Source organism: Polynucleobacter sp. MWH-UH25E, from assembly GCF_018687095.1.
GTDB lineage: Bacteria > Pseudomonadota > Gammaproteobacteria > Burkholderiales > Burkholderiaceae > Polynucleobacter.
This window is the reverse complement of record NZ_CP061286.1, coordinates 1259970-1317640: the sequence shown is the minus strand read 5'-3', so window position 1 is coordinate 1317640 and position 57671 is coordinate 1259970. Positions and strand designations below refer to the sequence as shown.

Annotated in this window: 48 protein-coding genes and 1 tRNA gene (2 of these 49 cut by a window edge); 11 read left to right on the top strand and 38 right to left on the bottom strand. The window is 46.5% G+C overall.

Going from position 1 to position 57671, the window contains the following annotated elements; all coding sequences use genetic code 11:
• The 3 genes in view from lpdA to aceE are tightly spaced (at most 13 nt apart) and all read right to left on the bottom strand, a layout consistent with a single transcriptional unit that may run on beyond the window.
• On the bottom strand, positions 1-663 hold the start of the coding sequence (gene lpdA / locus ICV39_RS06900) for a dihydrolipoyl dehydrogenase (RefSeq protein ID WP_215389396.1). 1134 nt of this gene lie to the left of the window's left edge; 663 of the gene's 1797 nt are visible here — the first part of the coding sequence; it begins with the start codon at positions 661-663; the stop codon falls past the left edge of the window.
• A 9-nt stretch (positions 664-672) separates the two neighbouring features.
• Positions 673-2283, bottom strand: a complete 1611-nt coding sequence (gene aceF, locus ICV39_RS06895; RefSeq protein WP_215389395.1) for a dihydrolipoyllysine-residue acetyltransferase — start codon at positions 2281-2283, stop codon at positions 673-675.
• Positions 2284-2296: 13 nt separating this feature from the next.
• On the bottom strand, positions 2297-4993 hold the full coding sequence (aceE, locus tag ICV39_RS06890; protein ID WP_215389394.1) for a pyruvate dehydrogenase (acetyl-transferring), homodimeric type: 2697 nt from the start codon (positions 4991-4993) through the stop codon (positions 2297-2299).
• A 223-nt stretch (positions 4994-5216) separates the two neighbouring features.
• Between aceE and ICV39_RS06885 the strand changes: the two genes are divergently transcribed.
• The 4 genes from ICV39_RS06885 to ICV39_RS06870 are packed head-to-tail and all read left to right on the top strand — an operon-like array spanning position 5217 to position 11438.
• The gene (locus ICV39_RS06885; protein ID WP_215389393.1) at positions 5217-7739 is read left to right on the top strand and encodes a PAS domain S-box protein; all 2523 of its coding nucleotides are present in this window, start codon (positions 5217-5219) and stop codon (positions 7737-7739) included.
• Between the two features lie 34 nt (positions 7740-7773).
• The gene (locus ICV39_RS06880) at positions 7774-8421 is read left to right on the top strand and encodes a response regulator transcription factor (protein ID WP_071467798.1); all 648 of its coding nucleotides are present in this window, start codon (positions 7774-7776) and stop codon (positions 8419-8421) included.
• Between the two features lie 17 nt (positions 8422-8438).
• Entirely contained in the window at positions 8439-9293 is an 855-nt protein-coding gene (gene folD, locus ICV39_RS06875) for a bifunctional methylenetetrahydrofolate dehydrogenase/methenyltetrahydrofolate cyclohydrolase FolD (RefSeq protein WP_215389392.1), read from the top strand.
• 18 nt (positions 9294-9311) lie between these two features.
• Complete coding sequence (locus ICV39_RS06870) at positions 9312-11438, top strand: M3 family metallopeptidase (protein ID WP_215389391.1); 2127 nt, start codon at positions 9312-9314, stop codon at positions 11436-11438.
• 10 nt (positions 11439-11448) lie between these two features.
• Here the strand turns inward: ICV39_RS06870 and ICV39_RS06865 are convergent, their stop codons facing one another.
• The 11 genes from ICV39_RS06865 to hrpA all read right to left on the bottom strand — a co-directional run bounded on the left by ICV39_RS06865 (position 11449) and on the right by hrpA (position 25850).
• Complete coding sequence (locus ICV39_RS06865; protein ID WP_215389390.1) at positions 11449-12057, bottom strand: glutathione S-transferase; 609 nt, start codon at positions 12055-12057, stop codon at positions 11449-11451.
• Between the two features lie 34 nt (positions 12058-12091).
• Complete coding sequence (gene xth / locus ICV39_RS06860) at positions 12092-12940, bottom strand: exodeoxyribonuclease III (protein ID WP_215389389.1); 849 nt, start codon at positions 12938-12940, stop codon at positions 12092-12094.
• A complete protein-coding gene (ntrC, locus tag ICV39_RS06855) occupies positions 12933-14387 on the bottom strand; it encodes a nitrogen regulation protein NR(I) (protein WP_215389388.1) in 1455 nt (484 codons plus the stop codon). Before ntrC ends, xth begins: the two co-directional genes overlap by 8 nt.
• Positions 14384-15505, bottom strand: a complete 1122-nt coding sequence (gene glnL, locus ICV39_RS06850) for a nitrogen regulation protein NR(II) (RefSeq protein ID WP_371816577.1) — start codon at positions 15503-15505, stop codon at positions 14384-14386. Before glnL ends, ntrC begins: the two co-directional genes overlap by 4 nt.
• A gap of 26 nt (positions 15506-15531) precedes the next feature.
• Positions 15532-16947, bottom strand: a complete 1416-nt coding sequence (gene glnA, locus ICV39_RS06845; protein ID WP_215389386.1) for a type I glutamate--ammonia ligase — start codon at positions 16945-16947, stop codon at positions 15532-15534.
• A gap of 206 nt (positions 16948-17153) precedes the next feature.
• Positions 17154-18017 (bottom strand): molybdopterin-binding protein, encoded by an 864-nt coding sequence (locus tag ICV39_RS06840; RefSeq protein WP_256437347.1) that lies wholly within the window; start codon positions 18015-18017, stop codon positions 17154-17156.
• Entirely contained in the window at positions 18010-18879 is an 870-nt protein-coding gene (locus tag ICV39_RS06835) for an EI24 domain-containing protein (protein WP_215389385.1), read from the bottom strand. The genes ICV39_RS06840 and ICV39_RS06835 overlap by 8 nt, the downstream gene beginning before the upstream one ends.
• A gap of 37 nt (positions 18880-18916) precedes the next feature.
• On the bottom strand, positions 18917-19888 hold the full coding sequence (locus tag ICV39_RS06830; protein WP_215389384.1) for a sterol desaturase family protein: 972 nt from the start codon (positions 19886-19888) through the stop codon (positions 18917-18919).
• Between the two features lie 3 nt (positions 19889-19891).
• Positions 19892-20677, bottom strand: coding sequence for a polysaccharide deacetylase family protein (locus tag ICV39_RS06825; protein WP_215389383.1), 786 nt, complete (start codon positions 20675-20677; stop codon positions 19892-19894).
• A gap of 12 nt (positions 20678-20689) precedes the next feature.
• A complete protein-coding gene (locus ICV39_RS06820) occupies positions 20690-21700 on the bottom strand; it encodes a cytochrome D1 domain-containing protein (RefSeq protein ID WP_371816576.1) in 1011 nt (336 codons plus the stop codon).
• Positions 21701-21776: 76 nt separating this feature from the next.
• Positions 21777-25850, bottom strand: a complete 4074-nt coding sequence (gene hrpA, locus ICV39_RS06815) for an ATP-dependent RNA helicase HrpA (protein WP_371816528.1) — start codon at positions 25848-25850, stop codon at positions 21777-21779.
• Between the two features lie 17 nt (positions 25851-25867).
• On the opposite strand from hrpA, the gene argA reads away from it, so the two are divergent.
• Entirely contained in the window at positions 25868-27232 is a 1365-nt protein-coding gene (gene argA, locus ICV39_RS06810; RefSeq protein ID WP_215389381.1) for an amino-acid N-acetyltransferase, read from the top strand.
• A gap of 32 nt (positions 27233-27264) precedes the next feature.
• Positions 27265-27537: an oxidative damage protection protein gene (locus tag ICV39_RS06805; protein ID WP_215389380.1), complete on the top strand. Its 273-nt coding sequence runs from the start codon at positions 27265-27267 to the stop codon at positions 27535-27537.
• A gap of 282 nt (positions 27538-27819) precedes the next feature.
• Here ICV39_RS06805 and rpiA read toward each other — a convergent pair whose 3' ends face one another.
• Entirely contained in the window at positions 27820-28530 is a 711-nt protein-coding gene (rpiA, locus tag ICV39_RS06800; protein ID WP_215389379.1) for a ribose-5-phosphate isomerase RpiA, read from the bottom strand.
• 79 nt (positions 28531-28609) lie between these two features.
• Here rpiA and tal point away from each other — a divergent pair, with 79 nt between their 5' ends.
• Complete coding sequence (gene tal / locus ICV39_RS06795) at positions 28610-29584, top strand: transaldolase (protein ID WP_215389378.1); 975 nt, start codon at positions 28610-28612, stop codon at positions 29582-29584.
• Between the two features lie 12 nt (positions 29585-29596).
• Here tal and ICV39_RS06790 read toward each other — a convergent pair whose 3' ends face one another.
• Genes ICV39_RS06790 through rnr form a run of 3 tightly spaced genes read right to left on the bottom strand, consistent with a single transcriptional unit; the run spans position 29597 to position 32999 of the window.
• A complete protein-coding gene (locus ICV39_RS06790) occupies positions 29597-29782 on the bottom strand; it encodes a DUF2892 domain-containing protein (RefSeq protein WP_215315502.1) in 186 nt (61 codons plus the stop codon).
• Between the two features lie 53 nt (positions 29783-29835).
• Positions 29836-30591 carry a 23S rRNA (guanosine(2251)-2'-O)-methyltransferase RlmB gene (rlmB, locus tag ICV39_RS06785; protein WP_215389377.1) on the bottom strand — a complete coding sequence of 252 codons (756 nt, stop codon included), beginning with the start codon at positions 30589-30591 and terminating at the stop codon, positions 29836-29838.
• Positions 30592-30614: 23 nt separating this feature from the next.
• Positions 30615-32999, bottom strand: a complete 2385-nt coding sequence (rnr, locus tag ICV39_RS06780) for a ribonuclease R (protein WP_215389376.1) — start codon at positions 32997-32999, stop codon at positions 30615-30617.
• Between the two features lie 156 nt (positions 33000-33155).
• Here rnr and ICV39_RS06775 point away from each other — a divergent pair.
• A tRNA-Leu gene (locus ICV39_RS06775) sits at positions 33156-33242 on the top strand.
• 66 nt (positions 33243-33308) lie between these two features.
• A complete protein-coding gene (locus ICV39_RS06770; RefSeq protein WP_215389375.1) occupies positions 33309-34622 on the top strand; it encodes an APC family permease in 1314 nt (437 codons plus the stop codon).
• Positions 34623-34626: 4 nt separating this feature from the next.
• Here the strand turns inward: ICV39_RS06770 and ICV39_RS06765 are convergent, their stop codons facing one another.
• The 4 genes from ICV39_RS06765 to ICV39_RS06750 form a co-directional block, all read right to left on the bottom strand.
• Positions 34627-35124, bottom strand: a complete 498-nt coding sequence (locus ICV39_RS06765; protein ID WP_215389374.1) for a hypothetical protein — start codon at positions 35122-35124, stop codon at positions 34627-34629.
• A 42-nt stretch (positions 35125-35166) separates the two neighbouring features.
• On the bottom strand, positions 35167-35736 hold the full coding sequence (locus ICV39_RS06760; RefSeq protein WP_215389373.1) for a DUF4239 domain-containing protein: 570 nt from the start codon (positions 35734-35736) through the stop codon (positions 35167-35169).
• 241 nt (positions 35737-35977) lie between these two features.
• A complete protein-coding gene (locus ICV39_RS06755; protein WP_215389372.1) occupies positions 35978-36664 on the bottom strand; it encodes a dienelactone hydrolase family protein in 687 nt (228 codons plus the stop codon).
• Positions 36665-36673: 9 nt separating this feature from the next.
• Complete coding sequence (locus ICV39_RS06750; protein ID WP_215389371.1) at positions 36674-37915, bottom strand: MFS transporter; 1242 nt, start codon at positions 37913-37915, stop codon at positions 36674-36676.
• Between the two features lie 26 nt (positions 37916-37941).
• Here ICV39_RS06750 and ICV39_RS06745 point away from each other — a divergent pair, with 26 nt between their 5' ends.
• On the top strand, positions 37942-38499 hold the full coding sequence (locus ICV39_RS06745) for a hypothetical protein (RefSeq protein WP_251372647.1): 558 nt from the start codon (positions 37942-37944) through the stop codon (positions 38497-38499).
• Here the strand turns inward: ICV39_RS06745 and ICV39_RS06740 are convergent.
• From ICV39_RS06740 to ndk, 15 genes are all read right to left on the bottom strand, one after another.
• Positions 38480-38989 (bottom strand): hypothetical protein, encoded by a 510-nt coding sequence (locus ICV39_RS06740; RefSeq protein WP_215389370.1) that lies wholly within the window; start codon positions 38987-38989, stop codon positions 38480-38482. The genes ICV39_RS06745 and ICV39_RS06740 overlap by 20 nt on opposite strands.
• An 86-nt stretch (positions 38990-39075) precedes the next feature.
• The gene (locus ICV39_RS06735; protein ID WP_215389369.1) at positions 39076-41289 is read right to left on the bottom strand and encodes a malate synthase G; all 2214 of its coding nucleotides are present in this window, start codon (positions 41287-41289) and stop codon (positions 39076-39078) included.
• 69 nt (positions 41290-41358) lie between these two features.
• A complete protein-coding gene (locus tag ICV39_RS06730) occupies positions 41359-42699 on the bottom strand; it encodes an adenylosuccinate synthase (protein WP_215389368.1) in 1341 nt (446 codons plus the stop codon).
• Positions 42700-42769: 70 nt separating this feature from the next.
• Positions 42770-43930, bottom strand: a complete 1161-nt coding sequence (locus ICV39_RS06725) for an ATP phosphoribosyltransferase regulatory subunit (RefSeq protein ID WP_215389367.1) — start codon at positions 43928-43930, stop codon at positions 42770-42772.
• Positions 43931-43950: 20 nt separating this feature from the next.
• The gene (hflC, locus tag ICV39_RS06720; RefSeq protein ID WP_215389366.1) at positions 43951-44820 is read right to left on the bottom strand and encodes a protease modulator HflC; all 870 of its coding nucleotides are present in this window, start codon (positions 44818-44820) and stop codon (positions 43951-43953) included.
• A complete protein-coding gene (gene hflK, locus ICV39_RS06715; protein WP_215389365.1) occupies positions 44820-46370 on the bottom strand; it encodes an FtsH protease activity modulator HflK in 1551 nt (516 codons plus the stop codon). The genes hflC and hflK overlap by 1 nt, the downstream gene beginning before the upstream one ends.
• Positions 46360-47565: a GTPase HflX gene (gene hflX, locus ICV39_RS06710; RefSeq protein ID WP_215390924.1), complete on the bottom strand. Its 1206-nt coding sequence runs from the start codon at positions 47563-47565 to the stop codon at positions 46360-46362. Before hflX ends, hflK begins: the two co-directional genes overlap by 11 nt.
• A gap of 28 nt (positions 47566-47593) precedes the next feature.
• Positions 47594-47836 carry an RNA chaperone Hfq gene (hfq, locus tag ICV39_RS06705; protein ID WP_173955949.1) on the bottom strand — a complete coding sequence of 81 codons (243 nt, stop codon included), beginning with the start codon at positions 47834-47836 and terminating at the stop codon, positions 47594-47596.
• A 160-nt stretch (positions 47837-47996) separates the two neighbouring features.
• Complete coding sequence (der, locus tag ICV39_RS06700; RefSeq protein ID WP_215389364.1) at positions 47997-49361, bottom strand: ribosome biogenesis GTPase Der; 1365 nt, start codon at positions 49359-49361, stop codon at positions 47997-47999.
• Positions 49358-50509, bottom strand: coding sequence for an outer membrane protein assembly factor BamB (gene bamB, locus ICV39_RS06695; protein WP_215390923.1), 1152 nt, complete (start codon positions 50507-50509; stop codon positions 49358-49360). The genes der and bamB overlap by 4 nt, the downstream gene beginning before the upstream one ends.
• Entirely contained in the window at positions 50509-51168 is a 660-nt protein-coding gene (locus tag ICV39_RS06690) for a tetratricopeptide repeat protein (protein ID WP_215389363.1), read from the bottom strand. The genes bamB and ICV39_RS06690 overlap by 1 nt, the downstream gene beginning before the upstream one ends.
• 65 nt (positions 51169-51233) lie before the next feature.
• Complete coding sequence (gene hisS / locus ICV39_RS06685; protein ID WP_215389362.1) at positions 51234-52553, bottom strand: histidine--tRNA ligase; 1320 nt, start codon at positions 52551-52553, stop codon at positions 51234-51236.
• 59 nt (positions 52554-52612) lie between these two features.
• Complete coding sequence (ispG, locus tag ICV39_RS06680) at positions 52613-53878, bottom strand: flavodoxin-dependent (E)-4-hydroxy-3-methylbut-2-enyl-diphosphate synthase (RefSeq protein WP_215389361.1); 1266 nt, start codon at positions 53876-53878, stop codon at positions 52613-52615.
• 12 nt (positions 53879-53890) lie between these two features.
• Positions 53891-55084, bottom strand: a complete 1194-nt coding sequence (rlmN, locus tag ICV39_RS06675) for a 23S rRNA (adenine(2503)-C(2))-methyltransferase RlmN (RefSeq protein WP_215389360.1) — start codon at positions 55082-55084, stop codon at positions 53891-53893.
• 42 nt (positions 55085-55126) lie between these two features.
• A complete protein-coding gene (gene ndk / locus ICV39_RS06670) occupies positions 55127-55552 on the bottom strand; it encodes a nucleoside-diphosphate kinase (protein ID WP_215315522.1) in 426 nt (141 codons plus the stop codon).
• A gap of 257 nt (positions 55553-55809) precedes the next feature.
• Here ndk and ICV39_RS06665 point away from each other — a divergent pair, with 257 nt between their 5' ends.
• A complete protein-coding gene (locus ICV39_RS06665) occupies positions 55810-56511 on the top strand; it encodes a Bax inhibitor-1 family protein (RefSeq protein ID WP_215389359.1) in 702 nt (233 codons plus the stop codon).
• Positions 56512-56863: 352 nt separating this feature from the next.
• Here the strand turns inward: ICV39_RS06665 and rlmD are convergent, their stop codons facing one another.
• On the bottom strand, positions 56864-57671 hold the 3' portion of the coding sequence (rlmD, locus tag ICV39_RS06660; RefSeq protein ID WP_215389358.1) for a 23S rRNA (uracil(1939)-C(5))-methyltransferase RlmD. It continues 617 nt past the right edge of the window; 808 of the gene's 1425 nt are visible here — the last part of the coding sequence; the start codon falls outside the window, past its right edge; it ends in the stop codon at positions 56864-56866.

Below are 57671 nucleotides of genomic sequence, written 5' to 3'. Positions count from 1 at the left end.
AGCCATACCAGCTAATCCGCCAGTCAATTTTGCAATTACAGATTCTTTGTAGCCACGCAATTGATCAATCTCAATCTTTGGCGCACCAAATGTGATGCCATGCTTAGCCATGGTCTTTACTTCATCCATAACAGCAGTGGTGTGAAGTAATGCCTTTGATGGAATACATCCAACATTTAAGCAAACGCCACCTAGAGTTGCGTAACGCTCTACTAAAACAGTATTCATGCCCAAGTCAGCACTACGAAATGCCGCACTATATCCACCAGGGCCAGCGCCGAGAACCAACATCTCGCACTCATGATCCACCTTGCCGTTGTACTGACCTGCTTTTGGCGCTGGAGCAGCTGGTGGCTGCGCTGAAGGCTGAGGAGTTGGAGTTGGGGTTGGTGCTGAAGCTGGTGCAGAAGCCGCTGCTGTTGTAGCACTCGCCTCAATTTCTGCAATCACAGAACCCTTGCTCACTTTGTCACCTAACTTCACGGCAATGCTAGTAATCGTTCCTGCGGCATCCGCAGGAACTTCCATTGTTGCCTTATCAGACTCGAGAACAAGTAATGGTTGTTCTTTCTGAATTACATCACCCACCTTCACCAATACTTCAATGACAGGAACATCTGCGTAATCACCAATATCCGGAACTAGAATGTTTTGCTTAGCCATTAGTCTTCCTTATAGCGAAGCGCGACGGAAGTCGGCTAATAGTTGAGCGATATACACATTGAAGCGAGTCGCAAGCGCACCATCAATAACACGATGATCAGCGGATAGCGATAATGGGCAAATCAAGCGAGGTACAAATTGCTTGCCATCCCATACTGGTTTCATGGCAGCTTTACTGACGCCTAAAATTGCCACTTCAGGCGCATTCACAATTGGTGAGAAATAAGTTCCGCCAATGCCGCCCAAGGAGGAAATGGTAAAGCTTGCGCCCTGCATCTGGTCTGGCTTTAATTTGCCATCACGAGCCAATGCAGCCAGCTCAGAGGTTTCTTTCGCTAACTCAAAGATACCCTTCTTGTCAGCATCTTTGATTACTGGCACAACAAGACCTGTTGGTGTATCCGCAGCAAAGCCAATATTGAAGTATTTCTTAAGAATTAAATCATCACCATCCAGTGAGCTATTGAACTCTGGGTATTTCTTCAACGCAGCAACAGCGGCTTTCATTAAGAATGCGAGCATCGTGATCTTGATGCCCTTCTTCTCATTCTCTTTATTGGTGAGAACTCGGAAAGCCTCTAAATCAGTGATGTCTGCATCTTCGTGGTACGTTACTGCAGGAATCATTACCCAGTTGCGACCCAAATTCGCTGCAGTAAGCTTCTTAATGCGGTTCAATGGCTGACGCTCGATCTCGCCAAACTTCGTGAAATCCACTTTTGGCCAAGGAATTAAATTCAGGCCACCTAAACTACCGCCACTAGAGGCCGCAGCTCCACTACCAGCACCACTACTCATTGCGGCTTTCACAAATGCTTGCACATCTTCTTGAGTAATACGTCCTTTTGGACCAGATCCCTTAACTTGTGCAATGGTTACACCAAGCTCGCGTGCAAACTTTCTGACTGAAGGACTTGCATGGCTTATAGCAGCATCTACTGGTGGAGGGGTATTGCTGATTGGTGGGGGTGCTGGGGCCCTAGCGATAGGAGGCTCAACCGGTCTAGCTACGGGAGCTGAAGATGTAGCAGGGGCTGGTGCCGCGGGAGCAGAAGTTCCACTGGAAGTGTCATCCAAAATAATGACCACTGAGCCTTCAGATAAGTTGTCGCCAACCTTAACCTTAACTTCTTTCACAACACCGGCATGAGAGGATGGAACATCCATCGTCGCTTTATCGGACTCCAGAACAACAATCGATTGCTCTCTCTCTACTTTATCGCCCGCCTTTACCAATACCTCGATCACAGGAACATCTTTGTAATCACCAATATCTGGCACCTTTACTTCAATCGGCGCGCCTCCTGAAGCAGCCGGAGCCGCAGAAGCTTGGGGTGCGCTTGCCGCACTTGCTGCCGGAGCAGGTGCCGATGTAGCTCCGCCCTCCTCTAGAGTGATCACAACAGAACCTTCTGATAAGGTGTCGCCCACTTTAACCCTAACATCCCTTACAACACCAGCATGGGAAGAAGGAACATCCATAGTGGCCTTATCGGATTCTAGAACAACAATTGATTGTTCTTTTTCAATTTTGTCGCCCGCCTTTACAAGAACTTCGATGACTGGCACATCCTTATAGTCGCCAATGTCCGGTACTTTGATTTCGATTATTTGACTCATGAATGATCTCGCCTTAAACCGTCATTGGGTTTGGTTTGTTAGTATCAATGCCGTACTTCTTAATAGCTTCAGCCAATTTTTGACGGTCAAGCTGACCTGCATCAACCAAAGATCTCAAAGCGGTAATAACAACCCAACGACGATCTACCTCAAAGAAATCACGAAGCTTCTCACGGGTATCTGAACGACCAAAGCCATCGGTACCAAGAACTTCATAGCGACGACCCATATGCTGAATCGCTGGACGAATTTGTTCAGCAAACATACGAACATAGTCAGTAGACGCAATGATTGGGCCAGTAGTATCTTTTAGGCAGTTCTCTACATGTGAGAGTACTGGCACTGCTGTCGGGTTCAACAAATTGGATCGATGCACAGCATTCCAATCGCGACCCAACTCTGTAAAGCTTGGGCAACCCCATAAATCAGAAGCAATACCCCAGTCTTTTTGCAGCATCTCTGCCGCCTCAATCACCTCACGGAAGATCGTGCCTGAGCCTAAAAGCTGTACACGAAGCTTGGCTTTGTCATCGCCAACAGACTTGAGCTTGTACATCCCTTTGATGATGTCTTTTTCGGCACCCTTAGGCATTGCTGGATGAGCGTAGTTTTCATTCATGAGGGTGACGTAGTAATAGACATCCTCCTGAACTTCCAACATACGACGCATACCATCCTGAATCACTACTGCCAACTCAAAAGCAAATGTTGGGTCATAGCTAATACAGTTTGGTACTGCGGCACTCCAGAGATGGCTATGGCCATCTTCATGTTGTAGTCCCTCGCCATTTAAGGTTGTTCTGCCGGCTGTACCACCAAGCAAGAAACCACGGCTACGCATATCGCCTGCAGCCCAAGCTAAGTCGCCAATACGCTGGAAGCCAAACATGGAATAGAAAATATAAAAGGGCAACATTGGCACACCGTGTGTTGAATACGATGTTGCGGCTGCAATCCAGTCGCACATGCCACCCGCCTCATTGATACCTTCTTGCAAAATTTGGCCAGTCTTGTCCTCTTTGTAGAACATCAACTGATCATGATCTTCGGGGGTGTAGAGCTGACCTAATTGGTTCCAGATACCCAATTGTCGAAACATACCTTCCATACCAAAAGTACGTGACTCGTCTGGAACAATGGGAACCACACGCTTGCCGATAGTTTGATCGCGCACAATGGTGTTCAGCATGCGCACAAAAGCCATCGTGGTTGAGATCTCGCGCCCTTCTGTTGTTGCCTCAAGCAATGGAGCAAATGCACTTAAGGCTGGAACCGGCAAACTCTCCGCCTTTGCACGACGCTGCGGCAAGTAACCACCCAACTCCTGGCGGCGTGCTTTCATGTACTCGAGTTCTGGGCTTCCTTCAGCAAACTTCACCAAAGGCATTTCCGCTAAATCTTCATCCTTGACGGGAATTTCAAAGCGATCTCTAAAGCGGCGTACGTCGTCGTCATTCATCTTCTTGGCTTGGTGGGCAATATTCATTGCCTCACCAGAGCCACCCATACCGTAACCCTTAATGGTATGAGCCAAGATAACTGTCGGCTGATCCTTATGATTTACCGCAGCATGAAATGCCGCATATACCTTGTGTGGATCGTGACCACCACGATTAAGCTGCCAGATTTCATCGTCACTCCAATCGCTTACTAGCGCTTTTAATTCTGGAGTATTAAATACAGTCTCACGAACATAAGCACCATTTTTTGCTTTCATGGTTTGGTACTGACCGTCAACAATCTCACCGAGACGTTGCATCAAAATACCCTTCTTATCGCGAGCAAAGAGTGCATCCCACTGACCGCCCCACACTACCTTGATAACGTTCCAGCCGGCGCCACGGAACTCACTCTCTAACTCTTGAATGATCTTGCCGTTACCACGCACCGGACCATCCAAACGTTGTAAGTTGCAATTAATAACAAAAATCAGGTTGTCTAATTTTTCACGGCCAGCCATGCCAATTGCGCCCAAAGATTCAGGCTCATCCGTTTCACCATCACCAAGGAAGGCCCATACCTTGCGACCTTGCTCTTGAATGAATCCACGATCTCTCAAGTACTTCATAAAGCGCGCTTGATAAATCGCCATGATGGGACCAAGGCCCATAGAAACGGTTGGGAACTGCCAAAAGTCTGGCATCAACCAAGGATGTGGGTAACTTGAAATACCTTTACCGCCTACCTCTTGGCGGAAATTATTTAACTGGTCATCCGTTAAGCGACCCAACATATAAGCACGTGCATAAACTCCCGGCGCTGAGTGACCCTGAACAAATATCAGATCACCGCCATGCTCTGCTGATGGCGCATGCCAAAAATGGTTGTAACCCACATCATACAAAGTTGCTGCAGATTGGAAAGATGAAATGTGCCCACCGACGTTGGTATCTTTATTGGCACGCAACACCATTGCCATGGCATTCCAACGCGTGTATGAACGAATGCGATGTTCAACATTCTGATCGCCGGGTAAACGTGCTTGATTCTCTACTGGAATCGTATTGATATAGGGCGTCTCAGCATGAAACGGTTGATCAACTCCGTTAACGCGTGCATGCGAGATTTGTTGATCAATTAAATAGGCTGCACGTTGCGGGCCTTCGTTATGAATTACGCCATCGAGCGCTTGCAGCCATTCTTGAGTTTCGCCAGGATCTGCATCCTGAGAATTTTGCTTACCTAAAACTTGATCTGGAACTGCAGCCATAACTTGTCTCCAATAGTTACTTGTTTTACTTCAGCTACTTCATCGATAGTCATTCACTCTATATGCAACATTCTAGGAAGGTATATGGGTGTTAACAAGCAATTTTCCACATAATGATAATATTTCTCATAATGTGGTATTTTGTTGCAGCGCACAGGAATAAGGCCTAGAGAGTCAAAAAGCGATATTTAGAGCCCTCATCAGGCAAAATGGGCTTATAACTATGAAATCCACAGCCTTAGTCAGCTTAATCACCAAACCCTTTAAATGGCTCCGAAAAATACGGGGCTTTAAGCTGGTTTACACCCCATTACTAGCCATTGTGTTGTTCACGATGGTGATGAGTGTGATTTTGGGTACCTTGCACTTACAAGAAAAAAATCAGCAAGAGGCAGCTTTATTTCGAGAATTATCTTTTGCCAAGCAGCGCATTCAATTGCGTTTTGCAAATAATGCCGACACATTAAGTTCTATTAATCGCGAAATAGCAGCGAGCGCAGAAGACCCCAAGCTTAAGCAACTTGTGCGTGAGCAGGCAGATGATTTAGTCCTCAACAATCATGAGATTGTCAAAATCATTTGGATTAACGCGGATAACCAGCGGTCATGGACAGTTCCCGTCAATAACAATAAAACGGACTGGATCAGCAAGACTCAGAATGATCAAACCGCAAATGAGAATCTTGCAAGCACTATTGAATTAAGCAAATCCACTAGTAGAGCTGCGTTTAGTCCTTTTGTGACTCTGAGCCTACCAAATGAAGAGCCGATAGCCAAAGAGAGGCGGACTGTGTTCTGGCAGGTCGTGCCCAATATTGTTGGCGGCCAAACTATCGGCTTTCTAGCTGCTTTATATACAACCCAAGGCGTGCTGGAAATCATTCCGGGTGAACTTAAAGCTCACTATCGCTTTACTTTGCTGACTGACAACGACAGAGTTCTTGCCATCTCCTCCGATCGCGATACGCCAAAACGCGCCTTCAGCAATCAAACTAGTTTGGACATTGGGGTACTCAGTCCCAATATGGTGTTGCGTATTGATACCTATCCACCCCCTACTAATCTGACATTTCGCATGCTCATTGGAGTAGTAATTGGACTTTCCGCATTCGTAATTTGGAGTCTCTGGTCAGTACTAAAACAGATGCAAGTGCGGCAAGAGGCTGAAGCAAATTTACGAACAGAAACCAACTTTCGTAGCGCCATGGAAAATTCCACGCCAGTAGGTATTCGTGCGCACGATATGCAAAAGAGAATTACCTATGTCAATCGCGCATTCTGCGAAATGACAGGATGGAGCGCCAAAGAGCTAATTGGACTTGAGCCACCTTTCCCATTTTGGCCAGATAGTCGCAGAGACGAGCTTGTTGAGAAAATGAATCGCGCTCTTCAATCAGACATCAGCAGCGGCCTGAAAAAAGGAATAGAAGGCGCCATTCTCAGAAAAGATGGCTCATTAATTCAGACGCGGACATTTATTGCTCCATTGATTAATGAGCGTGGCAAGCAAACGGGTTGGGTCACCTCATTAATCGATATTTCTGAACCTAAAAAGATTCGAGAAGAGTTGGCAGCATCTCAAGAGCGCTTTACAACCGTTCTTGAGGGTCTAGATGCGGCAGTTTCTGTTGTCTCACTAGAGACAGACGAGCTCCTGTTTGCAAATCGTTTTTATCGTGAGCATTTTGGCAATGACTCCAAAGGTCATTTCCAACTAGCCCACCAAGAAAATAGTATGCAGACCTTGCACAACATTGCTGAGGATTTACAAGACTCCCCTCCTGGAATACCAACCTCCTTCCTCTATCAAGAGTCTGAGTCTGAAGAGGTTCAACTCAGCGATGGCAGCAATAAATGGTACGAAGTACGTCGCCGTTTTATTCCATGGGTCGATGGACATCTTGCGCAATTACTAATTGCTACTGACATCACCCTGCGTAAAGAAGGCGAGGACCTGGCACGCCAACAAGAAGAGCGCATGCAATTTACGAGTCGTTTAACCACAATGGGAGAAATGGCGTCCTCTTTGGCGCATGAGCTTAATCAACCCCTGTCCGCCATCTCGAACTATTGCATGGGTGTTGCCAAACGATTGGAGGGCAATCTTGATCCAACGATCAACAAGGAAATCTTACCCGCTCTAGAAAAAGCTTCAGAGCAAGCGCATCGTGCCGGAACGATCATTCAGCGTATTCGCGGATTTGTAAAACGCAGTGAGCCGCAGCGAAAGCCAATTGCAATCAACGAGATCATTAATGATGCTGTCGGACTGGTCGAGATCGAGGCACATCGTCACCGCCTCACAATTACCTCAAGCATTGCTGAAAACCTCCCTGAAGTGAATGTCGACCCCGTTCTCATCTTGCAGGTTTTGGTTAACTTACTTAAGAATGGCTTAGACAGTACCAGGGAGGCCTACCCCCTTTCCTCGCGCTGGTCAGCTCCGCCTGTTTCTATTGGCGCAGATCTAGACACCAGCATTTTTCCAGCGATGCTCCGCATTCAGGTCAAGGATGGGGGTGCAGGTATCCCTGAATCGGTCTCACAACGCATGTTTGAGCCCTTTTTCAGCACAAAATCCGATGGAATGGGCATGGGGCTCAATATTTGCCGTTCCATTATCGAATCCCACCATGGGCGCCTGTGGGCCGTGAACTCTATGGATGCCGAACATACTAAGCTTGTCGGCTGCACCTTTACAATATTGCTACCCCTAGAATCTCCGGAAACTAGCGGGAATGTATAACTGTCGTAGTGATGATTGATTTGTGAGAACCGTTATGAACTTAAGCGCCAGCACCAAACCCAACCAGGCCGAAGTTGTTTATGTCGTCGATGATGATGAAGCAGTTCGAGATTCTTTGACTTGGCTTTTAGAAAGCAATGGTTACGTCGTGCGTTGCCATGCAAGCGCAGAACGTTTCTTGCAATCTTTACAAAGCACTGACAAATCAACCATCTCCTGCGCTATTCTTGATGTGCGCATGCCCGGCATGTCCGGTCTTGAATTACAAGAGCGTTTGATTAGTGAAAACTTACCAATGCCTGTCGCTTTTATTACAGGACATGGTGATGTGTCGATGGCAGTATCCACCATGAAACGTGGCGCAGTGGATTTCATTGAGAAGCCATTTAAAGAAAATGATCTTTGTGGACTAGTTGATCGCATGTTGGCAAAAGCTCGCGTGGACTACTCACAAGCAAGTCAACGAAAAATTACTCAGAGCTTGCTCAGCAAACTTACTGGTCGAGAGCGTCAAGTTTTAGAGCGCATTGTTGCTGGTCGCTTGAACAAACAAATTGCCGATGACCTTGGTATCTCCATCAAAACCGTTGAAGCGCACCGCGCCAACATTATGGAAAAGCTCAACGTCAACACCGTAGCGGACTTATTGCGCCTAGCGCTCTCTGACCCACAACCTAATTAATATCAACCTGATTCGTAATGCCGGCTCAATTACTCGACGGAAACGCGCTCTCCAAGAAACTTCGTACTGAAATCGCTGCTCGTGGCGCTATTGTGACTGCTAAGGGCGTTCGCCCTGGTCTAGCAGTGATTGTTGTTGGTGATAATCCAGCAAGCCAAGTCTATGTTCGCAATAAAGTGAAAGCTTGCGAAGATGTCGGCTTTCATTCGGTACTAGAACGGTATTCAGCTGACCTTGGCGAAGAAGAATTATTGACGCGCATTGCAATGCTTAATGCTGACCCTTCTATTCATGGCATTTTGGTGCAGCTCCCACTACCAGAGCATATTGCCGCGGAACGTGTTCTTGAAGCAATCGCCCCTGAAAAAGATGTGGACGGCTTTCACGTTGCTAATGCAGGCGCACTCATGGTGGGCAAACCAGAATTCAAACCTTGTACACCCTATGGGTGCATGAAAATTTTAGAGAGCATTGACTACCCTATCCGCGGTGCTCGCGCAGTGATCGTTGGGGCCTCTAATATTGTTGGCAAGCCCATGGCTATGCTCCTTTTGCAAGCAGGTGCGACAGTGACGATTTGCAATAGCAAAACACGTGATCTTGCGCATCACACTAAAGATGCCGATATTCTTGTGGTTGCCACCGGAAAGCCCAAAATGGTTTCTGGCGATATGGTTAAAAATGGCGCCGTGGTAATTGATGTAGGCATTAATCGCTTGGCCGACGGCAAACTCTGTGGCGACGTTGATTTTGATACCGCCAAATATGTTGCAGGCTGGATTACCCCTGTTCCCGGTGGTGTTGGTCCCATGACTATCACCATGCTATTAATGAATACTTTGGAAGCTGCAGAAAAAGCAGCCAAGCCCTAGATCCATTAAGCTAGAGGGATGAATACACTCCCTCTTGCCACCCTCTCTCCAGAATTACAAAACAACCCTTTACTCAGTTTTGGTCGAGGAATTGCCTCCTATTCAGAAGTAAAGCCTGAACACATTACGCCAGCAATTGAGTGGCTACTTAAGCGCGCCCAGATGGCGGTTGACATTGCTACCGACCCAAGCACTCCCGCTACCTGGAATCAGCTTGCAGAGCCATTAGAAGATGCTACAGAAGCCTTAGGCAGATCATGGGGAGTTATCTCTCATTTAAACAGCGTTGCGGATACACCTGAGCTTCGAGCGGCTTATGGTGCAATGCTTCCTGAGGTAACCGCATTCTTCTCCAGTCTCGGACAAAATTTAGCCTTGTATCAAAAGTTTAAAGAGCTCAGCAAGAGTCCTGAGTTTGCAAAACTGAATCGTGCGCAGAAAAAAGTGATTGAAAACTCCCTAAGAGACTTTCGTCTTGGTGGCGCAGAGTTGAGTGATGCGGATAAACCTCGCTTTGCGCAGATTCAGGATGAGCAAGCTGTATTAGGGAAAGCATTCTCTGACCATGTTTTGGATGCGACAGATCATTTTGTTCATCATGTCACTGATGAAACTCAACTAGCTGGCCTGCCAGACGATGTAAAAGCCGCAGCAGCCGATATCGCTCAGCAAAAGGGTTTGCAAGGTTGGGCATTCACCCTGCACTTCCCCTCTTATTACCCAGTCATGCAGTATTCCGAAAACCGGGCCTTACGTCGCCTTATGTATGAGGCTTATATCACCCGCTCTTCTGAGCTAGGACCTCAATTCGGTGAGGGTAAAGTTGATTGGGATAACACGCAAAACATGCTAGAACAATTACGCCTGCGTGATGAAGAAGCGCGGATGCTTGGATTTGCCAATTTTGCCGCACTAAGTCTTGCGCCCAAAATGGCTAATACTGTTGACGAAGTTGATCGCTTCTTAACTGATTTCGCCATTAAATCCAAACCCTATGCAAAACGCGATTGGGATGAGCTCTGTGCTTTTGCTAAGAACGAGCTTGGTTTGATGGATGGTGTTGAGCCTTGGGATATGGCTTTTGCCTCGGAGCGCTTAAAACAATCTCGGTATGCGTTTTCTGAAAATGAATTAAAACAATATTTCCCTCTGCCAAAGGTGTTGGAAGGACTATTTGGCGTCATTCAAACACTATTCAATGTCAAGATTGAGGCAGCTAACTTACCTACTTGGCATACAGATGTGAAATCGTTTGCAGTGAAGGATCTTTCAGGTAAGTTGCGTGCGTATTTTTATCTAGACCCCTATGCTCGCCCAGGTAAGCGTGGTGGCGCTTGGATGGATGATGCGCGTGGCCGTAGAGAATTACCCAATGGCGAGATTCAAATACCGGTTGCGTATTTAGTGTGCAACTTTGCGTCGCCAGTGAAAGTCGATGGCGTATTGCGCCAACCCACCATCACTCACGATGATGTCATCACCCTTTTCCATGAAAGCGGTCATGGCTTACACCACCTTCTAACCCAAGTCAGTGCTCTAGGTGTTTCCGGCATCAATGGTGTGGAGTGGGATGCTGTTGAGTTACCAAGCCAGTTTATGGAGAACTTCTGCTGGGAGTGGGAAGTTTTAGAAAAGATGACTTCTCATGTAGAAACTGGGGAATCATTACCACGCGAGCTATTTGAAAAAATGTTGGCTGCCAAAAATTTCCAAAACGGATGGATGACTTTGCGCCAAATCGTGATGTCGCTAACTGACTGGAGATTACATTCGCACTTTGATGCGAAGTCTGCACAAGGGCAAGCAGTGTTGGATCTATCGCGAGCAATTGCAGATGAATTTAATGTCATTCCACAGCCTGAGATTTCTCGATGGATTAATACCTTTAGCCATATCTTTGCTGGAGGCTATGCAGCTGGTTATTACAGCTATAAATGGGCTGAGGTGTTATCCGCTGATGCCTACTCTGCATTCGAAGAAGCTGCCAAACTAACGGGATCTGTGCTTGATCGTGTTACTGGCGCACGTTATCGCGAAGAAATCCTAGAGGTAGGCGGTAGTCGCCCCGCTGCCGAGTCCTTCAAAGCCTTTCGGGGTCGTGAACCAAGCATTGACGCGCTCTTGCGCCATGGTGGCCTTGCGTAGGGTTGGTGAACTACTCAACCCAAGTAGGATATTTTTCCATTGCCGACTGAAATAGCTTTGATTCCAGTCGGTCAGCAAGCCAACGTTTTAGCTTTGGAAATGGCAATCCTTCAAATTGCTGTGGATTGACCATGGAAAACTGGCGCATAAAGGGAAAGATCGCAATATCTACCCAACTTAACTTTGCGCCCATCAAATACGGATGTGATTCAAGAGCACTTTCCATAGGTTGGAGCATCACTTCGACTGCATTGTCTAAAACTTGGGCTGGCAACAAGTCAGGGTAGCGATTTGGGTATTTGTATTGATCTAACAACCTCTTGAAGGGGCCGTCATTTTTAGCAATCCAGGCTTGTGCCAAATCGTGATCGACTGACAGCCATGCATCTGGGTCAGACTGTTCAAGCGCCCAACGCATGATATCGATGCTCTGCTCTAGCACAAGATTTTCAACCTGAAGAACGGGCACCGTTCCTTTAGGGGAAATGCGTAACATCGAGGCAGGCTTATCTCTGAGAGAGATTTCGCGTACCTGAACCTCAATAGCGGCATACTGAAGCGCCATCCGCGCTCTCATGGCATAAGGACACCGGCGATAGGAATACAAAATTGCCGTCATTGCTTCATCGCCATCGATAGTCGCTCAAAACTGCTTAAGATTTTTTGATTTGCGCAATCACAGGGGCATGATCCGATGGCTGCTCCCAGGTTCTTGGTTCTTTATCTACGATGCTAGCGCTGCATTTTTCTTTGAGAGCGTCACTTAATAAAATGTGGTCGATTCGTAGGCCTGCGTTTCTACGAAAGCCCATCATGCGATAGTCCCACCAGCTGTATGTTTTAGGCGTTTGCTCAAACATTCTGAAGGAATCATGCAGGCCAAGGCTAACCAAGGATTGAAATGCATCTCGCTCTGGCGGTGAAACCAAGTTTTGCCCTTCCCAAGCCTTTGGATCATGCACATCTTCATCAGCCGGCGCAATATTGAAATCCCCCAATAAAGCCAAGCGTGGATTTTGTTCCAGCTCGCCCGCCACCCAGGCTTGCAAGGCAGTTAACCAATTCAGTTTATAAGCAAATTTCTCGCTATCTGGCGATTGGCCATTTGGAAAATAGGCAGAAACCAAACGTATCGGCTGCATACCTGCAAATGGAATAGTTGCCGCCAAGATACGCTGTTGCTCATCCTCAAAATTGGGCATATTGCGGACTGGCTTTAAGAAGGTCGTGTTCACATCGGTTGCGATAGGCGCTAATGCAGCCTTACGCACAATAATTGCTACCCCGTTGTAAGTCTTCTGTCCTGCAGCCAGACTGAGATAACCCGCAGCTTCTAACTCTTGATGTGGGTACTTGTCATCTGTCAGCTTGAGCTCTTGTAAACAAACCGCATCAATAGCTTGTTGCTTTTTTTCCTGATCCTGCAACCAACGTAGTAAATGTGGAAGGCGAACTTTTAGAGAGTTCACATTCCAAGCTGCGATTCGAATCGAATCAGTCATCGATGCCGAGTTCCTGCAACTTACGAGTAATAGTGTTGCGACCAATACCTAATCGCTGTGCTGCCTCGACTCGACGGCCGCGCGTTACCTCTAGAGCCGCTTGCAACACTGCTTTTTCAAAACGAGAACTTAACGCATCGAATACCGCCGAGTCCCCATCCTGCAGCATCTTCACAGCTAGGCGTGACAAACCACTCTCCCAATCTGCGGCACCTGTCTTCACAGGTGTGGAATTGTTTACAGGTGATGACTCTCCCTGAATAAGGATCGGCTGTTCACTTGCTTGTGAAACGATATCAGCAGGCAAGTCACCAACCCCAACCACATTTGCTGGCGTCATTACCGTTAACCAATGGCAAAGATTCTCAAGCTGACGCACATTGCCAGGAAACGGCATTGCGGTCATTTCTTTAAGAACTTCATCTGACAGTTTCTTGGGTTCTACGCCTAAAGATTTCGCGCAGATCATCATGAAATGTTTTGCAAGCGCTGGAATATCCTCAGAGCGCTCACGCAAAGCAGGCATTCGCAAGCGAATTACATTCAGGCGATGCATTAAATCTTCACGGAATAATCCAGCGGCAACCCGTTGCTCCAGATTTTGATGAGTAGAGGCAATAATGCGGACATTTGCTTTGATTGGGTCTTGACCACCCAAACGATAAAAATGTCCGTCTGTTAACACTCGTAATAAACGAGTTTGAAGATCAAACGGTAAGTCGCCAATCTCACCCAAAAATAATGTCCCACCATCAGCTTGCTCTAACCGACCACGACGCAAGGTCTGTGCCCCTGGGAAAGCACCACGCTCATGGCCAAATAACTCTGATTCCAATAAATCCTTTGGTACAGCTGAGGTGCTCAAGGATACAAATGGTCCTTTTGCGCGCGGACTATGTCGATGCAAAGCTTGGGCTACCAACTCTTTACCCGAACCCGACTCTCCAGTGATCAATACGGTCGCGTGTGACTGCGCTAAACGCCCAATGGCACGAAACAACTCTTGCATCGCAGGAGCTTGTCCGATAATTTCAGTGGAGTCCTGCCTCCAGCCTACCGCCTCTCTAGCGCTGGCATCACCCCTAACCCCCTGCTCTACTGCGCGATGAATTAGCTCAACTGCCTTCTCGACATCAAATGGCTTTGTTAGATACTCAAATGCACCACCCTGAAAGGAAGAAACAGCAGAATCCAGATCTGAATAAGCTGTCATGATGATCACCGGCAAATGAGGGTGCGTGACTTTGACATGCTGCAGCAAATCCAATCCGTTACCACGAGGCATCCGAATATCGGAAATCAATACCTGTGGAGCTTCTTTCTCTAGTGCATTAAGCACATCATTTGGATTAGAAAAGCTCTTGAAAGGAACATTCTCTCGCGCCAATGCTTTTTCTAACACCCAACGAATAGATTGATCGTCGTCGACAATCCAGACTGGTTTCATGATGCCCTCTCCCGTTTACGGTATGGAATTTGAATATGAAAATCGGTTCGTCCAGGACGACTATCGCAGGCGATATAGCCTTGATGTTGCTGAACAAATGTTTGCGCCAAAGTAAGACCTAAGCCGCTACCCCCTTCACGTCCTGAAACTAAGGGGAAGAAGATACGATCAATAATTTCTTTTGGAATACCGGGCCCGTTATCGATGACATGCAAGTCCATCGCTAACTTATAACGTTGCTTTGCGATCGTAACTGAACGAGCAACTCGGGTTTTTAATTCTATTTGCGCAGTACCCTGACTAATCTCTTCGGATAGAGCTTGAGCTGCGTTATGCACAATATTCAGAACGGCCTGAATTAACTGCTCACGGTCACCCATCACCTCAGGCAAGCTGGTGTCATAGTTACGAACAATTCGTAAACCTTTAGGAAACTCAGCTAACACCAGGCTACGTACACGCTCTAATGCCTCATGCACATTAAACGACTCAACTACATGCGCTTTGCGATGTGGGGCTAATAACCGATCAACTAAGGTCTGAAGCCGATCAGACTCTTTAATAATGACTTGAGTGTATTCACGCAAGCCTTTCTCTGGTAACTCAAATTCCAAGAGTTGAGCTGCTCCACGAATACCGCCTAATGGATTTTTAATCTCATGCGCCAGATTGCGCATCAATTGCTTATTTGCCTCTACTTGCTGCGTCACGCGTTCATCGCGTTCGCTTCGGAGCTGCTGATCAATCGGAAACCACTCCATCATGATCAATGCGGGATCTTCCAATGCCGCAATTACTACATGCGCAGGAATAGAGTCCTGATGAATGCTGCCTGGTAATGAATGCAATACCATCTCTTGGCGCTGAGCCATCACATGACCTTGCTTAATGTCATTGATCATGCTGTTAAGAGCTTGGTTATCGCCAAATAAATCATGCACAGATTGACCCTCAAGCGACTTACGTGACAGATCCAGCGCGGATTCCGCAGCGGGGTTCACATAAACCAATTGTTGGTTCTCAGCCTCAAATACCACGATGGCATTGGGCATCTGATCGAGCAATGTCGGAAAAAAAGGAGCAGCCGAAGCTGCTCCCTTGAACGAATTGCGCAACAAACCTGCGCTCAAGTTCTCTCCTTCGCTTACAGGGAGTAGTACATATCAAATTCAACTGGATGAGTAGTCATACGGAAACGTGTGACATCCTCATTCTTCAACGCGATGTATGCGTCGAGCATTGAATTTGTAAATACACCGCCACGAGTCAAGAACTCACGATCTTTGTCCAAGGCTTCCAAAGCTTGATCCAAGCTGTGGCAAACGGTTGGGATCTTTGCATCTTCTTCTGGTGGCAAGTCATACAAGTTCTTATCCGCAGCTTCGCCTGGGTGAATCTTGTTCTGTACGCCATCCAAACCAGCCATCAACAAGGCAGAGAATGCCAAGTATGGGTTAGCCAATGGATCTGGGAAGCGAGTCTCAATACGACGACCCTTAGGATTTGAAACGTGTGGAATACGAATAGAAGCAGAACGGTTACGTGCAGAGTAAGCCAATTTAACTGGAGCTTCAAAACCTGGAACCAAACGCTTGTATGAGTTTGTACCTGGGTTAGTAATCGCATTCAATGCGCGAGCGTGCTTGATGATACCGCCGATGTAGTAGAGAGCAAACTCTGACAAACCAGCATAACCATTACCAGCAAACAAGTTCTCACCATTCTTCCAAACAGATTGGTGAACGTGCATACCAGAACCGTTATCACCAACTACTGGCTTAGGCATGAATGTTGCTGTCTTGCCATAAGCGTGAGCAACGTTCTGAATCACATACTTTTGCCAGATAGTCCAGTCAGCACGCTGAACCAATGTGCTGAACTTAGTACCCAATTCGTTCTGACCTTGGCCAGCAACTTCATGGTGATGCACTTCAACTGGAATACCTAAAGATTCAAGAATCAAACACATTTCAGAACGCATATCCTGGAATGTATCTACAGGAGCAACTGGGAAGTAGCCGCCTTTTTTACCTGGACGGTGACCGGTATTGCCGCCTTCGATTTCAGCACCAGATGACCAAGGAGCCTCTTCGGAATCAATCTTCACGAAGCAACCCTGCATGTCAGCACCCCAACGAACGCCATCAAAAATAAAGAACTCTGGCTCTGGACCAAAGTAAGCAGCATCGCCTAAACCTGAACTCTTCAAATATGCTTCAGCGCGTTTCGCGATTGAACGTGGATCACGATCGTAACCTTTACCATCAGATGGCTCGATCACGTCACAAGTGAGAACCAAAGTTGGCTCTTCATAGAATGGATCAATGTAAGCAGCTGTCGGATCTGGCATTAACAACATGTCGGAAGCTTCAATACCCTTCCAACCAGCGATAGATGAACCGTCAAATGCATGACCGCTCTCAAATTTGTCTTCGTCAAAAGCAGAAATAGGTACTGTTGTGTGTTGTTCTTTACCCTTTGTATCAACAAAGCGGAAATCAACGAAAGTACATTCTTTCTCTTTAACTAACTTCATCACATCAGCGACGGTTTTCGTCATGCAACTCTCCTCTATTAACTAAACTTGGAATTCAAAACTAAGGCATACACCCTTGTTTATTCCAGGCATGCAACATGCCTTGCGGATGTATGTAATTTACTGAAGCAAACAACGGGGAATCCTCATTATTGCACTATTTAAGTGCTCGAATACCCACATTAACCTGTAAAAATAGCTAATTTGCACCTTTATAGGGCATAAATAGCCTAGGCTATGTCGTGGACCTCATAACCCAGCTCTTGGGTTCCTGTCCGCAGGGCAATCCAAGCGCTTTCTAGCAAATTGGCATTACCTTTAATGCCTAATTCAATGTGCCTCTGGGCGTACACGCCACCCTTGCTGGCATCGCCGACCGAAGGAAGACTGAAGACCTTCACGCCAGGGAAACTCGCCTCAATACGCTCCATAAGGGGCGTCAAAGTCGACTCAATCCCCTTGGGCACGATAAAGCTCTGCTCAGCCCAATTCTCTTGATGAAACAAATCTTTGTAGTGGGTATCCAGGCACCACGCCATCATTGGCGCAGCCATCACTGGAAACCCAGGAAGAAAGTGATGCTCTTTAATCCTAAATCCCGGAATTTGGTTGTAAGGGTTGGGAATAATCTCACTACCAATTGGGAACTCACCCATCTTGAAGCGATGTTGATTTTCAGGGGTATTGAGATCCGCTTTGATGGGATCTCCCTCTGCCATTGATTGAATACGGTCCGCAATCAACTCACGCGCAGTTGGATGTAATTCTGTTTTAGTTCCTAGCGCTAGGGCAGCGCATTGTCGCGTGTGATCATCTGGCGTTGCGCCGATACCGCCTGTACTAAACACCACATCACCGCTAGCAAAACTATCTTTGAGTGTCGCAGTTATTTGCTCAGGATCATCTGCTACATACCTTGCCCAACTCAAACTCAATCCACGCTCTGTAAGCAATTCAATCAACTTACTCATATGCTTATCTTGACGACGCCCGGATAATATCTCGTCACCAATCACGATTAAACCAAAGCGTCTCGCAGCTTTAGCTTCGCTAGCAGACACCTCGATCTCTACTTTTTTTATCGCATCAGCCATGGTAAGGCAGCTCCGTTTCTATTACACGTGTAGGCACTGTTAGCGCCTTATCCAATTCTTCTTGTCTAAGTGTTTTTAAAGCATCTAATAAGAAATGGCTAAACCATAAAGCAGCAAAAACAAATATTAAAGAGTAAATCCACAGAGCAACAAAACTGACGATTGGAAAAAGCACCAGCGCTAATGCAGAAGTTGCCCAAAAGAATGTGGGGACAGCCCCCAGCATCCCTGAAGCGATACCCATAACTAATAACGGCCAACGGTATTTCTCAATTAGCAGATCACGCTCTTCTGCGCTTGCGTGTTTTGCTAAGACGTCATATGACATTAAGCGCATAGTTAACCAACCCCAAAGCAATGGTGGCAGAATTGCCACGAGGGGCGGCACCCACCACACCGGTAAGGTCAACAGAACAAGGGCTAAACAGATTAATGCAGACCAAAGTGTGTAGGCCAAACTACCAAAAAAGCCTCCACCCTGCCTTCGCTCCAAGCCATGGTACTGCGCTTGTCTTGCGACAATATTCACAATAGATGGAACAGTAGAAAAAGCAATCAACACTAGCAAGCTAATTGTGATCAGTGGAATGATGAGCATCACGAAGAACAATGGAGCAATCCATGCTCTTGCATTATCAAAGCCAGCCCATACGAGACCATCTTGTATCCAACTAGTAAAGATAGAATTGGTAAGAAAAATACTGAGGGCTTCTAGCGCGGGAGTCCAGGTTAGCCAAATCAGACATCCCCAGAGTACCGACACAATCAAAAATGGACGCAAACTTAGCCATAACATTCGCGGATGCATCGTGCCCACCAATGCAAGTCCAAATGATTTAAATACTTGTTGAATGCCGACCATAAAACTCCTAACTCACTGAGGCATTTGCCTATGTTTGCTACTTAGCAAACAACTCACGCGCTGCGTGCACTAATCCCTGCCATTGCTGCGTAATAATATTTTGCGAGACGCTTAAGTTTCGCACGCCTGTTGGGTAAATTGCTTTCGGGAAAATAGCAGTCCTAAAGACCATATCCCACCAAGGGAACAATACTCCAAAATTACAGCCACCCAATACGCCAGGTTTGCCCTGTGCCTCATGGCCGTATCCAACTGCGTGGTGCATGCGGTGATACATAGGGGATATCAGCAAATAGCGAGCAATACCTAAATCGCTTCTGATATTGGCATGCTGCCAGCTTTGAATAAATTGACTGATTGCTACCAAGGCTACAAACTGTCCAGGTGAAACACCAAACAACAATGCAAAAAATGCCATTACTATTGCACGCATGATGTCGTCTAAGAGATGGTTGCGATTATCTGACCAGGCGGTCATGACTGTTTGGCTATGGTGCAAAGCATGCAATTGCCACCACCAATTAAAAGCGTGTGAGGCGCGATGATAGAGGTAATCGACCAAATCTAATAGAACTAAATAAATTAGAAAACTCACTACCGGTATTGAAGTAATGCTAGGCCACCAATTTTCGACATTAAGACGATCAAAACGGAAATCATGCAATATCGAATCAATTTCAAAAAAGAATTCGGATAAGGCGATAAACATCAAGCCGTGAAAGATACCCAAGCGATGAAAGAGCGTATAAAACACATCAGCTTTAGAAGATGATGCAAACCGCTCCTGCGCTTCCGCTGGTTGCACTCGCTCCCATGTACGAAGCACTAGCAAAATCAGAAGGATTTGAATACAGCCAAACAGAAACCAATCGAGGCCATCAAAGGCATCTTCAGCCCATGACATCAAATCGAATTGATAAAGAAGTGGGCCAACAAGATTGGTAAATAGCCATTCCTGAATGCTGCCATAAGCACCTGAAATCGCAGAGGTAATATCAGTCCAAGCCATGCTTTATTTTGACTGATTCTCCGAATTTTTGGGTAAGAGCCCAAAACAAAAGCCTCGTTGCTTCAAATTGATAATCAACTGCTCCAACACTGCGGGAGCCCAGGGATCCCTTCTGGACCAGATACCCAAATGAGCCATAGTGATATCACCATTTTGAATACCCTTGCTGGCTTTCTCTAAAAGTATCTGGTTAGGATATTTATCAGAGTTGAGTTCGTCACCCAAAAAGCCTGCTGGTGCCCAGCCAATGTGTTGATATCCGCACATATCCCCCATCCGAATTAGGGTAGGCGATGTCTTGCCTCCAGGGGCACGCCAGATTTTTTGTAGGTGTTGATTTGTTAATTCTTGAAAGCGCTGATCTACGCGACGGATTTCTTTACACATGGCCGCCTCGTTATACATAACGGTCATCCCTGCCTTGGGGCCAAATTGGGGTTTTTCAAAAACTTCGCCCTTTGGGCCATCTTTTACAAAATAAGTATGGTCATAAGTGTGACTACCAAAGTGATGTCCCTCTTTAGCAAGTTCCTGCCAATAAGGCTTCCATGAATCATCTAGAGCGAAGTCACCCCGAAAGGTTTTTTCATTGGCAAGAAAAAAAGTGGCCTTAACGTTCTGTCGCTTCAATATCTCAGCCACTTTTTCAGCAACTGACATATTGCCAGTATCAAAACTGAGATATGCCGTTTTATTGCATGCTGCTGTCTGCGCCTGAGCATAAGTGCCCAATGAAAAACAGCCGAGCATCAGCGCGGCTGTGAAATATATAAGGGTATTACTCTTCATCACTAACTGTATTTACTCCCACGAAGCCCGAGGGTAAAAGAAGACACCATGCGGAGATTTGCCCACAGGAATCACCCCAACTAGTTTCATTGAGGGAATATCAATTACCCCAACCTTCTTCGCAAAACGAAAGGTCACCCACATCGTCTTTCCATCAGGAGTAATTTCCATATCATCTGGACCAGATGGTAGACCGGTAATATCGCCAACCTTTTCCAAGGTTTGCATATTAATCAAGCTGATAGTAGAAGCAATACGATTGCTCACGAAAACATGCTTCTTATCACCCAGCGGGCGGAAATTATGTGCGCCTTTACCCGTAAAAATTCGCTTTACTTCCTTGCGGTTTCTCCAATCAATGACCTGCACATTGTCTTCACCAGTGATACCTACCAATAGATACTGATCTCCTGGCGTCATCCACAATCCGGCCGGAACCTTGCCTGTTGGCATTACCCAAAGCACATTTTGTGTTTCAAGATCGATTGCGGCAAGTTCGCTGGAGTCTTGCAGAGTAATAAAAGCAATCTTGCTATCTGAAGTAAAGGCAATATGACTTGGTGTTTTTGCCAATTTAACTGTCTTTGCTAATTTAAGGTCTGCCCCATTTGCAGCGTAAATATCTACGCGATCCAAGCGATTACCATTCACTACAAACCATTTGTGATTTGGAGAATATCCAATTTGGTATGGGTCAATAATATTTGGTACGCGTCCAGTAATTTCACCGCTGACTGGATTCATCAAAACCACATCGTTACCAGCTGCATTAGCAATTAATAAAGTCTTTTGGTCTGGCGTCATCATCAAGTGATGCGGTTCTTTGCCAACCGGCATTGTCTTAATCACTTCACGGGTTTGCATATCGATCAAACTGACAGAAGCAGCGCCAGAATTCAGAATGACCGCTATCTTGGGTTGAGCCGATACATTACTAGCCGCATTGGATTGCGCGTGAGCAGTAAATTGATGGGAAGCGAGAACAAAACCAAGGGATAAGGCAATGCTGCTAAAAGTTCTAATCTTGATAAATATATGCATAGCTACATTGTAAGCAATGCAGAATACCTAAAAACCCTTCTAGAAGCTCGAATTTGACCTAGCGCAAGCTGGCCAAAACTTTTTCTAAGCGCTTCAAGGACATTGGCGTCGGAGTTTTTAGCTCTTGAGCATATAGAGCCACTCTTAACTCCTCTAATTGCCAACGGAAATCCATGAGGGCTTGGTCACCCGCCATTGCATAGGAAGCAGCCGCCTTGCCACCCTGTAAGAGCTTTTGCCATGGCCTTGCCAATGACTCCCAATCTTTTTGGCACTGCGCATCTCGAGCTGGGTTTGAACGCATCTTGTCGATTCGCAAAGCAATTGCTTTTAAGTAGCGCGGCAGATGCACCAACTGCACATAGGGAATATCAGCAACAAACTTCGGGAAAATTAAACCCTGCAACTGCGACTGAATATCTGCGTATGCAGCTGTCGAGGCTGCTTTTGCTTGAGCCATCTTTTTTTGCAGATCCGCATAAGCCTGCAATGCAGCTAAAGTATGACGCGCAATCTCTTGAGCTATTAAAGCCAATCTGGGCTTACCCTCTTGCAGTCGCTGCGTAAATAACTCTGCAGTATTAGGAAGCGGTTCCGCCATAAAGGCCCTCTCTACGGAAAGATTCAAAATCTGCTCAAGCAAATTTTCTACCGATCCAACATTAATAAAGAGTAAACCAATCTCGCGAACACCAGGTAATTGCTTTTGCAATGCCTTAAGCGTGTCTTTATTGTTTAAAGCAAACAGGCGTCGCAGACCTTGGATATGCTGTTTGCGGGCCTCCAATAAATCATCGAACACCTCGAGATCGCAGTAATCGCCTCGATCGATCAGCGCAGGGTAACCAAATAAGGTCTTATTACCTTTAGCGATCTCCAGAGTTTCTGGTAGCTCGCCAAAATCCCAACTACGATAGCCGCCCTGCTCTACCTTGCGAACTTGTTCTTGAGCTTTGTCATTCGAGCCAACTGGCTTAGTTTGATCTCTAGCTAAATCAATCCCTAGCTCCGCTTGAACTGCCTCTTGCGTTACTGCTTGGAATGCCTCGCGCGCTGTTTGTCCATATTCTGATCGCAGACGCGATAGGTTTCGCTCAAGCTCTAATTGGCGACCATGCTCATCAATCAAGCGGAAGTTCATAGAGCAATGTAATGGCAATGCCTCAGGTCGAAAATCTGTTCTCTTGATTTCCAGGCCACGCTCTTGGCGGATATCATCAATCAGGCTATCTAAAAAATCACCCATGCCAAATTGATTGCTATCAATCTTGCGCTCAAGATAAGACTTGGCGTAATCAGGAAGAGGAACACAGTGACGTCGTATTTTTTGAGGCAGGGTCTTTAGCAATAACAGAATCTTCTCTTCACACATCCCTGGCACTAACCAGTCACAGCGACGCCCATCAATTTGGTTGAGCTGAGCCAAAGGCACCACTAGAGTAACTCCGTCTTTAGGGCTGCCTGGTTCAAAGTGGTAAGTTAAGGCAAGTTGCGCGCCCCCTACTTTCATGGACTTAGGGTATCGATCAACTGTGATACCAGCAGCTTCGTGGCGCATCAGGTCAGCTTTTTCTAGGCGTAACTGGGCATCTAGTTCAGGGTATTTATTGAGATAACTTTTAAGACTCTCTCGATTACAAATATCTTTTGGTATGCGAGAGTCATAGAAAGCAAATAGCAGATCATCATCCACCAAGACATCAGGACGACGTGAGCGATGCTCTAAAGCTTCGATCTCTTTAACCAGTCGATGGTTATGCCAGAAGAATCCAAACACATTCGAATACTTACGCTTGGCATCCGCTTCTGTCTCACGTTTAAGTGCGGGGGTATCCATGCGTCCAAATAACTCTTCTTCCACTAAAGCATGGCGAATAAACAATTCACGAGCTTCTTGCGGATCATGCGGCTCGTACCGTACACGGCGCCCGTGATAAATCGGCAATCCATACAAAGTGCCACGCTCAAATGCCAACACTTCACCTTGGCGGTTATCCCAAAAAGGATCACTTAAGGATTTAATTAATCGATGGCCAGCAACCTTCTCAACCCACTGCGGCTCAATTTTGGCAATGGTGCGTGCATACATGCGGCTAGTTTCTTGCAACTCGCCCGCCAAAATCCATGCGCCCGCCTTTTTACCAATAGTTGAGCCCGGCCAAATAAATGGACGTATACCGCGAGCACCAACATAACCACCTGACTTACTATTGCGGTCTTGAGATTTTTCATCTTCTTCTTTTTTTGCAACAAAACCGAGCAAGCCAGTTAGTAGAGATAAATGGACTTGCTCATAGGTGGCAGCAAGGCCATTTTCTTTCCAACCCTTCTCGCCTAGCATGGTATGTAATTGGCCATGCACGTCGCGCCATTCACGCATACGACGTGGAGATAGAAATTTACTTCGACAGAGGTTCTCGAGCTGTCGATTGCTGTGCTTATGTTGCAAGGCATCTTGATACCAATTCCACAGCTTTACGAAACTTAAGAACTCAGAACGCTCATCGGCGAACTGCAAATGTGCTTGGTCAGCAGCGCCAGCCTGATCCATAGGCCGCTCTCGTGGATCTTGGGTAGCCAAGGCTGAAGCAATAATTGTCACTTCCTTTAAGGCATTCTGTTCTTTAGCCGCTAATAGCATTCGGCCAATACGCGGGTCTAGAGGTAAGTCCGCCAACTGTTTGCCAATCTGCGTAAGCTTGAAGTTGTTTTGCAGCTCCTTGCCGTCTCTGTTATCGCTCGCTTGCACCTCATCAATTTCAATAGCACCTAACTCATCCAACAGTTGCACACCATCTGCAATCGCCCTTCCCAAAGGTTTATCTATAAATGGAAAATGCGCGATCTTTGGTAAGCGCAAAGCGCTCATGCGCAATAAAACTGCCGCTAATGAGCTGCGTAGAATTTCAGGATCGGTAAATTTTGGTCGATTCAAAAAATCCTGCTCACCATAGAGTCGCACACAAATACCATCAGATACGCGTCCACAACGACCTGCGCGCTGATTGGCGGCGGCTTGTGAGATAGGCTCAATTTGCAGTTGCTCTACTTTATTGCGATAGGAATAACGCTTAACTCTGGCTAATCCACTATCAATTACATAGCGAATATTGGGTACAGTTAAGGAAGTCTCGGCAACGTTGGTTGTCAAAATGATTCGACGACCATTACCAGGCAAAAATACTCTTTCTTGCTCTGCAACCGATTGCCGCGCAAATAAACTCAAAACTTCAGGATGAAAGCGTTGTTGCAATACATGATCTTTACGTAGCGCCTCAGCACAATCCCGAATCTCGCGCTCACCGGGCAGAAAGACAAGGACATCGCCCGCGCCCGCAGCGCCTTCTCGCCATAATTTCGCAATCTCTTCCGCTACCGCCTCCGGAATTTCCTTGGCGGCCTTGGATTCCTTTTTGTTATCTGGCTTGGTATCTGACTTAACATCGGGCTCTAGTGGTGAATAGCGCTGCTCCACTGGAAATAGCCTGCCACTCACTTCAATTACAGGAGCAACCTTACCGTTCATAGCAAAGTGTTCAGCAAAGCGCTGCGCATCAATCGTGGCTGATGTAATTATGAGCTTGAGGTCTGGTCTTTTAGGTAGCAGCTGCCTGAGATAACCCAATAAGAAATCAATATTCAGACTACGTTCATGTGCCTCATCAATGATGAGGGTGTCATAAGCTCGCAATTGGGGATCTCGCTGAGTCTCGGCCAATAAGATGCCGTCTGTCATCAACTTGATAGAGGCGGTATGGCTAGTCTTATCAGCAAAGCGCACTTGATAACCAACATCCTGCCCTATAGGAGACCCTAGCTCTTGGGCAATACGCTTGGCCGTAGCAGTTGCAGCGATTCTGCGAGGCTGTGTATGGCCAATCAATTTGCCGCCATTGATTGTGCCTCGACCCAGATCTAAACAAATCTTGGGTAACTGCGTTGTTTTGCCTGAACCTGTCTCACCACAAACAATGACCACCTGATGGCTTTGTAAGGCATCTTTGATCAGCTGGCGCTGACCAGAGACTGGTAATTCTTCTGGAAAGCGGATCTCGAGCCTTCGCCCAGTGTTGGAAGCAGGCACAGGGTTTGGAATTGGCTTGGGTTTTTGTTGGTTTATGGGCTCTTGCACCCTATAATTTTCTCACTATGCCGACAAATGCACCAAACCAGGCCTCCAACGCCGAAGAATCTACCTCCAACTTCCCCTTCGTAGGGTGGTTGCGCGATGTTGCGCCCTACATTCATAGCTTCCGCGAAAAAACCTTTGTGATTGCTTTTGCCGGTGAGCTTGTCCAAGAAGCGGGTCTTGAGAACCTGATTGAGGATATTGCGATGTTGCATGCCATGGGTATGCGGATCGTCTTGGTGCATGGCATTCGTCCACAAATTGAAGAGCAACTCAAGTTACGCAAGATTAAGAGTAAATTTGGCAAAAGCGCAATGCATAGCTATCGGATTACTGATGCTGCCGCCCTCGAGTGCGTTAAAGAAGCCGCTGGTGAATTGCGTCTTGATATTGAAGCGGCATTTAGTCGTGGCCTACCAAATACACCAATGGCTGGCTCACGTATCTCTGTGATTTCTGGAAACTTCATCACCGCCATGCCAGTGGGCGTGGTTGATGGCGTTGATTACGTTCACACAGGTTTAGTACGTAAGGTTGACTCCACCTCGATCAAGCTTTCATTAGATAGCAATAAGATCGTGTTGCTCTCCCCTCTAGGCTTCTCGCCTACAGGCCAAGCATTTAACTTGGCTTATGAAGACGTTGCCGCTTCTACTGCTGCAGCCCTTAAGGCCGACAAACTCATCTTCTTAAGCCCTTATGAAGGTCTTAAAGATGACGAGGGTGATTTCATTACCGAGCTCTCTATGCCGCAAATGCAAGAGTTCGTGATGCAACACAAAGATTTAGATCCCGGAATGAAGGGCATGCTCAATATTGCCGGCAGAGCAATTAGGGCAGGCGTTAGCCGTGTGCACTTTTTGCCTTGCAATCAAGATGGCGCGCTACTTGAGGAACTTTTCACGCACGATGGTATTGGCATGATGCTAGCCTCATCTGATATTGAAAACTTACGCGAAGCCAATCAGGATGATGTGGGTGGTATCTTGCAGCTCACTATGCCTCTCGAAGAAGAGGGTATTTTGGCAGCTCGTGGTCAAGATGTGATTGAGCGCGATATTCAGCGCTTCTCAGTCATTGAGCATGACCGCGTGCTATTCGGTTGCGCAGCACTCTTCCCCTTCCCAAATGGTGTTGGTGAACTCGCCTGCCTAGCTGTCGATCCGGACGTTCAAGGCTCTGGTGATGGCGAACGCCTACTTAAGCGAATTGAAATGCGTGCCAAGCAAGAAGGTATTAAAAAATTATTTGTTTTGACCACCAGAACCGAGCATTGGTTCTTGAAACGTGGCTTTAAACGGGCAACGGTAGATGACTTGCCTGAAGAGAGAAAACAAATTTACAACTGGGACCGCAAGTCCATGGTTTTAACTAAAGACTTATAAAAGAAATTGAGCAATTAAGAAAGGTATTACAGATGGCACGGATGGTTCAATGCATCAAACTCAACAAAGAAGCCGAGGGCTTGGATTTTGCTCCGCTTCCTGGTGAGCTGGGTAAGAAAATTTGGAATCAAGTATCGAAAGAAGCTTGGGCTGGATGGTTAAAACAACAAACGATGTTGATTAACGAGAATCGCCTCAATATGGCTGACCCTCGCGCTCGCCAATACCTATTAAAGCAAGTAGAAAAGCACTTTTTTGAAGGCGGTGCTGATACAGCTCAAGGCTACGTCCCTCCAGCGGAGTAAGCGGCACTCATGCTGCTGCGCCACAGCAATCATTTTTTTAATTTATTTATTCAAAATCCGATTTTTAGTGTTGACTTGGGATTTACTCGGGCATAGGATGGAACCGTAGCAAGGCAGTTGTTGTGCCCTGCTACATTGGCGAAAGCCATTAAAAATAAGCGCATCTATGCGCTTATAGGCTAAGGAACTAATTACCTTCCGAGAGCCTGCGCCATGCATATCATGGCAAATAACCCGATGGGGAAACCCCGTCGGGTTTTTTAATGTCTATTGACGTGAAACTTAGTAAGTAATTCGATTAACGCCAGTGGCGTTGCTGACTAAAAGCACATTGGCTTTTTCTTTGGCAAATAGACCAACAGTAATCACGCCTGCAATTTGATTAATTTGCGATTCCATATGAGCTGGATTAGCAATCTGCAAACCAGCTACATCCAATATCCAACCACCGTTATCCGTAATAAAGGGCTCGCTTGGTGTTTGAGCTAAATCAGCGCGCGCCGTCTTTGATAAACGCAAACTAACCTTACCGCCCAACTTTTCTAATTCACGAGTGACCGCGCCTTTTGCCAGAGGAATAATCTCTACCGGTAATGCGAAGTTGCCCAGCACTGGCACTTGCTTTGATGAGTCACAGATACAAATAAATTGCTTTGCCATTGAAGCAATAATTTTTTCACGAGTAAGGGCTCCGCCACCACCTTTGATCATGTTGCCATTAGGATCAATTTCATCCGCGCCATCAACATAGGCAGGTAGACCCTGAACATCATTTGGGTCAAGCACCTTAAATCCATGTTTAAGCAAACGCTCAGTGGTTGCGTTTGAACTAGATACGGTGCCAGCAAAATGCTCTTTATGTGGCGCTAAGGCATCGATAAAGCAATTAGCTGTAGAGCCTGTACCTACCCCTAATATTTGACCCGCGGGGAGCTTGAGCACTTCATCACGGGCAGCTTCGCCCACCATTTGCTTGAGTTGATCCTGATTCATATATCCGCCATTTACTGGAATATCGTATTTAATACATCTATCATATGATATTCAAGATATTGACCCTTTAGAATCCCATATGAACAGCACTGCAGCCTTAAGCCAACTAGAGCAACTGAAAAAATTCACCGCCGTAGTGGCTGACACTGGGGACTTTGAACGCATGCAGGTATTTCAGCCGCAGGACGCGACAACTAACCCCTCCCTCATCCTCAAGGCAGCCCAACAAAGCAACTATCAATCTTTAGTTCAATCGGTAAAGGCGGCACATCCTGGATTAAGTGCAACCGATTTAGTCGATTACATCTTGGTTGCCTTTGGTTTGGAGATTCTTAAGATCGTTCCTGGACGCGTATCCACTGAAGTGGATGCACGACTATCTTTTGACACTAAGGCTACTGTTGCTAAGGCAAAACATCTCATTAGCCTTTATGAATCTCATGGTATTGATCGCAAACGTATCTTGATTAAGCTCGCTGGCACATGGGAAGGCATTGCTGCCGCAAAAGAACTAGAAGCATCAGGCATTCATTGCAATATGACCCTGCTTTTTTCTCTAGTGCAAGCTGCTGCATGTGGGGCTGCTAATGCGAAACTCATCTCCCCTTTCGTTGGCCGTATCACTGATTGGTATAAAGCAAAATTGGGTAGCAACTGGAGTGATGCCAACAACGGCGGAGCCAATGACCCAGGCGTTACCTCCGTTAAGCGGATCTTTCACTACTACAAGCACTTTGGTATTTCGACAGAGATTATGGGCGCGAGCTTCCGCAATACCAGTCAGATTCTGGAGTTGGCGGGCTGCGATCTTTTAACCATTAGTCCAGAACTATTGGCTGAGCTCAGTGGCAATACTGGCGCAATTACCAAGAAATTGGATGCTAGCAATGCCCAGAGCGCCTTAAGCGCTGAAAATATTACGCCACTGAAGCTAGATGAATCGAGTTTCCGATTGCAATTGAATAATGACGCAATGGCAACCGAGAAATTGGCTGAGGGTATTCGTAATTTCTGTGTGGATACCGAAAAACTAGAGGCCTTACTAGCAAACTAATTTGCTGGCGCCTTACTTCTTGGCGGTATTGATTCCTAACAAGCTATAAGCGCCACAGTAACCCAGCATTCCGGTTAATAAGGGCAGGATACCAATCCAAGCCCAAGGTCCAGTAATACCAAAGCCTGCTAAACCCATTAGCGTTACGCCAACGGTCATACGAAGAACTCGATCAGTGTGACCAATATTGCATTTCATAAAGCCCCCTTAGTGTTAATAACTTAATTGCTTAACCGCTTTACTTAGCTGCTTTACTTTTTTGCTTTAGCTTGGCGCTGACGAAGCGCCTCATACAAGCATACGCCACTTGCTACCGATACATTCAAACTCGATACTACCCCTTGCATTGGGATGCGCACCAACTCATCACAAGTCTCGCGTGTAAGGCGACGCATGCCCTCGCCTTCGGCGCCCATGACAATAGCAGTTGATCCAGTAAGGTCAATGTCATAAATGGATTTTTCAGCTTCATCATCAGTGCCGATTAACCATACGCCCGCCTCTTGCATCTCCTTCATGCTACGAACAAGATTGGTCACGGTAATTACCGGCATTACTTCAGATGCGCCACTAGAGACCTTACTCACTGTGGCATTAATTGAGGCAGAACGATCTTTAGGAACAATGACTGCATTTACGCCAGCACCATCTGCAACTCGGAGACAAGCACCAAAGTTATGTGGATCGGTTATGCCATCCAATACAAGAAATAAAGGTTTTTCTTTCGCCTCTTCGACATCTTCAACGACCTCAGTAATTGTTCGGGCCATGGTCATTTTTTCAGCCAGAGCAACAACTCCCTGATGACGATCATGTCCAGTCAACTTGTGAAGACGCTCAGCATCTGCTGCATGTAAACGCTCACCCAAGATTTCTTCGGCCTGCTTTAAAAAATCTCCCATGCGTCGATCACGACGACCGGAATCAAAATACACTGACTTCAAACTATCGGGATCAACGCGCAAACGCGCTTGAACCGCATGAAATCCCACTAATATTTGTTTCATATTCGCTTTGTCTTTTAATTACCCTATTTACGTCTAGCTCTGGTATTGCGAACTGGCGGCTTGGATCCAGCAGCTTTACCCGCGGACCTACTGGGCTTACCGCCCTTAGTATTCTTACGGCTAGCCTTACTTTTTGATTGTGTCGCACTTAATGTGCCTGCAGATTTAGCAGCGTTGACATTGACGCCACCCGACTTTTGCGGCGTTTTATGAGATGGCCTGCTCTTCGTAGAGGCGGCTTTTTTGCTTGGTCTACCAGTATCTGTAGCCAGCATCATATGGCGTCGACCAGATGCCCCACCTGAATCAGCGCTAGATGCTTTTACCAAGCTAAATTCAATCTTACGAGCATCAAGGTCAACTCGACTTACCAAGACATGCACACGGTCACCTAAACGATAACGAATGCCAGTGCGTTCACCACGCAGTTCTTGGCGCGCCTCATCGTATTGGAAATAATCACCACCTAATTCGGTGACATGTACCATGCCTTCGACAAAAAGATTCTCTAGCTGAACAAACAAACCGAAGTTAGCAACACTAGTAACCGTGCCAGCATACTCTTGGCCTAAATGATCACGCATGTAGTAACACTTGAGCCATGCCTCCACATCTCGAGAGGCCTCATCAGCACGACGCTCATTAGATGAGCAGTGAACTCCTAACTGACCCCAAATCGGTAGAGCGGCATTTGCGCCCTTTGGAACTTTTGTGCCTTTTGCTAGACCTGTTTTAGCATCGCTTTGAGATTTTTTAGCGTTTACTGCATTTTCCCTGCCCTTGCCTTTGCGGGGCAAGGTTAAGTTCAGCGGCACCTTGGGTGGCAAGACTGGAACATAAGGCTTCTTCTGTAGGATGGACTTAATAACACGATGAGTCAATAAATCTGGATAGCGACGAATCGGGCTCGTGAAATGAGAATACGCTGGGTATGCCAATCCAAAGTGACCTTCATTGTCTGGCTGATACATCGCCTGCTGCATGGATCTCAATACAACGGATTGCAACATGTTTGCGTCAGGACGATCTTTAATCTCCCGCATCAACTTCGCAAAATCTTTTGGCTTAGGTTTCTCTCCACCACCCAATGACAAGCCCGATGTTCTGAGGACCTGACGCAAGGTCATCAATTTCTCCTCAGAGGGCTCGCCGTGCACACGGTAGAGACTCAGATGCTTATTCTTCTCAATGAAATCAGCTGCACAAACGTTTGCCGTCAACATGCACTCTTCAATTAAGCGGTGCGCATCATTACGAATACGAGGCTCGATTCTAAGAATCTTGCCAAGCTCATTGCTGATGATTTGGGTCTCAGTAGTCTCAAACTCAATAGCACCACGCTTCTCACGAGCAGCCAAGAGAATCTTGAATAATGAATATAGGTTAGTTAATAGCGGGCGAAATTGCGCAAACCGCGCCGCCTCAGGACCCCTGCTGTTGGAGAGAATCTCCCAAACAGTGTCATACGTAAAGCGCTGTGCTGAGTGCATAACAGCTGGGTAAAACTGGTAAGCCAAGACAACACCGTTGTTATCGACCACCGAATCACACACCATACACAGGCGATCTACACCTGGATTTAGGGAGCACAATCCATTAGAAATCTTCTCAGGCAACATCGGAATGACGCGTCTTGGAAAATATACTGAGGTGGCTCGCAATAAACCTTCGTCATCAAGCGGTTGACCTGGCTTGACGTAATGAGAGACATCGGCAATCGCCACAATCAGTCGCCAAGCCTTTGTCTTGCCGTACATTACTGGCTCACAATAAACGGCATCATCAAAATCTCTAGCATCGGCCCCGTCAATCGTCACCAATGGCACATCGCGCAAATCAACACGCCCCTCAAGATCCTCCTGACGAACGCTATCTGGCAAGGCTGCAGCCTCTTTCATGGCTGCGGCGGAAAACTCATGAGGAACGCCGTACTTACGCACGGCAATCTCAATCTCCATGCCAGGATCGTCGATTTCACCGAGAACCTCGACAACACGACCTACTGCTTGGCGATAGCTATCTGGATAATCAATAATCTCAACGCTAACCACTTGCCCAAGTTTTGCCTGACCCTGACCTTTAGGCGGAATCAAGATATCGTGACCAATACGCTTATCTTCCGGCGCAACAATTAAAACGCCGTTTTCATTTAAAAGTCTTCCAATGACGACTTTGTTGACGTGTTGAGTTACCTCAACGATCTGCCCTTCTGGACGACCACGTCGATCAGTGCCAATTACTCTAACGCTGACTCGGTCGCCATGCATGACGCGAGACATCTCTCGCTCAGAAAGAAAAATATCTTCGCCACCATCATCGGGAATTACAAATCCAAACCCATCTCGGTGCCCTTGAATCGCTCCCAAACGATCCGCCTGTCTAGGCATCAAGTCTTTTGCTTTACGCATTTATTTCCTTTGGCAATTTCTGCCTTATTTATATCTACTGATATCTATTATTGTTATGAATAAGGCTACTGTATCAAACCACCAAGTTTGGGGTGAAAAAGCCAAAATGAGTCCTAGGAGAGCCCCAAAACGCCTACCCCTCTATAATGGAGGGATGCCCAGGTGGCGAAATTGGTAGACGCACCAGCTTCAGGTGCTGGCAATCGTAAGGTTGTGGGGGTTCGAGTCCCTTCCTGGGCACCAAACTCTCTGTACAGACTCTAAATGGGGTTTAATTAGGTAAATACAACCCTCCATTACCAGCGATTTGTGAACTCCAATCTCCTCAAGAAATCCGACGATAGCAGCAAACACATTAGCCTGTTTGCAGCCACCGCCCTAGGAATTGGGGGCATGATGGGTGCCGGACTATTCTCGCTACTGGGAACTGCTAGCGCACATGCTGGAACCCATATTCCTTTAGCGTTTTTACTTGGCGCCATAGCGGCCTCCTTTTCGGTCTACTCCTACGCCAAATTAGGCGCGACTTTTCCAAGTAGCGGTGGTGCCGCTACCTTTACGGTGATGAGTTTTGGAGATGGCTTGATTTCAGGCGGCTTAAATGTTTTCCAATACATTGCCTACCTGATTGCAGCGGCACTCTACGCCGCAGGATTTTCTGAATATGCCAATACGATGATTGGCGGCAATTTATCCTCGTTCGATGTCAAAATAATTGGGGCTGTCATTGTCATTTTGTGTGCGGGCATTAATCTCCTAGGCACCGATATTGTGGGTCGAGCTGAAACCCTGGCTATTGGCTTTGTCACGATTGCTCTTTTGCTATTTTCTGCTGGTGGTATTCATGCAGCTAACTTTAGCCATTTTGAGATGTCAAGCTGGTCTATCAACGGGATTGCCGTTGCTACCGGCATTTTGTATATCAACTACCAAGGCTTTGGGGTGGTAACAAATTCTTCAAACGCCATGCAAAGACCACAGCGAGAACTTCCTTTAGCAATGTTCACCGCCTTAGCCCTCGTTACCATTGCTTACATCCTAGTAGGCACAGCATCAGTACTCCTTCTTACTCCAACTCAATTTGCTCAATTTAATGGTCACGTCCTTGCTGATGCCGCTCGGATAATAGATGGCCAATTGGGTCTTGTTGTCATAGGAACTTCAGCATTACTTGCCTGTGCCGCAGCGTTAAACGCAACGATATTTGCTGCTTCTAATATTGCCGCGGATATGGCCATCAAGCGCTCTATCTCTGCCATGCTGGGTGCCACGGTTCTCAAAACCCAAACTCGCGCACTATCCGTTTCTTCCATCATTGTCATCGCGCTGGTTATCGCTTTCCCATTGGATGTGGTCGGCAAAATGGCCAGTCTGGCCTTTTTATTGGTCTATGCTGCAATCACCTATGGTCATATTCAAGTACGGCACAAAACGGGTGCCAAGCTCTGGCCTTTAAGGGCTGCCATCATCATTAATTTGAGCTTGTTTACCACTTTATTTATTAACGTAGTACAAAGCGCGCCTGGCAGCGCAATCGCTCTGACCGTAGCGCTGATTGGGTCTTTTGGTCTTGAGGGGCTTTCAAGAAAATATCTTACCGGTAGACTAGGCTCGAATTCTTAAATGGTCAGAGCCCCATGGTTCTGTGCAAAATCTTGGGCTTCATTTCTTCCCAAAGATCTTCAAAATCCTCAATCTTTTCATCAGAGAGTTTGACTGGGTCATAGAGATGACCAAAAACGATTGAGCTTCGTTTTACTAAAGTCTTCTCGAATTCCGATAAACCAATCGGCTTATCTTCCATATCGCGAGTCAATTCCGCTGAGCAAACGATTGCTTGCTCATCATCTTTATCAACTACTGCAAATTCAATAAATTGCTGACTCTTATCAACGATAACTAATGTTCCTCTGGCATAGGTAACTGCATCATGCTCTTTAACTATGTATGCCAAAAATTGGTCTTCCTCTGCTCTCTCCATCTGTAAATCATCGATAAAGAAGAGGTATTGGTCACCATCACTATTGACCATCGTAAAGACTTTGGGTGTGGCTCCATGCCCTAAAACGATATTCCGGTAATAACCAGAAACTTCAACAGTGAGATTTTCAGAAAAGAGATGCATGTGATCGTGTATTCAATCTTTATATCAGTAGATATCAGAATTTTATTCGGTGCGCGTCTTGATTGACTCAATAATCTTATAAAAGGCGTCTGGTTTAACTGCACTTTGGCCTTTAAAAGGCTGATCCGTAATTACTAATAGAGAAATTAAAGCGCCTAAGGTAACTGGCAGAATCTTGAGTCCGAACGCAAAAGAATCTGAGGGCAAAAAGAGAGTATTAATCGCGACTAAAGAAAAAATGCAGATGGAGATTACTATCCAGAATAAGCCTGGCAAGTGGATGCTGGCACGCTCAATACGAGCCTCCCTGCTTTCTGCCACCTCCTCTGACTTTTTAATGATATCTGTATACATCGCAATTTGACGATTACTCATAGGCTCAAGCGACATGATTTTTCGAGAAATTCCACGCCAAAGCATATGAGTTTTACTACTGCCTTGCGCCTTTTCCAAATTTGGCCACTCATCATTCACAATCGAATTCATATACTCAAAAAGTTCTTTGCGAATCACCGCTACAGCTGGATCCCCATAACGAGTAAGCAAGCGATCTAAGTTATTAATGCGCCCTGCTTCTTGAGATACTAGAGATTGCACTTCGCGCAAATTCATTTGCGCTTAGTTTAAAAGAAAACCAATTAGCAATCCGCTTAAGGTAATGATCGAACCAAATAAGCTTAATCCCAGACGAGTACTATCTTGCGTGGGAGCGAGCGCTGGGATTGACTGGAGTAGTCTAGGCGCAAGATCCAATAAAACCACAAAAAAGCTAACCAGCATAATCAGAATCTGGGCATTGGTACGTTTATAGATCCAGTTAAAGAGCATATTTAATCCAGTGAATGCAGGTTAATCAATGGCCAAGATTCTTTTTGAGGAAATCCAACGTTCTCTCCCAGGCTAATTTAGCCGCCTCTGCGTTGTACTGCAAAGGAGGCATGCCTCGAGTATCAGACTTAGGGTTAGCAAAAGCATGTTTAGCGTCATAGCGATAAAAATCATGGCTGACATTTGCATCCTTGAGTTTTGCCTCTAATTGATCTACCCCAGAAATTGTAAAGAAATCATCATGAGTAGCCCAGTGAGCCATCATGGGTTTTGTTATTGCTTTAGCATCTACATACTCTAGCGGAGGGTAGCCATACCAAACAACTGTGCCATCAAGCTCGGGTACATTGCAGGCTGACAACACAGTGAGCGCTCCGCCCATACAAAATCCGGTCACTGCCACTTTAGCGCTACCAGTAGCTTTAAGGTATTGCACTGCTCCACGAATATCTTGCCCAGCAGCATCACCGAAATTGAGATCGCCCATCAGGTGCTCAGCCTCTTTTGCTTCAAGCGCAAGCTTGCCACGATATAAATCTGGAACCAATGCACGATAGCCTGCTTTTGCTAGGCGATCGGCAACGGATTTGACCTCATCATCTAAGCCCCACCACTCTTGTATAACGACTACACCAGGAGCGCCCTGCAGCTGAGAAGGCTCTGCTAAATAGCCTTTAACAGAATTGCCATCGGGTCTTTTGTACTCAATCATGTTATCTCCTTATGCTTTTGTATGTTTATTTGTATCAGAATGAATATATCCCACCAGCCAATAAGTCAGCAAACCGCAAGCAGCAGCACCATATCCGACTAGGTTGTAATGCTCCATTGTTCCATCGGGCTTAATAGTCACGACAAGACCTGCTAGCACGGATGCAATACCAGATGCCAGCATCTGTGTAGAACCCACCAAACTCATAAAAGTGCCTCTGATTTTTGGTTCAACTAATTGACTAACAATCGCCATTGCCGGAATCATGCGCCCCGAAATCAAAATAAAGAATGATGTCGAGTTTATTAAAACTATCCACAATGGGACAGGCACTAAATTTGTTGTTACGAGCAATGGGATCAAACTAATGATAGCCAACGCTCTAAATACCCTAACCTTGCCATACCGATCAGCCATGTGACCAACCAATCTAGAGCTCATTAGGGTAGCAACGCCCCCGCATAAATAAATGAGGGAGATATAAGAATTAGCTACCCCAACATTTGAAGTGAGGTACAGAGCAATATAAGGAATCACCGAAAAACCGGTAATCATGATTAAGCCCATAAACAAGAATGCACGTGCATGGTGATGGGCAATCGCAATTTCATAAATTTGCTTAAAACGATTTCCCTCGTTGACATGACTTAGGTGACCAGCAATCTTTGGAATATTGCGATAAGCGATAAACAAAATCACAATCGAAATAATGCCAATAAACAAGAACGGCGCGCGCCAACCTAAAAAGGAAATATGGTTTGCTAGAAATAAGCTCAAAGGTACACCGGCAACCGTAGAGACTGAGAAAGCTGCCATCACCGTTCCCAAAGCTTTTCCTCTACGCTCAAACGGTATGGAATCAGCAACAATCGTTTGCACAAAAGAGCCTAATATTCCACCAAATGCGCCAGCACAAGCGCGCGCAATAAAGAGCATGTGATAGTTAGGCGCAAATGCACAAGCAACTGTCGCGACGATAAAACAGACATACAAGCGCAATAGCAACTGCCTTCTCTCAAAGCGATCTATGTAATAGGTAGCAAATACTCCTGCAATTGCCGCAGCAAAGGTATACGAAGAGAGTAATAAACCAAACTCATGAGCATTAATCGAGAGCGCTGTAATGAACTGAGGCCCCAGGGGCATCATGATCATGAAATCCAAGATATGGGTGAACTGAATTCCCGCTAAAGCAAGCAGAAAAAAACGTTCACGCTTTGGGGATTCAAATAAAGGGGGAGACTGGCTCAAGGTTTGCTTTACAGGATTTAGTCAATATGACATTATCCCCTTTGATACAAATACTTGCAGGACCGCTTATGCCACTTCTCTCACCGCCGATTGTCGACTCAACAATCATGGGTCTCCCAGTACTACCGCTGTTTAGGGATACTTTGTTTGGCGTGCTAGGAATGACGATTGTCTTAATATTTCATGGTAGCGGCATCAACCACCTCATCATGCGTTTTGAAAAGAAAACGGATGCCAATCTTGAGCTCGGCCAATATAACCGCGTATTTGCCCATTTTTACGCCACGTTTTTATTTATCGCAATAGTACATATTTTGGAAATTGTATTGTGGTGTTTTTATCTGTTAATGCTTAATCTTGTAGACGATCCAATACAGGCGCTACTTTTCGCAGGAAGTTGCTACACCACGGTGGGCTTTATATCAGACATACTCCCAGCGGGCTGGAAAGCACTGGCTTTCTTCATTGCCTTTACGGGTTTGTTTTCGTTAGCCTGGACCACTTCCGTCATGATCGGCATGACCAATACCTATAAATCCGCATGGAACCTAAAGTATGGACGATCTACACTGAACGACTCTTAATGTAGTAGCCATACACGCAGCGATTACCCCCTCTGGACGGGTTATGCGTGTCGTAGATTACCCCATCAATCACGGCAGTCAGGTGCTTTGAGACCTTAACGATTAAAGTCCCGGTAGGCAATTCATCGGGCCTAAGGTGCACTTGGCAGCCCGCCCCCACTTTCATGGTTGGCACCCATTCAAAGCCGTGACTCAGAATGTAGTCATGAAAGACATCTCGATGATTACCATTGCGCGGAGATGAGCCTTTGCGGGCAAGATGTCTTGAGACCTTGTTATCTCGCTCAAGCGCATAACTCGTATTTGCTTGGCGCAAGTCTTCATAGACCTGCATATACGGAAGTCGAGCGGCAATTGCAATTGACCTAACCACACAGTCACCTGCTCTGCCCTGAAAGCCAGCCGCACTTCTTCCGCCATCATGATGCACAAATGGAAAGACAGCATGGGAACGCTGTAATCGAAAGAAAGGTTTCAGAAAGCTAAACACGATTTAACGGGCCCACACAATAAAAAAATGGACTTGCCTTTCGACAAATCCATTTTGGTGTCATGCAATCCAGATGAGGTTCTAGATTATTTTCCTGCTTTCTTCACTTCCAAGCGCCACGCATGCAAGAGTGGCTCAGTGTAGCCATTTGGCTGCTCGAGGCCCTTGAAAATGAGATCGCTTGCTGCTTTATAAGCATAAGAATCTTTGTAGTTCGGCATCATTGGCTTGTAAAGTGGATCGCCGGCATTCTGGCCGTCTACTACCTTAGCCATCCGTTGCAATGTTTCATTCACTTGATCCGCAGTGACGACGCCATGCAATAACCAGTTAGCGATATGCTGACTAGAAATACGTAATGTCGCACGGTCTTCCATCAAACCAACGTTGTGAATATCAGGAACCTTGGAGCAACCAACGCCTTGGTCAATCCAGCGCACCACATAACCCAAAATACCCTGGCAGTTGTTATCCAGCTCTTGCTGAATCTCTTCTTTAGACCAATTAGCTTGCTCAGCCACCGGAATAGTCAACAAGTCATTTAATAAAGCCTCTGCTTCAGCTGCGGTGTCGAGCTTTTCCATTTCTTTTTGGAGCTCAGCCACATTCACTTGGTGGTAGTGCAGTGCATGCAAGGTAGCCGCTGTTGGCGATGGAACCCAAGCGGTATTAGCACCTGCCTTTGGATGAACAATCTTCTGTTCGACCATGGCTTTCATCATGTCTGGCATGGCCCACATACCCTTACCAATTTGAGCGCGACCACGCAAGCCACAATCCAAACCAGCAAATACGTTACGACGCTCATAGGCAGATAACCACTTGCTGGTCTTCATATCACCCTTACGGATCATTGGGCCAGCGTACATAGAGGTATGCATTTCATCGCCAGTACGATCCAAAAAGCCAGTATTAATAAAGGCTACGCGTGCACCAGCTGCTGCAATAGCTGCTTTGATGTTTGCACTCATGCGACGCTCTTCGTCCATGATGCCCAACTTTACGGTGTCTGCTGGCAAGCCCAACAACTTCTCTACACGACTAAAGAGTTCAGCAGCAAAGGCCACTTCTTCTGGGCTATGCATTTTTGGCTTAACGATATAAACAGAACCTTTACGGGTGTTACCAATCGCCTGAGTTGCTGGACGATTAATGTCGTATAGAGCGATCAAAACTGTTACGACTGCATCCAAGATACCTTCGTATATCTCTTTGCCCTCACCAGTCAAAATGGCTGGGTTAGTCATCAAATGGCCAACGTTGCGGAGGAACAAGAGTGAACGACCATGCAAGGTCACCACGCCATCTTTGGCGTCCACTGCGCCAATGCCCGCCTTGTACTTGCGATCTGGATTCAGAGTACGAGTAAAGGTCTTGCCACCCTTGCTCACTTCTTCAACCAAAGTGCCTTTCAAAATTCCAAGCCAGTTTTCATAGGCAAGCACTTTATCGTCGCCATCTACTGCGGCAATCGAGTCTTCCAAATCTAAAATGGTTGAGAGTGCTGCTTCAAGAACTACATCGTTGATACCCGCTGGATCGCCTGCGCCAATAGTTTTACTCTTATCGATCTCAATATCGATGTGAACACCGTTGTTACGCAAGAGTACAGAACTTGGAGCTGCCGCATCACCTTGATAGCCTACAAACTGCTTCTCATCTGCAAGGCCAGTTGTAGAGCCATCCTTGAGCTTCACAGACAACTTATTGCCATCAACTGTGTAAGCCACTGAATCACGGTGAGATCCTTTTGCCAAAGGAGCCGCTTGATCCAAGAAGTTGCGTGCATAAGCAACCACTTTTGCGCCACGAATTGGGTTATATGCTCCCGCCTTAGTTGCGCCGTCATCTTCAGAGATGACGTCCGTACCATACAAGGCATCATACAAAGAACCCCAACGGGCATTGGCAGCATTCAAGGCGTAACGTGCATTGAGCACAGGAACAACTAATTGAGGGCCTGCTTGTAGAGCTAATTCATCATCAACATTTTTTGTTGTAGCAACAACTTTTCCTGGAACTTCATCAAGATAGCCAATTTCTTTTAAGAATTTACGATACGCAGGCATATCCTTGATCGGACCACGATTTGCTTGATGCCATTTATCCAAATCCAACTGAATTCGATCACGCTTGGCCAACAACGCTTCATTTTTAGGAGTTAAGTCTTTAACGATTTCATCAAAACCCTTCCAAAAGTCAGCACTTTTAATACCAGTTCCAGGAAGGACTTTGTCTTCGATAAAACGATAAAGAGGAGTTGCCACTTGAAGGCTATTGCAGGTGGTACGCGCAGTCATATTTAAACCTTAGTTCGAATGCAAAAAGTTGAGTAAATTAAGTTATTAAAGCCAATCCATTATTTTCCATCAATCCTGAAAAGGATGCTGGAGCAGGATCGTTTCGTCGCGCTCTGGGCCTGTAGACACCATAGCAATCGGTTTTCCGGCCACTTCCTCAATGCGACGTAGGAAGTTTTGGGCTTCAACCGGCAACTTACTCCACTCGCGTATACCGAAAGTGGTGCCTTTCCAGCCTGGGAAATCTTCATAAATTGGCTCGCAGCGAGCCACTGATTCAGCGCCACGCGGCAATACGTCCAGTTTCTTGCCATCCAAGGTATAGCCAACACACAAACGAATGGTTTCTAAGCCATCAAGTACATCTAATTTAGTGATGCACAAACCTGAAAGACCATTGATCTGAATTGAGCGCTTCAGAGCGGCAGCATCCAACCAACCTGTACGGCGTGGACGTCCTGTTACAGAGCCAAATTCTTTACCTACTTCTGCAAGACGAACACCAATTGGATCTTGTCTTGCTGGGTTGTCATGGTCATACAGTTCGCTTGGGAAAGGACCTGCGCCAACACGAGTGCAATAAGCTTTAGTGATACCCAAAATGTACTGCAATGAGTCGGGACCAACACCAGAACCGGCAGCAGCGTTACCGGCTACACAGTTACTGGAAGTCACATAGGGATAAGTGCCGTGATCGATATCGAGCAAAGTACCTTGCGCACCTTCAAACAAGAGATTTTGACCAGCTTGTTCAGCAGCATACAAAGCGCTAGAAACATCCACCACCATTGGCTTGAGGCGTTCTGCGTAAGACATTGCTTCAGCCAATGTCTTTTCGTAATTTACAGGCTCGGCACCATAGTAATTGGCGAGCATGAAGTTGTGATACTCCAAGTTTTCACGTAACTGGGCTGCAAACTTCTCTGGATAGAACAAATCTTGAACGCGTAAGGCACGGCGCGCTACTTTATCTTCGTACGCAGGGCCAATGCCACGACCGGTTGTACCGATCTTGGCTTCACCACGCCTCTTCTCGCGCGCATGATCAATTGCAACGTGGTACGGCAGAATCAAAGTAGTCGCTTCAGAAATCTTTAAGCGTGATTGCACATCTAAACCAGCAGCTTCGAGCTCACCAATCTCTTTAAAGAGTGCTTCTGGTGAAAGCACAACGCCATTACCGATGTAGCAAATGACATCTTTGTGCATGATGCCTGATGGAATCAAACGCAAAATGGTTTTCTTGTCGCCAATAATAAGAGTGTGGCCCGCATTATGACCGCCCTGGAAACGAACTACGGCTTGCGCATGGTCAGTCAACCAATCGACTACTTTACCTTTACCTTCATCACCCCACTGGGTACCAATGACAACGACGTTACGACCTTGTGCTTGCTGCTTTGAAGACATATTTAATCCAAAAGATAATTACAAAATAGGTTAAGGGTAAAAATTCTGTTTTAAGTCGATTGCTTCTTCTTTATTTCTTCTTTACTTCCCAGGAGCCGCCCTGCTTTAGCAACTCTCGATCGCATTCATATTCAGCAGCCTCAACAGATTCACCAGCAAGCACCTGGATGACTACCTCACCACTATTACGTAAATCCGCAATGGCTTTTTCTAAAGCGGCATCTTGCACCCAAGGGGCCAAGATTGCGGTCTTGCGAACAGTAAGTGGCGACAAGCTTGCGAGTGTTAACAAGTCCAAGGAGAAACCCGTTGCTGGGCGTGCACGACCAAATGCTTGACCTACCTGGTCATACCGACCGCCTCTAGCAATCGGCTGTGGCAATCCATCGACATACGCCGCAAACATCACACCGCTGTGATACTGATACCCACGCAGATCAGCCAAATCAATACTGAGCTCAAGATTGTTATTGGCCTTACTAGTAGCAACGATGCGTTCTAAATCCGCTATGGCTTGATCTATGGCAGCGTGTTTAGGCAATACTTTCTTTGCGTTGCCCAATACTTCTGCGCATGGACCATTGAGCTCAGTTAATGCGAGCAAGGCATCAGCTACCTTTGTTGGCAAGCATGTAGCCCACTGGCGCAAACGGGGACGATCCTTGCTTTGCAATAGTTCATACAAAGATTCAACAGTAGCTTTATCGAGCTTTTGATCGGCTAGGATGCCAGTCAAAATACCCGCATGTGATAGATCTAAATAGACTTTCTTCAATCCAGCTGTTTCTAGGGTTTTTAGAAGCAGAGTAATGGCTTCAAAGTCAGCCTCCCAGCTAGCGCAACCATAAATCTCTGCGCCCAACTGCAACTGTTCACGTGAAGAGCTACCTACTGGAGTGCGGGCATGCGCTACAGAGCCTGCATAACAAAGACGGGTGACTCCTGCGCGATTTAACAGGTGCGCATCAATGCGTGCTACCTGCGGTGTGATATCGGCACGTAAACCCAAAGTACGACCAGATAGTTGATCTACCAACTTGAAGGTTTGTAGATTGAGATCAGAACCAGTGCCCGTCAATAAAGAATCCAAGAACTCCAAAATAGGAGGCGCTACGAGTTCATAACCATAGGATTGATAGAGATCCAAAATCGAGCGACGCAATGACTCTACTTTGCGAGCCTCAGCTGGCAAAACATCCGCAATGTCTTCAGGAAGTAACCAACGATTCATGATGTGAACTATTCGCTTTCTTATTTTTTACGCAGATACTTCAGAAAATCACTATTGGGTTCGACCACAATCACATCTTTCTTGTCTTTAAAGGTATTGCGGTAAGCCTGCAAGCTCTGGTAGAACTCAGCAAAGTTTGGATCTTTGGAAAAAGCTTCGTTGTAAATGGCAATGGCTTTAGCATCGCCCGCCCCTTTGATTTTTTGGGCATCACGATAAGCTTCAGCCAGAATCGTATCGCGCTGGCGCTCGGCATTAGCCCGAATTTTATCGGACTCTGCCGCACCCATCGAGCGTAACTCATTCGCCACGCGCTTGCGTTCAGCTTCCATACGGCGATAAACAGAGTCGCTGATCTCTGCTAATAAATCAACACGCTTTAGGCGAACGTCAACGATCTCAACGCCGATATCAGAAGCATCATCTGCCACCTTTTTGCGAATACCCTGCATTACTTGCTCGCGCTGATCTGAAATCAATTCACGAACAGTGCGCTTTGTGAACTCTTCATTTAATGCTGAGCGAACTAACTGGGTTAAACGATCTTGCGCTAGGCGCTCATCACCTTTAAAACTGATAAAGAACTTACGTGGATCTACGATGCGCCATTTCACATAAGAATCAACAAGTAGATTCTTCTTTTCTGCAGTGATAAAACGCTCTGCTTCTGGGTTATCGATTGTCAGGATGCGACGGTCAAAGAAACGTACACTCTCAAATGGTGCAGGAAACTTCACCTGGATGCCTGGCTTCTCAATGACTCGAACAATTTGGCCAAATGAAAAGACGACCGCAAACTTACGTTGATCTACGATGAAAATGCTCGATGAGAGCACATAGATCAAAGCGACAAAGCCAATAATGCTGGCGATAAGACGATTGGCATTCATTAGCGTGAATCCCGATCGCGACTGCGTAGACCATCTCGCTTGTCTGCCGACTTGCTACCTGAAGTATTTGTAGTACTTGATGCACCTAAATTATTTGCAGCTCCCGTTGGTGCTGGCGGAGTCGTTGTGGAGTTTGGTGATGCGTTAGTTCCAGTTGCACCACCAACAGTAACAGAACCTGTTGGGGTTGATGTATTTGTGGTTGCCGGTACTCCGGTAGCTTGCGCAGTCTCCGCATTGACTTGCGCCACTAATTTATCCAGCGGCAGATACAGCATGCTATTGCTCTTATTGGTATCGACTAAAATCTTAGTCACATTGCTATACACCTCACTCATGGTGTCGATGTACATGCGAGTACGAGTGACTTGTTGCCCTTTGTTGTATTCCGCCAAAATTTGTTTGAAGCGTGCTGCATCACCCTCGGCAGTCGCCACTACGCGAGACTTATAGCCTTCCGCCTCTTGAATCAAGCGAGCTGCCGTTCCTTTAGCGCGTGGAACGATGTCATTAGCATAAGCCTCGCCCTCACTCTTGAGACGCTCTTGGTCCTGGCCTGCTTTAACCGCATCGTCAAAGGCTGCCTGCACCTGTTCTGGAGGTTGAACATTTTGTACGGTAACGCTGGTGACGTATATACCCGCTTTGTAACTATCCAGAATCTTCTGAATCGAGTTAGCTAAATCAATCGCAATCTTTTCGCGCCCCTCATACAACACGGTATCCATCTTGCTGCGCGCCACAATCTCCCGCACAGCCGTTTCTGCCGCTTGCACTACTGCAGCATCAGGGTCACGGTTATTAAACAAATAATCGGTTGGATCTTTGAGGCGATACTGCACAGCAAAGCGCACATCAATAATGTTTTCATCTTCGGTCAGCATTGAAGAATCTTTTTGATTGGTTGCCTTGATGAGTACTGGACGACCGACCTCAACCGAGCGCACGCCTGACAAATTGACGGTCTCTTCCGACTGAATTGGCCATGGCAAGTGCCAGTTGATACCAGACTTGGCGGTGTAATCATATTTGCCAAACGTCAGGACTACGCCTGCCTGACCCTCTTGAATAATAAAGAAGCCGCTACTCAACCAAATAGAGGCTGCAATCACAATCGCGACTACAAATCCTTTTTTGGATTCGAATGGATTTGGAAAGTTAAAGCTGGGCGCAGAAAAACCATTACCGCCACCTCCTGAATTACCTCGTTGCGATGGCGGAGGAATATCGCTACTATTCGGTTTATTGGCATTCGGATTTGAATTGGGATTATTGCCTCCAACTCCACTGCCGCCTGGCTTTTTCTTACCACCAAAAATACCAGCAATGCGGTCATTGAAATCACGCCACAATTCATCTAAATCGGGTGGGCCATCTGGTTTGGTTTGCTGACCAGTAGGTTTATCCACTGGTGCGTTGGTTTGACCTGGTTCCACTTTTGGAGCTTGATCGGTCCCCTGCCCCTCTTTGGCATCTTTAGATCCCCCATTAGAGCTATTGCCCCAATTGGGATCGTTGACCGAAAACAGGCCCAAGAATTTACGCATCATTCGAAAAATAGCTTCGGTTAGGGATCGGATTAAATTCGGATGACTCGGGTCTTTCGGGCAAAGGAGCTAAAAACTCCTCAGGAGTCATCTGAGTTTTGGCACGATTTTGTTCAGCCCTCATTTTATCAGTCATTTGGGAGCATTCCGCCAAGGTTGAGCGCAGTAAATCAAGGCCTAAGCCTGATTGGGCCGATAGGAAAATCTGGGCTGGGAAGCCCTGGGCATCCCTCTCTAAAATCGCCCCACGGGTGAAGGTTTGGGGCATGAGGTCGATCTTATTCATGACCTCAATACGGGGGATATCGTCGGCTCCGATTTCAGCCAAAACCGCCTCTACCTCAGCCTTTTGTTCTTTGGCAACAGGACTGCAGGCGTCAATCACATGCAAAATCAGGTCGGCATGGATGGTTTCATCCAAAGTCGCCCTAAATGCCTCAACCAGCTGGTGAGGCAGCTCCCGAATAAAACCAACCGTATCGGAGACAACAATCGAGCCCACTCCATCCAAATGCACCTTTCTGGAGGTGGTATCTAAGGTAGCAAAAAGCTGATCAGCGGCATACGTACCCGCTTTGGTTAGAGCATTAAATAAGGTCGATTTTCCAGCGTTGGTATAGCCCACCAAAGATACAGAAAACACATCCTTGCGATTACGAGCCCTACGCTGAGTGCGCTGCTGACGCTGAAGTTTTTCGAGCTCATTTTCGAGACGCTTGGCTTTGGTCGCCAGCATCCTGCGGTCCAATTCCATCTGCGTTTCACCAGGACCGCCACGCACACCAATACCACCACGCTGTCGCTCCAAGTGACTCCATGCTCTGACCAATCGAGACATCCGATAGCGCACTTGAGCTAATTCAACCTGGGTCTTACCGATATGACTTTGCGCACGCTGACTAAAGATGTCCAAGATCAAACCGGTGCGATCCATGACATGGCGTCCAATGTGACGCTCAAGGTTGCGCTGCTGGGTTGGGGATAAGGGGTGATTAAAGATAGCTAACTCGGCATCTTGCTCTTCCATCACGCGCTTGAGCTCATTGGCCTTACCAGAACCGATAAACAAAGCGGGATCGGTTCTGCCTTTGCGAGCAATGACGCTAGCTGCGGGTATAGAGCCTGCGCTATCAGCCAAGAGGCTGAGTTCGGCCATGCTATCTGCAAAATCTTCGCGTCCTGTATCAACTCCAACCAGAACTGCGCGTGCCGCATCTACTCCAGTTTTATACAGAGCTGCCTTCTTCTATGCGAAAGTCAATGGCACGAGCAGGAACGATTGTCGAGATCGCGTGCTTGTAAACCATTTGCGTCACGGTATTACGCAATAAGACAACGTATTGGTCGAATGACTCAATATTGCCTTGCAATTTAATGCCGTTAACCAGATAGATCGACACAGGAATGTGTTCTTTACGCAAAGCGTTCAGAAATGGATCTTGAAGTAATTGAATTTGTTTATTGCTCATACTGCTCCTAATTTATTTTTAATTTTTTATTGGTTTGTTTTTATGGGAGTCTTGCTTTTATCTAAATGCGTCTCAAAACAGATTACTGAACTTGTTATATTGAGCCTAATTTTATAAAAATCAAGCCCTTACTCGAATCTAGGGTTAAAACAGTTGAAAACTAGCGCTTTTTGCCTTTTTTACCCTTATCGGCATCCACATAGGGATTTTTGGCGGTATTCATCTGGATTCTTAGAGGCGTACCGCGTAGCTTAAAGACGTCCCTGAAACGGCCTTCCAAATAGCGCTTATAGCTATCGGTAACACCACTAAGCGATGTACCATGAATCACCACGATTGGTGGGTTCATACCACCTTGGTGGGCATAGCGCAATTTTGGACGACCCATGCCCACTCGTTTGGGCTGCTGATGCTCTACCGCTTCTTGCAAGATTCGGGTTAAGCGTGGGGTTGGCAGTTTTGCCATTGCCGCCGCATATGCAGAATCCACATCCTTAAAGAGCTCTTTTAAGCCAGTACCCTTCTTCGCTGAAATCGGATGCACGTTCGCAAAATCTAAGAAACGTAATTTTTGCGCAATCTCTAGGCGTGCACGCTCTTTAACGTAGGCATCAATGCCATCCCATTTATTAACGGCAACCACTAAGGCACGACCTGCCTCGACAATAAAGCCAGCGATATGCGCATCTTGCTCGGAAATATCTTGCTGCGCATCGAGCATCAAAATCACTACATTGCAGTCGGCAATTGCTTGTAATGTTTTGACAACGGAGAACTTTTCAATCGCTTCAAACACTTTGCCACGACGACGCAGACCTGCAGTGTCTACCAGAATGTAAGGCTTGCCATTACGCTCAAACGGCACTTCAATTGCATCACGTGTGGTTCCTGGCATATCAAACGCGATAACGCGCTCTTCGCCAATTAACTTATTAATCAGGGTCGATTTACCCACGTTTGGACGACCCACTACCGCAATCTTCATTGGGCGATTGGGATCGTTCGCTAATTCTTCTTCGTCAGGCTCTTCAACCCCCAAAGAATCAAGTGCGTCATCAATCAGGCCACGAACACCATCACCATGCGCGGAAGAAATTGGGGATGGTTCGCCAAGTCCAAGCTCATGAAAATCAGCAGTAACAACACCGGCTTGCATGCCTTCGGTTTTGTTCACAGCCAAGATGACAGGTCTACCAGACTTGCGCAAGAAATCCGCAATGACTCGATCCTGTGGAGCCAAACCTAAACGACCATCAACCAAGAAAATCACAATGTCAGACTCGGCAACTGCTTGTTTGGTTTGCTTAGCCATCTCCGCTACGATGCCAGTCTTAGCGACTGGTTCAAAACCACCCGTGTCTACGCAAATAAACGCGCGGTCGCCAATGCGACCTTTGCCATAGTGACGGTCACGCGTTAAACCAGAAAAATCAGCAACGAGTGCATCACGCGAACGCGTTAAACGATTAAAGAGAGTGGACTTGCCTACGTTAGGACGACCAACGATAGTGATGACTGGATTCATTTAGGACTGTAAGCGGCAATCTTGCCACCCTGTGACTGAATGATGATAAGTCCGCCAACTGCGATTGGTGCCGCTGAAATTGGGCTACTGTCATGACGAATGCGTGCAACCATCTCACCATTGGCTTGTGCAAATGCGTGCACATAACCTTGTGCGTCGCCCATCAGTAGCACTCTACCGACCGCAAGCGGTTCACCTACATCACGGAATGTCAGCTTGGTGTTTTCCCAAACCTGAGCACCGTCTTTCGTTGCAAAAGCAAATACATGGGATTTTTCATTAGCAGAGAATACTAAATCTGAGCTTTGTGCTGTACCGGTATAGCTTGAGAAATCCTTAAACCAGAGCAAATTGCCAGTTCGCGCCTGACCACAACCAATACGCCCTTGATAAGACACCGCACAGAGAATTTCTCCTTCCATGCTTGGCTTGGCGGTCACATCATTTAAACGCTCAATCTCAGAAAAGCCTTTAGGGAAAGACACTGGGGTCTCCCAGATTAATCCGCCATTAGCAAGTGCAATCATGCCAAAGCGCCCGCCAGCAAAGCCAGTCACAATCACTTCATTATTAATTGGCAACATGCCATAACCAACACGCAATGACAAGGCGGATTGTTGACGTTGGTAATTCCACTTGCGTGCACCTGTTTGCGCATCTAAGCCAATGAAACGATTATCTAACGCACGAATCACTACAACACCGCCTGCTACGACAGGCTCACTTAATACTTCACTGCCGACGTTGACGTTCCATAGTGCTTTGCCGGTATCGTCATAAGCATAAACATTACCCTTAATTGATACCGCTACAGTTGTACGGCCATCCGATCCTGGACCAATGGCCAAACGCTCAGGCACAGAAACCTCCCATACCTTGTTGCCAGAAGCTAAATCGATCTTGGCTAAATTGCCACGATGTGATGCTGCATAAACTGAGTTACCCGCTACTACCGGATGAAAATTAAATGACTCGGATGAGCCAACGCTGGTAGACCACACTGGTTGCAAATCAAATTGGTTCTTGACTTCAACTAACTCGGCAGGTTTACGAACACGAGAGTTTCCGGAGCAAGCAACTAGCGCTGCTGCAACCACTCCAAGTAAGACAACTTTACTTACCAACCCTACCATGCGCTTAGCCACCATCACTGTGCAACTCCCCCAACCGCATCGAGCTTCACCTTCAAGAGACGACGCGCCTCTTCAGGAAACTCTTTCGCTTGATCTAATTTTTTCCAAGCATCTTGATAGCTGATTTTTGCTTGTTCATTTTTCTTTTGCGCCAAATACCAATCGCCACGACGCTCAAGCCATAAGGCTTCAAACCCTGCAATGGGCTTGCTCTGCAAAATCTGATCTGCTTCGGCAAAGTCTTTTTCTGTACCTTGCTCAATCAGTTGAGATACCAAACGCATCTTGGCTAAAGCAAGATAGGCATCATTAGAGGCATTCTTAGCAGCCCAACGCAAATAATCTAATGCTTTAGCACCATCACCTGCATCTGATGCAATACGAGCAGCAATCAAACTGGACATTGGGGCATATGGTGTGCGAGCAAAATCTTTTTGCAAATCATCGGCAGCGCGCAAAGTTTGATCTTTATCTCCTTTAGCAATAGCGCTAACCATCGTCTCGTACAGCTTTGATGCTTCCAGTGCCTGACTATTGCGCCACCATTGGTAACCGCTATAGGTGGCATAAGCAAATAATAAGACTGTAGCAACGCCGGTAATGAGGTTGCGGTACTTTTGCCAAAACGCTTTGAATTGGTCTAACTGTTCTTGTTCTTCTAAATCTAATGGCATATCAATCCAAACTCATGATTCACGTTGTTTCTGGTAACTACTACTTATATAGGTATAACGCTATTCTATTCGGAGGCACCTACTAAGGCATCAATTGCCGCCTCAAGCACCCCATCCAAAGGCACGGTCTTTTGCTCCCCTGTGCCACGCAGGTCTTTTAGGGCAGCCTCGTTCTTGGCTAGCTCATCTGGGCCAATAATGACTGCAAACGCTGCTCCACTGGCATCAGCCTTCTTCATTTGGGATTTAAAGCTAGCGGATTGACCATCTGGCGGGCAGAACAAAATTGTATCGATGCCCGCACTGCGCAAACGCTCGGCAATGATCATGGCGGCAGTTAAGGTCTCGCCACCTTGGTGTAAGACAAAAATATCGCATTGCGCCTGAGGCTCCGACAAGGAACCAGAAACCTTCATGAGCTCGAGAACACGCTCCATCCCCATTGCCCAACCACATGCTGGCGCAGCTTTACCACCCATGCGTTCAATCAATGGGTCATAGCGACCGCCACCTGCAATCGTGCCTTGAGCACCTAACTCATCAGTAATCCATTCAAAGACAGTGAGATTGTAGTAATCCAAGCCGCGAACCAAGCGTGGATTAATTTTGCAAGGAATATTGTTTGCTTTGAGTAATGCTTGAACAGCTTCAAAATGTTTGAGCGATTCTTCACCCAAGAAATCCAATAACTTTGGCGCACCCTCAATCAAGGCTTGCATCTCTGGATTTTTAGAATCCAAAATGCGCAATGGATTTGTTAACAAGCGACGTTGAGAATCTTCGTCCAATTGTGACTGGTTTTTCTCGAAGTACGCCACCAAGGCTGCGCGGTGCTCAGCACGCTCATTTGCTTGGCCTAATGAATTAATTTCAAGGCGCACTCCTTTGAGACCCAACTCATCCCAAAGGCGTTGTCCCATGAGAATGATTTCAGCATCAATATCTGGGCCCGCAAAACCCAATGCCTCAATACCAAATTGATGGAACTGGCGATAGCGACCGCGCTGTGGACGCTCATGACGAAACATCGGACCTGTGTACCAAAGACGCTTTGGTCCTTCGTATAAGAGATTATTTTCAATGACGGAGCGTACTAATGCAGCAGTCCCTTCAGGACGCAAGGTGAGTTGCTCGCCATTTAGTCTATCTTCGAAGGAGTACATCTCTTTCTCAACGATATCAGTCACTTCACCAATACCACGTTGAAATACAGCAGTTGCTTCAACAATCGGCGTTCTTAAAAACTCGTAACCATAAGCACGAGTGAGATCACGCAGAACATGCTCAAGGTGTGCCCACTGCGCAGCATCGGCTGGCAATAAATCATTCATGCCACGCACGCCATTGATTTTTTGGACTTTAGCTTGTTTGTTCTGATCAGTCATGTTTGTTGTTCTTGCTTTGCTTTTATAGTTTTGCTCGTTTGCTTTGCTCTTATCTTTTTTTATTTTGGTGCGTAGCTTTGTTTGACATAGTCATCAACGATGACTTGAAACTCTTGAGCAATATTCTCGCCACGTAAGGTCTTTACTTTAACCCCATCCACAAATACAGGGGCTGCAGGGGTCTCCCCTGTGCCAGGCAAGGAAATGCCGATATTGGCATGCTTGCTCTCACCGGGGCCATTCACGATACATCCCATAACTGCGACGTTCATATTCTCAACACCAGGGTGGGTTTTCTTCCAGACTGGCATTTGCTGGCGTAAGTAAGACTGAATATTGGCAGCCAGCTCTTGGAAAGTGGTGCTGGTAGTTCTACCGCATCCAGGACATGCAATCACCATTGGTGTGAAATTACGTAAGCCCATGGTTTGCAAAATCTCTTGGGCAACGATGACCTCGTTTTCGCGTGGAGCACCAGGCTCTGGCGTTAAAGAAACTCGAATGGTATCGCCGATACCCTCTTGCAACAAAATTCCCATAGCTGCAGTTGAAGCCACAATTCCTTTGCTTCCCATTCCTGCTTCAGTTAATCCCAAATGCAATGGGTAGTCTGAGCGACGTGACAAATCACGATAGACAGCTACTAAGTCTTGTACATTGCTCACTTTGCATGAAAGCAGAATTTGATCGGGGTTCATGCCCAACTCAACCGCCTTCTCAGCAGATTGCAAGGCCGACTGAATCAGCGCCTCGATCATCACCTCTTGCGCCGTCTTTGGAACCTCAAGAGCTGCATTGCTATCCATGATGGAAGCCAATAGATCCTGATCTAAGCTGCCCCAGTTCACCCCAATCCGAATCGGCTTGTCATATTTGCATGCCGCTTCAATCATCTGTGCAAATTGTGGGTCTCGCTTAGCGCCTTTACCCACATTACCTGGGTTAATGCGGTATTTAGAGAGCGCTTTCGCGCAATCTGGAAAATCATTTAATAGCGTGTGACCGTTGTAATGAAAATCACCAATCAAAGGCACCAAGATATCCATCTTGTCTAACTGCTCACGGATATAAGGAACTGCTGCAGCTGCTTCAGGTGTATTAACAGTAATACGCACCATCTCTGAACCAGCGCGCGCTAACTCTTTGATCTGAATAGCAGTACCCACCGCATCAGCAGTGTCTGTATTAGTCATCGACTGCACGCGAACAGGCGCATCACCACCAACGGTAATGATGTTCGTTTTCCAAACCACCTTCGCTTGGCGAGTGGCACGTTTGAGAGATGGTCCCAAAGGCAACTTGGCTTGATTTAAAGAATCGCTCATATCAATGAATTCTTAACTTAGCTTCTTCAGCCATTCAATCGACTGTTCATTTGATGGTGTATCAACAATGATTTCAGAATCATGTACTGCGCGTTCACGCACTCGAGTGCGATCTACAACATCCCCTGCCAACTGACCACAGGCAGCGGCAATATCATCGCCACGGGTCTTACGTACCGTTGCTACCATACCGGCATCCAGGAGAATGCTGGCAAAGGTGTTCACCCGCTGAGCTGGCGAACGCTTCAAGCCAGACTCAGGGAAAGGATTAAATGGAATGAGGTTGATCTTGCACTTGATATTTTTCAACAAGCGCACTAACTCTTTCGCCTGAATATCAGAGTCATTCACGCCATCGAGCATGCAGTATTCAAAGGTCAAAAAATCTCTTGGTGCAAATGGCAGGTAACGCTCACAAGCATCAAGTAATTCACGTAGTGGATATTTTTGATTCAATGGCACCAACTGGTCGCGCAATGCATCATTGGGTGCATGCAAAGAAACTGCCAATGCGACTGGGCAATCTTGTGCCAAACGATCAATCATGGGTACTACACCAGATGTAGATACCGTCACCCGACGACGCGATAATCCATAAGCCCTGTCATCGAGCATGAGACGTAATGCAGATACGACATTGTCGTAGTTGAGCAATGGTTCACCCATGCCCATCATCACGACATTCGAAATCACGCGTCCGGTGTGCTCCCAACCTGGCGTAGGGTATTTTTCAATACGACGCACTGCATCGGGGTCATTGCGTAATAAGTGCTCAGCAAACCACAATTGACCAATGATTTCGCCTGAAGTGAGATTGCGCGAGAAACCTTGATGTCCCGTTGAGCAAAAGCGGCAATTAACTGCGCAGCCAGCTTGAGAAGAGATGCACAAAGTGCCGCGGTCATCTTCCGGAATATAAACAGACTCAACCGCATTACCTGCCCCCACGTCCAATAGCCACTTGCGTGTGCCGTCTTGGGCATGTTCGTCTTTGATAACCGGAAGAGAGAGAACTTGTGCCTTATCGAGCAGTGTTGCTCGGAAGGTTTTTGCTAAATCACTCATGTCGTTAATGTCAGAAACACCGCGCTGGTGTATCCACTGCATGAGTTGCTTTGCCCTAAAGGGCTTTTCATTTAACCCCGCGACGTACGCCGCCAATTGGTCAGCGTCAAAATCTAAGAGATTTACGCGCGGGGAGGTCAATGCGCCTACTTATCAATAAAAGTATTGAACAGCAAGTAACGATTAACGATTGAAAACGTTCATGCCAGGGAAGAAGAATGCAACTTCCACAGCAGCAGTTTCAGGAGCGTCAGAACCGTGTACTGCGTTTGCATCGATGCTGTCAGCAAAATCAGCACGGATTGTGCCTTTTTCTGCTTTCTTAGGATCGGTAGCGCCCATCAAGTCGCGATTTTTAGCGATTGCGCCTTCACCTTGCAATACTTGAATCATGACTGGGCCAGAAATCATAAAGCTCACCAAATCCTTGAAGAAAGGACGCTCTTTATGAACGGCATAGAACTGCTCTGCTTCAGACTGTGAAAGATGTGCCATTTTGGACGCGACGATCTTCAAACCAGCTGATTCAAAACGGTCATAGATTTTGCCGATGACGTTTTTAGCTACAGCATCAGGTTTGATGATTGAGAGGGTGCGTTCGATTGCCATTCAGGACTCCAATAGTGATTTCAAAGGTATTTGCTAGGAAGGGTTAATAAGTACCCCACTCCAGCGACCCCCGAATTATACATTGTCTGACCGTGTTTACCCCTATATTGATAGGGCTAAGCTCTTGAATTTACAAGGTATAACCCCTCGATTTGTAGTCTTTTTATGGCAGATCTTGAAATTAAGGTGATTTGTCTATACTTAATGTCAACAGTCCTTTGTGGGCTTATGTGTTTACTACGAAAGAAGGAGTCTTTATGAGTGACCTTAACTCTTACGGCTTTGGTCAAGCTGGCTCGATCAGTACCGTTCAAGTACGCAACCGCGTACTGCGTAATACCTACGCGCTCTTAGCGCTCTCCATGGTGCCTACTGTTATCGGCGCTTGGCTTGGTGTTGCCATGGGTCTTGACCTATTTGCTGGCAGTCCTTTCATGGGCTTCATTGTGTTCATGGCGGTGGCCTTTGGTTTCTTCTGGGGTATTGAGAAGAACAAAGATACTGGCGTAGGCGTCCTGCTCTTATTAGGCTTCACCTTCTTCATGGGCATCATGCTCTCACGATTAGTTGGCTTTACGCTCAATAGCTACAGCAACGGCGCAGCACTGATCATGTTGTCCTTTGGTGGCACAGCCGCAATCTTCGCGACCATGGCTACGATTGCTACAGTGAGCAAGAGTGATTTTGCTGGCCTAGGTAAGTGGTTGATGGTGGGTGTTCTACTGCTGATCGTAGCCTCTTTGGCGAACATCTGGTTGCAGTTACCTTCTTTAATGTTGACAGTGATGGTTTTAGCGATCGCTATCTTCTCTGCATTCATCTTGGTTGACGTGCAGCGCGTAGTCAATGGTGGTGAAACCAACTACATCATGGCTACATTAGCTATCTACTTGGATGTGTACAACGTGTTCACCAACTTACTTGCTCTCTTGGGCATCTTTGGTGGCAACCGAGATTGAGAGAATCCAATACACACTGTAATTAAAGTGTGTTGTTCTCATTAGGCGCCTGCGGGCGCCTTTTTCTTCCCTGCTTACCAACCAATTACTGCCTAACTTGTAGTTGTATTAATTTGCTACAAACATACTCACAGCGTAAGACAGTGCAATCAATATTAATAAGATTGCAAAACTATCCGAGGCTCTCATGATTGACTCCCAGCCAATTGATTGACGGCAAAACATCACCGCACGCTTTCAATCTACTCTTGTAGAAGACTGGGGCTGTACTTGTACGCACTACCTTTTTGGCCTACGCACCTTAGGGGGACTGATTTAGCGCTAATTTGGTGCAAAAGCGGAAATTTGAGGCTCAGGGGCGCTCAAAAACCGCCATTGATTCCACATGCGAGGTATGCGGGAACATATTCACGATACCCGCCCCTTTTAGGGTGTAGCCTGCTTGGTGGCACAAGATTTCGGTATCTCTAGCTAGAGTCTTGGGATTGCAAGAGACATAGACGATACGCTGCGGTAACAAAGTACTTTTCTGGACATGCAGCTCTGCGAGTGCTCTGCAGATCTCCATGGCGCCCTCTCTAGGTGGGTCCATTAACCAACGATTGGCTTTACCCCATGAAGCAATTGTGTCTGTTGTTACTTTAAACAAATCACTTTGCATAAAACTAGCTTTAGCCTCTAAGCCATTGTGCTGAGCATTTGCTTTAGCACGTGTTGTTAGCGTGGCTAAACCTTCAATACCCAAAACTTGTTGTGCTTTGCGTGCTAGTGGCAAAGTGAAATTACCAATGCCGCAAAATAAATCGAGCACTCGGTCGCTCTCTTTTACTTCCAACAAACGAATCGCCTTACTGACTAGCGAACGATTCATCATGTGATTGACCTGTGTAAAGTCCGCTGGTTTGAACGGCATCTCAATTTCGAATTCAGGCAGACGGTAGCAAAGCTTGCCAGTCTCGGGATAAAACGGCGCAACGGTTTCAATGCCTTTGGGTTGCAACCAAATCCAGATATTGTGGATGTCAGCGAATGCCCGCAGCAAATCCTCATCCGCTTTAGTTAAGGGCTTGAGATTTCGAAATACCAAAGCCGTTACAGGCGCAGCTTTTCTAGGATCTTCAGAATTGGGTTCCTCTGGCTCACCCACAGCAATCTCAATT

Coding starts and splice junctions, on each gene's coding strand:
- ICV39_RS06870 (WP_215389391.1), top strand. CDS start 9,312: ATGAATACACTCCCTCTTGCCACCCTCTCTCCAGAATTACAAAACAAC.
- ICV39_RS06865 (WP_215389390.1), bottom strand. CDS start 12,057: ATGACGGCAATTTTGTATTCCTATCGCCGGTGTCCTTATGCCATGAGA.
- bamB (WP_215390923.1), bottom strand. CDS start 50,509: ATGGTGGCTAAGCGCATGGTAGGGTTGGTAAGTAAAGTTGTCTTACTT.
- hflK (WP_215389365.1), bottom strand. CDS start 46,370: ATGATGCGTAAATTCTTGGGCCTGTTTTCGGTCAACGATCCCAATTGG.
- rlmB (WP_215389377.1), bottom strand. CDS start 30,591: ATGAAACAAATATTAGTGGGATTTCATGCGGTTCAAGCGCGTTTGCGC.
- hisS (WP_215389362.1), bottom strand. CDS start 52,553: ATGACTGATCAGAACAAACAAGCTAAAGTCCAAAAAATCAATGGCGTG.
- ICV39_RS06765 (WP_215389374.1), bottom strand. CDS start 35,124: ATGCATCTCTTTTCTGAAAATCTCACTGTTGAAGTTTCTGGTTATTAC.
- hflC (WP_215389366.1), bottom strand. CDS start 44,820: ATGAATGCCAATCGTCTTATCGCCAGCATTATTGGCTTTGTCGCTTTG.
- ICV39_RS06825 (WP_215389383.1), bottom strand. CDS start 20,677: ATGAAGAGTAATACCCTTATATATTTCACAGCCGCGCTGATGCTCGGC.
- ntrC (WP_215389388.1), bottom strand. CDS start 14,387: ATGAAACCAGTCTGGATTGTCGACGACGATCAATCTATTCGTTGGGTG.
- ndk (WP_215315522.1), bottom strand. CDS start 55,552: ATGGCAATCGAACGCACCCTCTCAATCATCAAACCTGATGCTGTAGCT.
- ICV39_RS06840 (WP_256437347.1), bottom strand. CDS start 18,017: ATGGCTGATGCGATAAAAAAAGTAGAGATCGAGGTGTCTGCTAGCGAA.
- ICV39_RS06790 (WP_215315502.1), bottom strand. CDS start 29,782: ATGAAATGCAATATTGGTCACACTGATCGAGTTCTTCGTATGACCGTT.
- ICV39_RS06665 (WP_215389359.1), top strand. CDS start 55,810: ATGAGTGACCTTAACTCTTACGGCTTTGGTCAAGCTGGCTCGATCAGT.
- aceF (WP_215389395.1), bottom strand. CDS start 2,283: ATGAGTCAAATAATCGAAATCAAAGTACCGGACATTGGCGACTATAAG.
- ispG (WP_215389361.1), bottom strand. CDS start 53,878: ATGAGCGATTCTTTAAATCAAGCCAAGTTGCCTTTGGGACCATCTCTC.
- ICV39_RS06690 (WP_215389363.1), bottom strand. CDS start 51,168: ATGCCATTAGATTTAGAAGAACAAGAACAGTTAGACCAATTCAAAGCG.
- folD (WP_215389392.1), top strand. CDS start 8,439: ATGCCGGCTCAATTACTCGACGGAAACGCGCTCTCCAAGAAACTTCGT.
- ICV39_RS06830 (WP_215389384.1), bottom strand. CDS start 19,888: ATGGCTTGGACTGATATTACCTCTGCGATTTCAGGTGCTTATGGCAGC.
- ICV39_RS06745 (WP_251372647.1), top strand. CDS start 37,942: ATGACATTATCCCCTTTGATACAAATACTTGCAGGACCGCTTATGCCA.
- der (WP_215389364.1), bottom strand. CDS start 49,361: ATGAATCCAGTCATCACTATCGTTGGTCGTCCTAACGTAGGCAAGTCC.
- ICV39_RS06755 (WP_215389372.1), bottom strand. CDS start 36,664: ATGATTGAGTACAAAAGACCCGATGGCAATTCTGTTAAAGGCTATTTA.
- rnr (WP_215389376.1), bottom strand. CDS start 32,999: ATGCGTAAAGCAAAAGACTTGATGCCTAGACAGGCGGATCGTTTGGGA.
- ICV39_RS06730 (WP_215389368.1), bottom strand. CDS start 42,699: ATGTCTTCAAAGCAGCAAGCACAAGGTCGTAACGTCGTTGTCATTGGT.
- ICV39_RS06835 (WP_215389385.1), bottom strand. CDS start 18,879: ATGGTCGGCATTCAACAAGTATTTAAATCATTTGGACTTGCATTGGTG.
- ICV39_RS06735 (WP_215389369.1), bottom strand. CDS start 41,289: ATGACTGCGCGTACCACCTGCAATAGCCTTCAAGTGGCAACTCCTCTT.
- ICV39_RS06885 (WP_215389393.1), top strand. CDS start 5,217: ATGAAATCCACAGCCTTAGTCAGCTTAATCACCAAACCCTTTAAATGG.
- ICV39_RS06760 (WP_215389373.1), bottom strand. CDS start 35,736: ATGAATTTGCGCGAAGTGCAATCTCTAGTATCTCAAGAAGCAGGGCGC.
- rpiA (WP_215389379.1), bottom strand. CDS start 28,530: ATGAATCAGGATCAACTCAAGCAAATGGTGGGCGAAGCTGCCCGTGAT.
- glnA (WP_215389386.1), bottom strand. CDS start 16,947: ATGACGAAAACCGTCGCTGATGTGATGAAGTTAGTTAAAGAGAAAGAA.
- ICV39_RS06725 (WP_215389367.1), bottom strand. CDS start 43,930: ATGAATCGTTGGTTACTTCCTGAAGACATTGCGGATGTTTTGCCAGCT.
- hfq (WP_173955949.1), bottom strand. CDS start 47,836: ATGAGCAATAAACAAATTCAATTACTTCAAGATCCATTTCTGAACGCT.
- ICV39_RS06805 (WP_215389380.1), top strand. CDS start 27,265: ATGGCACGGATGGTTCAATGCATCAAACTCAACAAAGAAGCCGAGGGC.
- tal (WP_215389378.1), top strand. CDS start 28,610: ATGAACAGCACTGCAGCCTTAAGCCAACTAGAGCAACTGAAAAAATTC.
- ICV39_RS06880 (WP_071467798.1), top strand. CDS start 7,774: ATGAACTTAAGCGCCAGCACCAAACCCAACCAGGCCGAAGTTGTTTAT.
- aceE (WP_215389394.1), bottom strand. CDS start 4,993: ATGGCTGCAGTTCCAGATCAAGTTTTAGGTAAGCAAAATTCTCAGGAT.
- argA (WP_215389381.1), top strand. CDS start 25,868: ATGCCGACAAATGCACCAAACCAGGCCTCCAACGCCGAAGAATCTACC.
- xth (WP_215389389.1), bottom strand. CDS start 12,940: ATGACTGATTCGATTCGAATCGCAGCTTGGAATGTGAACTCTCTAAAA.